Source organism: Achromobacter sp. JD-1, assembly GCF_038594925.1.
Classification (GTDB): domain Bacteria; phylum Pseudomonadota; class Gammaproteobacteria; order Burkholderiales; family Burkholderiaceae_B; genus Achromobacter; species Achromobacter spanius_C.
In genome coordinates, this window is the sequence record NZ_JBCGCS010000001.1 from 417,312 (window position 1) to 474,241 (window position 56,930).

Here is a 56,930-nt window from a genome sequence, read left to right on the forward strand (position 1 = left end):
TATTGTTGTGTCTATCCCTGCATGAAATCATTCTGTCGGGGTATCAATGTGATTGCCGTAAAAATAAAAGTCTTCGGGAATTGCGCTTACATAAGAACTGACTCAATGATTGTTGCCATTCTTGAAGATTCGCCCACTCAAGTCGAGTGGGTCACCAAACTGCTGCAAAGCCACGGCCACCAGGCCTTCTCGCGCGGTGACGGCGACGGCTTCATCGCGCTGCTGCAACAACAGAAAGTTGATGTGGTGCTGCTTGACTGGGAAGTGCCGGGCGCATCGGGCCTTGCCGTGCTGAAGTGGGCCCGTTGCAACCTGGCCCCATCCATGCCCATTCTGATGCTGACCCAGCGCGACGATGAAGAGAGCATCGTGCAGGCCTTGAACATGGGCGCTGACGACTATCTGCAAAAGCCGGTGCGCGAGCGCGAACTGCTGGCCCGCATGAGCGCACAGTTGCGCAAGTCGCAACGCGGCGAAGCCACCGCGCTGCAGTTCCAGGTTGGCCACTTTTCCTTCAACCTGGAGGCCAAGACCTTGACGGTGGACGGGCGACCCGTGACCCTGCCCACGCGGGAATTCGACCTGGCCACGATGTTGTTCAGAAGCCCCGGCCGCATCATTACCAAGGATGCTTTGTGCCAGCAAATCTGGGGCACCGTCGATCGGAAATATGACGCCAGCCTGGCCACATACGTCAGCAACCTGCGCTCTGCGCTGGGCTTGCGGTCGCGCAATGGCTATGTGATTGCCACTGTGTACAACTACGGCTACCGCCTCGAGCGCATGTATTGAGCCTCGGAGCCTGACGATGAAATTCCTGATTTGGCCTTATGCGCGCTTGGGCGCCCGAAAAAACGATGCGCTGCTGTTCTGCAACCTGGGCATCATCTTGCTGTGTTTTGCCATGCCCAGTGATGGCGAACCGCTGACGGCGGCGGCGCCTGGCGTGCTCGCCGACTTTGGCATCCTGGCGGGCCTGGCCTTGTTCAGCGTGATCGCGGGCCAGTCGAAAAGGCGCTTGCGTGCCTTGGGTTGGCTGATCGGCTTCTGGCTGCTGGCCGCGTTCGTCGTGATCACGGCGCGCCGCTGGACGCCAATCGTGGCGCCGGTGGTGGGTCTTGCTCTGGCCTACATCTGCGTCGTGCGGTGGCGAATGGCAACCCGCCGCGCCCGCCGTGAACGTGTACTGCCCCACGCCGCCGTGCCGGCAACGCCGCAGGCCGTGTCGACTGCCAAGCCGAACTGCGCTCGCGACAACGAAGTGATGCTGCAGATGATGCATGACCTGCGCAGCCCGCTGTCGACGATCCTGTTGATGGTGGAAAAGCAAAGCGCGGAAAGCAATGACCCGAAGCAGGAGGCGTTCGCGGAATCCGTGCGTGACCTGGTGCAGTACAGCCTGACGGTAGCGCAAGACTTCATGCATCTGTCGCGCGCCGAACGTTTGGACAAGACCAATTTCCTGCCGGTTTCGCTGTTGGACGTGGGTCAGGAAGCCGCTGATCAATCAATGGTGCTGGCTGAACGCAAAGGCATCGATGTGCAAATCCGTGAATGCGGAGAAAAGCTGTGGGTGTCGGGTGACTACTGCATGCTGCAGCGGGCCGTCATGAACCTGCTGGACAACGCGATCAAGTACTCGGATCCCGATACGCGAATTACCTTGTGTTTGAAGCGTCAGGGCGACATGGCGCGTATCAGCGTGATGGATGAGGGAATCGGCATTTCGGAGTCCGTCATGCCGCAGCTCTGTCAGGCATTCTTCCAGGTTGAACCGGGCAGCCGTGACGGAGTCGGCATGGGCCTGGCGTTGGTGGCGACGGTAGTGGATGCGCACGCTGGAAAGCTGGCGGTCAGCTCTCGCCCTGGTGAAGGAAGCGAGTTTTCACTCATATTTCCAATGATGCCGATTCCGTGCGTCGACGCGGACCGCCGGGAGCCGCGTGAAAGGCTTCGAACCGGCCTTCAGGCCGCCTCATGAACAAGCGCCCTTGTGGCGCTTTTTTTTATCTTTCGTGCGCCTGTTCCATGCCGAATACGCGTTGCGGCAACGATGCAACACCTGCTTTTAATAGTGTGTTGAGAAAGGTTTTGCCGTTTTTTAGCGCCGGGAATAATGGCTTCGCTTTCACGAGTTCCGTGCGATTTCCGGTTCATGAGAATGCGAAAAACAATCCATTAAACGAAGGATATTTGATGACTAAAACCTCTTTGCGCGGTGCAGCCGCCAAGCTTGCCTTGCCGGTCGCGGCGCTGACGCAGGCTGTGCTGATGGCGATGGCGCCCACCACGGTTTCGGCTCACGGCTCCGTGATCGATCCCCCCAGCCGTGAATACGGTTGCAACACCCACGACACGCCGTGGAACAACCCCAAGCATTCGGGTTGCGGCAAGATCGCCAATCTGGCGGGAAGCTGGCAGTCCAACGCCATTCTGGGAGTCAAGAGCAACCACAAGGACCACATCCGCGACGGCCTGCTTTGCGCTGGCGGCAAGGAAAGCTGGAAGGAACTTGACGGCAACTACGAGTGGCCCACCACGGTCATCACGCCGGACGCCAACGGCAAGGCGCAATTCAAGTACATGCAGACCGCTGCCCACGTCAGCACGTACTTCAAGACCTACATCAGCAAGGACAGCTACGATCCCAAGCGCGGCCTGCGTTGGGACGATCTGGAACTGATCGGCGACACCGGCTTCCTGCCGCGTCCGGCCAACAACTCGATCACCCCGCTGGACGTCAAGATCCCCGCCCATTTCACCGGCAAGCGCGTGATCTACAGCGTGTGGCAACGTGACCCCAGCGACAACGCTGAAGGTTTCTACGCTTGCTCGAACGTGGAAGTGATGCCCGCCAACGTGCAATGGCAAGCCAGCGGCGTGCTGCAAGGCGGCCAAGTCGAAGCCGGTTCGAAGATGACCCTGCGCGTGTTCGACCTGAGCCGCTCGGGCGACCTGGAAAGCCATTCGATCATCGTCAAGGCCGGTGAAGAAAAGGCCGCTCAGTGGATGTACGCACTGGCCAAGGAAGTGAACAACAAGTCGTCCGTCATCAAGGTCGGCAAGATGCAGGCCAATGGCCAAGTCCTGCCGCAGCAAAGCGACTCCGACAACCAGGTCTATGGCCTGAACAAGAAGGTGGGCTTCGCGATTGACCAGAAGGCTGCCGAGCCGGTGGATCCGCCGCCCGTCGTCATCAACGTACCCACGGCGCAACTGACTGGCCCGGCAACGGCCAATGCTGGCGAGCGCGTTTCGCTGTCGGCCAAGGGCTCGAACAACGGTGGTGGCACCTTGAAGTTCCAGTGGACCGCTCCGGCTGGCATCACCGCTTCGGCGCTGAACCAGGCTGACCTGAGCTTCACCGCTCCGGCCCTGACGCAAGACAAGTCCTACTCGTTCACCGTCAAGGTCACGAACGAAAAGGGTTCGTCGAGCAAGACGCATTCCGTGCTGGTCAAGAAGCAGGCGCAAACCGGCGGCGGCACTGACGGTGGCAACACCGGCGGTGGCAACGGCGGCACCGATGGCGGCAACGGCGGCCAGACCGGCCAGTACCCGGCCTACAAGGAAGGCACCACGTACGCAGCTGGCGACAAGGTCACCAACGGCGGCAAGGTCTACGAGTGCAAGATCTGGCCCGTGACCGCATGGTGCAGCGCTTCGCCGTTGCACTACGCTCCCGGCAAGGGCCTGGCTTGGCAGCAAGCTTGGGACCTGGTGAAGTAATTCCCTTCACTGTTCTCAGTCTGAGCTGAAACCGCTTGAAAATCCGCAGTAAATAACGCGGAAAGTGAAGTTCCTGGTCCCTCGTGCGAAAGCGCGGGGGATTTTTTTTTGCCGCCAGATTATTTTCTTAATGAGTGTGGGGAAAGTGCTTTAAGGAATCGTTTATCAACTTTGATTATCAATGAGCTTCCGGCCGAGAATGAATTCACCTTGTCCTGCGTGCTGCATGGAAGGTGATTTATTCAACCTCACTCTGAAGTGTTTATAAAAAAATGGCGAAATTTAAAATAACCCTGCTGGGCGGACTGGTCCTGGCGGCTGTGTCCAGTTCGGTATTGGCTCACGGCACGATGTCGCATCCCAAGGCGCGCATTCTGCATTGCTACGCAGGTAGCCAAAGCGAAGGTTGCACCGCCTTCAAGGCGCAGGGCGGCAGCGTGTACGACTGGCGCGAGGTCTGGCAAAAGCCGGGCGGTGAGAAAACGGTTGCAACGACGCCGGGCGACCGCCTGTGCGACGGTGGCACCAAGGCCTCGCATCGCGGCTTGAACGCGCTGGCCCAATGGCCCATCACCACGCTCAAGCCGGATGCCAATGGCAACGTCACCTTGAAGTGGAACCACACCGTGGCCCACCGCACGAAGTCGCTGCAATTCTTCATTACGAAGATGCCGTACGACTCGACCAAGCCGCTGCAATTTTCCGACTTTGAAAAGTTCTGCGAACAGCGCGACTTCACGCCGGCAGCCGCGGGCGAAGGCCGTGAACAGGAATACAGCTGCACGCTGCCCGCGGGCAAGACGGGCCGCCACCTGATCATGAGCGTCTGGAACACCAACCACGTGGGCGATGGCGTGACCTCGGGCGAGTCCTATCGCGCTTGCGGCGACGTGAACATCGAAGGCGTCTCCAACGTCATCAAGCCGTCGGACATCGGCGCGCTGTACTCCATCGGCGAAACCAAGGTGGGTGAAACGCTGGTCTGGCGTCTGGCCGACCCCAAGCGCAACGGTGAATACCTGGAACAACTGCGCGTGCCGCTGGACGAGAACGCCGTGCAAGGCGAGCGCTGGACGCAAGTGCTGGGCAATGCCGTCAACGGTTCGTCCAAGCGCGTGCGTGTCGGCCAACTGGGCGCCGATGGCAAGACCGTGACCCCGATCGTGGGTGTGGACAAGTCGCACGTCTATTCGATGGACGGCAACAAGTACCACTTCGTGGTCACCAAGGAAGCGGCTGATATCAAGCCGGATCCCGTGGTGATTCCGCCGGTGTCGAGCATCACCGGCCCGGTCAATGTGCAAGCGGGCCAGAAGGTGACGTTGTCGGGTTCGGCGTCGACCGGTACCGATCTGAAGTTCTCGTGGACGGTGCCGGCCGGCATCAGCGCCGCGGTGAAGGATCAGCCCACGCTGAGCTTCGTGGCGCCGACGCTGACGAAGGACCAGCAGTACTCGTTCACGCTGACGACCCGCAACGACAAGGGCGCGTCGAATGCGTCCCACGTGGTGACGGTGAAGGGCAAGCCGGTTGTTGACGAAGGCGGCAATGGCGGCACGGGCGGCAATGGTGGCACCGGCGACACGCCGCCCGCCTACAAGGCCGGCACTGCCTACAAGGCGCATGAGCGCGTCACCAACCTGGGCAAGGTCTACGAGTGCAAGCCGTGGCCCTACACCAACTGGTGCGGCCAGTCGCCGTTCCACTACGAGCCCGGCAAGGGCGGCTACTGGACCCAGGCCTGGGACCTGGTCAAGTAAGCCGTCGTTATAGAAGCGGGCCAAGGCGGTAGGCGTCTTGGCCCGCGCTGGACGCCAGCCCCCTCTCAGTGATGGGAGGTGGGCTTTCTTTTTGTGTTGTTGGATCCGCCGGCAAGGCGGATCACTGAATAGCCATGAAAAACAAAATACAGTTATCGATGCTTGCGCTGATGCTCGGCACGGCATTTATCGCCCCGGGGCATGCGGCCTCGGCTGATGAACCTCGGCCCATCTACGTTCGGCTGAAGGCGGAAGCGCCCAATCCGGTCCAGCGTGTTGCGCCGACGCCCGAGGTGGCCAGCGCAATGGACGCGCTGACGCGCCTGGCCAATGGCATGGAACCCTTGGTTCCGCTGTCGCCCATGATGCGCAACCACGAGGATATCGCCGCGCTGGAACGCCATAACCTCACGCGCTACTACAAGATTTCGGCCGAGATGATGCGCGGCCGTGACGCGGAACTGCTTGTCAAGCAACTGCTGGAAAATCCGCTGGTGGAAAGCGCGCAGATCGAACCCGTGCCGATGTCGATGGGCGGAGGTCTGGAGGCCGATCCCGTCATGGCAGTCACGCGCGCCGCGCCGGGCACGCCCGACTACACCAACTGCGACGGCGCGCTTGCGCCCACGTGCCAAAACTATATGCAGGGCCCCAAGCCCGGCTATTGGGTGCTGGGCGGCATCAATGCCTTCGAGGCGCAGCGCCAGACGGGCCACTATGGCGCCAACGTGCGCTTGATCTCGAACGAGATCAGTCACTGGGACTTCGACCACGTTGACCTGCCCAAGCCCTTCCTGCACCACGGCCAGTATGTGGAAAAGCCTGATTCGCATGACACGATGTCGGCCGGCATCATGTTCGGGCAGGACAACGGCTATGGCGTGACCGGCATCGTGCCGCAAGCGCAGGCGGGCTACACCAAGTACAGCGTCAGCGGCATGATCGACCTGCGCAACGTACTTCAAGCGGGCGACGTGGTGCAGATTGGCGTGCACTACAAGTTCAGCAATGGCTGCGGGCCGACCACGGCCTGCTGGCTGCCCGTCGAGCATGTTGACGCGGTCTACGACGCCATTTCGTATCTGACGAAGGAGAAGGGCGTGCATGTGGTCTTGGCGGCGGCCAATGGCTCGGCCAACCTGGACGATCCGTATTTCCGCGGCCGCTATGACCGTACCAAGCGTGATTCGGGCGCCATCTATGTGGGCGCGGCTGATCCGATCCTGGGCAGGACCGCGTGGTTCTCGGAATACGGTAGCCGCGTGGACGTGTTCAGTTGGGGTGGGCGCGTCACCACCACGGACTGGAAGGAAGGCCAGCACAACCTGTACACGACCAGCTATAACGGTACGTCGTCCGCCAACCCCATCATCGCGGGTAGCGTGGCGTGGCTGCAGAGCCTGGCGCGTGAGCGCGGCCTGGGCAATATTCCGCCCAAGGTCATGCGTCAGATTCTGGTGGACAGCGGCAACCCCGTGCCCTTCGTCGAACCGGATCGCCCCATCGGCGTGCAACCCGATCTGGTTCGCGCGGCGGAACTGTTGGGTGGCGCCAGCATCGGCGGCCAGGCGCCGCAAGCGCACGTCTCAGGATCCGCGCAAGCGAATGCGGGTGACAAGGTGATGCTGTCGGCCGCTGACTCGACCGGCAAGGACCTGAGCTATGCGTGGAGCAGTCAGCCCGCGCTGAAGTTCGTGGAGCAAGGCGTCAAGGCCAGCTTCGTCGCGCCGGAAAGCGCGAAGGACGTCGCCTACCGCATCACGCTGAAAGTGACTGACCCGCAAGGACGCAGCGCGGCGACGCACCATGGCGTGTTGGTCAAGGCGAAGGCGGCCGGCGTGTGCGCCAGCGCTCCCGCCTGGGATGCCCGCAAGGTGTACAACGTGCCGAACGAGGCCGTGTCGTACAACGGCAAGCTGTATCGCCAGAACTACTGGAACGTGGATGCCGCGCCGGACAAGAACTCGGCGCAGTACGGCAAGCCGTGGAAAATGCCCGAAGCCTGCGACCTGGAACCGGCGCCCGTGCCGCTTCCGGTCGCGCGCATCAGCGGCCCCACCGAAGTGCAGGCCTTGCAAGCGGCCACCTTGTCAGCCACCGGTTCCACGGGCCAGGGCCTGAAGTACGTGTGGACCAGCATGGATGACATCGCGCTGCAGGCCAACGGCGCCACGGTCACGTTCTATGGCCCCCCGTTGGCGCAGGACCGCAACCTGACGTTCAAGCTCGCCGTGACTGACGAGCGCGGCCGCACCGCCACCGCCAGCCATGTGGTCAAAGCCCGCGCGAAGGAAGTGGTGCCTGAAGTGGTGCCGGAAGTGATTGCGCCGCAAGCCAAGCTCAGCGGCCCCGCCAAGGTCAAGAGCGGCGAACGCGTGGTGCTGTCGGGCAAGGCGTCCACCGGTACCGACCTGCGCTACCGCTGGACTGTGCCCGCGGGCATTTCCGCCGGGGCGCTGGATCAGGCGGACATCAGTTTCGTCGCACCGTCCACCGCGAAGGACACGCCTTACCGCTTTACGCTGACGGTCAGCAACTCGCGCGGTGAAGTCCAGGCCAGCCACACCGTGACGGTGTTGGCGAAGCCGGCCGTGGGCGGCTACCCGCAGTACAAGGCGGGCACGCTCTATAAAGCGGGCGACAAGGTCGTGAATGTGGGCAAGACGTTTGAATGCAAGATCTTCCCGTACAGCGGCTGGTGCAGCCAATCGCCTTCGCACTATGCGCCGGGCACGGGTTCGCATTGGCAGGACGCGTGGATGCAGCGTTAAGTCTTCCAAAGACCAAGCCTGACGCGATTGTCGCGTGAAGCACCGCAGCCCCTGCCGGTTTTCTGGCGGGGGCTGTTTTTGTTGAGGAAGGGGGAGGGGCTCGCGCGCGAACGCGAATGCGCGGCGGAAATGAAAAAAGGGCCGGACAACTTGTGTCGGGCCCTTCTTGGTGATTTTCAGTGTTCATGAACGCTTGGTTGCTTGAACGCTGCAAATCTGAATTTGGAGCGGGAGACGAGTCTCGAACTCGCGACCTCAACCTTGGCAAGGTTGCGCTCTACCAACTGAGCTACTCCCGCATGGGTTCCGTCATGCACTACTCAGAACCTGTTTCTTATTCACTCTGATCAACTTGGTTATCGATCAGAAGGCGCGCATCTTACATGATTTTTTTGAGCTTGTCATTCAGGTTTGGTACTTAGCCGAACCAATGGCCAGTGGGCTAAACCCAAACACTCAATCAAGTAATATGAGCGAAGACCGAAACTATAGCATAACCCGTAGCACCCATGTCAACACACTCTGCTATCGAAACTGCGCCAAACGCGCTGACTCCCGTTGCCCAAGACCTGAGCCCGCTGAATACGCTGGGATTGGCGTCACGAGCCGAAGCATTCGTATCGGTGGACGACATGTCCCAACTGCCGGCCTTGTCCGATCTGGCGCGGCGTGCGGATAGCCTCTTGGTACTGGGCGGCGGCAGCAATCTGGTGTTGCCCGAGCGCGTTCCCGGGCTGGTGGCCAAGGTGGCGTTCAAGGGCGTGCGCCTGTTGCAGGACCGGTCGGATGCCTGGCTGGTTGAAGCGGCGGGCGGGGAAAACTGGCACGGCTTTGTCGAGCAATGTGTGGCGCAAGGGTGGGATGGGTTGGAAAACCTGGCGCTGATTCCGGGCACGGTTGGGGCAGCGCCGGTGCAGAACATTGGTGCGTACGGGGTCGAATTCGAAGAACGGTTTCACAGCCTGACCGCCTGGGATGTGCCGGCGGGGCGGTTTGTTGAGATGGGGCCGTCCGACTGCCGTTTTTCGTACCGTGATAGCGCCTTCAAGCACGACGCGTCGGGCCGCTGGGTGATCGTCAGCGTGCGTTTCGCCTTGCCCCGGCCCTGGCGCCCCATGCTGGGCTATCCCGACCTGCAACGCCACGAGCGGCTTGCCCAGGGTGCGCCCACCGCGCGGGCCATTTTCGATGCGGTCTGCGAAATTCGCCGCGCGAAGTTGCCCGATCCTGCCGTGACCGGCAACGCCGGCAGCTTTTTCAAGAACCCGATTGTTGAAGCCGATGTGCGCGACAGTCTGGCTCAGCAGTTCCCGGACTTGGTTTCCTATGTGCAGCCAGATGGCCGCTACAAGCTGGCGGCGGGCTGGCTGATCGACCAATGCGGTTGGAAAGGGCAGGCGCTGGGTGCGGCCGGCGTGCATGACCGGCAAGCGCTGGTGCTGGTGAACCGAGGCGGCGCCACGGCTGCCGACATCATGGCTTTGGCGCGCGAAATTCAAGCGTCGGTGCAGGCGCGTTACGGCGTCAAACTGGAGCCTGAGCCCGTGGTGGTGTAAGGCAATGCAGCGCGCATGAAAAAAGGATCCCGTGGGATCCTTTTTTCGTTGGAAGAGGCCAGGGTTACAGGCCCAGCACGGATTGCATGTCGTACAGGCCGTTGTGCTTGTCTTCCAGGAAGCGGGCGGCGCGCAGCGCGCCTTCCGCATAGGTGGCGCGGCTGCCGGAGCGATGCGTGATTTCAATGCGCTCGCCAATGCCGCAGAACGACACAGTGTGGTCGCCCACGATGTCGCCGCCCCGCAGGACCGAGAAGCCGATGGTGCCGGGCTTGCGCACACCGGTGTCGCCATGGCGGCTCCAGGTGGCCACGTCGGGCAGCGCCACGTCCCAGGCGGACGCGATGGTTTCGCCCATCTTCAGCGCGGTGCCCGAGGGCGCATCGACCTTGTTGCGGTGGTGTGCTTCGAATACTTCGACGTCGTAGCCGGAATTCAGGATGCGAGCAGCCATGTCCAGCAGCTTGAGCGTGGCGTTGACGCCCACGCTCATGTTAGGTGCGAACACGATGGCGATTTTTTGCGCGGCCACTTCGATGGCGGCGCGGCCATTGTCGTCGAACCCCGTGGTGCCGATGACGGCGCGCGTGCCGTACTTCACGCAGGCTTGCAGATGTTCGAGCGTGCCTTCGGGCCGCGTGAAATCGATCAGGCAGTCGGCGTCGGCCAGTGCGTCAAGATTGTCCGTGATCAGCACGCCGGTCTGCTGGCCCAGCGGAGCGCCCGCGTCCTGGCCCAGTGCGGTGGATCCCTTGCGGTCCAGCGCCACGGCCAATTTCAGGCCGTTGGACTTGAGAATGGCGTCGATCAGCATCTGGCCCATACGGCCGCTTGCGCCGGCAATTGCAATACGCATGAAAAATCCTTGGAAGTTACCGGAGCGGCTCGGGCGCGTTGCCGGGCTGACCGGGGTACTGGTTCAGCGGGCTGACGGGGGCATCGGCATCACGCCTTTCCAGATCTTGCTCTTGCTCGACCCGGGCTTCGTCCCGATCCAGGCGTTCGTCCGCTTTTTCGTCGGCGATGCTGCTGGGCGTGTTCAGTTGATAAGGCTGCAGGTCGGGCTGCTTGTCGCCTTCCCAGCGGGTCAGGCGGTCGTTTTCGAACCAGACGGTGAACTTGCGTTCCCGCGCTTCACCATAGCCGGGCTTGTAATAGTAGGGATAGTCCCAGCGGTTGGCGTGCAGCACGCTGGTGAGCGTGGGGCTGCCCAGCGCAAAGCGGACTTGCTCGCGCGTCATGCCGGGCTGAAGCAGCGCGACCTGTTCCTGGGTGATCCAGTTGCCTTGCTGGACACCGGCCTTGTAGGGGAAGCCCCACTTGTCCCCCGAGCAGCCGGCAAGAGCGATGGCCAGGGCGGCAACGGCCAATCCGGTCTTCAGCGAGCGGGAGGGAATTCGTGCAATCATGGACACTACGCGCCCCTATTATTTGGAAGCAGACAAAACCGTTATCATAAAGGTTTCATAAGGATAGTTCCGCGAGGCGGCATGAAATCAGGTGAGCCGGCTCGCGGTGCACCCTTGAACCTGCCCATGCCTACGCGGACGGAGAGCGATTACACCATGAGCGACCAAAGCGAACTGAAGAACATGGGTTTGAAGGCGACGTTTCCGCGCCTGAAAATTCTTGATATTTTCCGGAAGTCCGATCTGCGCCACCTCAGCGCCGAAGACGTATACCGTGCGCTGATCGGCGAAAACGTCGAAATCGGCCTGGCGACGGTCTACCGCGTGCTGACGCAGTTTGAACAGGCAGGCATCCTGGCTCGCAGCCAGTTCGACAGCGGCAAGGCCGTCTTCGAACTGAACGACGGCGATCACCACGACCACCTGATCTGCACGAATTGCGGCACGGTCGTCGAGTTCTCGGATCCGGACATCGAGAAGCGCCAGCAAAAGATCGCCAAGGACAACGGCTTCGCGCTGGAAAGCCACGCGATGGTGTTGTACGGCGTGTGCAGCACTTGCATGAAAGGGCGCTAAACCGCTAGCGTCCGCCCCACGGTCTGTGGCCGCGCTCGCTGCGGGCCAGTGAGATCAAAAGCCCCTTTTATAAGAAGGGGCTTTTTTTCGTGCGCTTGAACGGGCGTGGGGTCAGCTCGCGGGTTGGCCGAAGCCTTGCAGCATTTCGCGGGCATGTTCGCGCGTCGTGGCGGTGAGCTTGATGCCGCCCAGCATGCGGGCAATTTCCTCGACACGCGCCGCGGCGTCCAGCTCTTCGATGCTGGAGCGCGTGGTGCCGCGCGATTCCGCCTTGCTGACCAGGAACTGGTTGTTGGCGCACGCCGCCACCTGGGGCAGGTGGGTGACGCATAACACTTGATGGCGCTCGCCCAGTTCGCGCAATAGTTTGCCCACGGCTTCGGCCACCGCGCCGCCCACGCCGCTGTCGACTTCGTCGAAGATCAACGTAGGCACGCGCGCCGCGCGGCTGGCGATAACGGACAGCGCCAGGGAAATGCGTGACAACTCGCCGCCCGAGGCCACTTTGGCCAAGGGGCGCGGGGTGGTGCCGGCGTGGCCGGCCACCAGGAATTCGACCTGCTCGTTGCCGTGCGCGGACGGCGCGCCGGGCGCAAGCGTCGGTTCAAACTTGCCGCCTTGCATGGCCAGCGTCTGCATCGCCTGCGTCACCTGTTTGCCGAGGTCTTTGGCGACCTTGCGGCGGGCCGTCGTCAGCTTGGCAGCGGCGGCGTCGTATTGCGTCTGGGCGGCAGCCGACTGGGCGCGCAGCGCATCGATGTCGCCCGCTGCTTGCAGCGCAGCCAGTTCGGCATGCAGGGAATCGCGCAGTTCGCACAGCGCGTCGGGCTCGACACGGAATTTCCGTGCGGTTTCAAACACCAGGCCCAGGCGCGCTTCCACATCGGCCAGCCGTTTGGGGTCGAGGTCGACCCGGCTGACATAGTTGTTCAAGTCCGACACGGCTTCGCTGATGGCGATGCGGGCGGACTCCAGCTCGTCATACACCCCTTGCAGGCCGGGATCGTGCCGCAACATTTGCTGAATGCGGTGATTGGCGGCGGTAACGCGGTGGTGCGCGGAATCGCCTTCGCCGTCCAGCCCTTCCAGAATCTGCGAGGCACCATCCAGCAGCGACTGGGAATGCGACAGCCGCGTGTGTTCGGATTGCAGGGCGTCCCATTCGTCCGGCCCCAGCGCCAATTGGTCCAGCTCATCAACCTGCCATTGCAGGCGGTCGCGTTCGTTCGCCAGGCTGGCGGCGTCTTTTTCGGCGGCTTCCAATTGGCGTGCCAGCGCACGCCATTGCTTCCAGGCCTGGCCCACGGCCTGGCGCAGATCGCCATGGCCGCCGTGGGCGTCAAGCAGATCGCGCTGAGCGTCGGGGCGCATCAGGCTTTGATGGGCGTGCTGGCCGTGAATGTCGACCAGGCTGTCGCCCAGCTCGCGCAATTGCCCCACGGTGGCCGGCGTGCCGTTGATATAGGCGCGGCTGCGGCCCTGAGCATCGATGACACGGCGCAGCGACAGTTCATCGTCGGCGTCTATTTCGCGTTCGGCCAGCCAGTTGTGCAGGGATTTGGGGGTATCGAACACCGCGGTGATGTCGGCGCGCGGCGCGCCTTCGCGCAGCATGCTGGCGTCGCCGCGTTCGCCAAGCGCCAGCGCCAGGGCGTCTACCAGGATGGATTTGCCGGCGCCGGTCTCGCCGGAGAATACGGTAAAGCCGGATCCGAAATGGATCTCGGTTTGCTCAACAATGACGAAGTCGCGGATATGCAGGGTGCGCAGCATGTCGGGGCGCTTACTACTCTACGTTGTCGGTGGCTTGGGGCATCAGGTTCCAGTGCAGCTTGCGGCGCAGGGTGGAAAAGAAGCTGTAGCCCTCGGGGTGCACGAAGCGGATGGTGTGCGGCGCGCGCTGCACGACGATACGGTCGCCGGGCTGCAGGTCTGACCAGGTCTGCATGTCGAAATGCACGCTGGCGCCAACTTCCACGCGGCCCATCGCGGTCAGCGTCATGTTCAGCACCCCGGTGTCGGGAATGACGATAGGGCGGTTCGACAGCGTTTGCGGCGCCACGGGCACCAATACCATGGCGTTCAAACCGGGGTGCAGGATGGGGCCGTTGGCAGACAATGCATACGCCGTGGAGCCGGTGGGCGTGGCGATGATCAGGCCGTCGGCGCGCTGCGTATACATGAAAGCGCCGTCCAGTTCGACGCGCACTTCAATCATGCCGCCGCGTCCGGCGCGGTTCAGCACGACGTCGTTGAGCGCCGACGCGGAATACATTTTCTGGTCGCCGCGCCACACGCTGCCTTCGAGCAGCATGCGTTCTTCGATCTGGAAGCTGCCTTCCAGCACCCGGGCCAGAGCGCCGTGCGCGTCCTGCAAGGGAATATCTGTGATGAAGCCGAGCCGCCCATGGTTGATGCCCACCAGCGGCACACCGTAAGGCGCCAGATGCCGGCCCGCGCCCAGCACGGTGCCGTCGCCGCCCATCACGACGGCCAGCGACGCGTTCTGGCCAATCTCTTCAAGGGTAGCCACCGGGTATTCGGTCAGGCCCGTGTTGCGGGCAGTGTCCGCATCGATGAGCACCTGCCTGCCCGCTTGCGTCAGCGCGTGCGCAAGGGCTCTTAGCGGGGTGTCCAGGCCGGTGTCCTGGTATCTGCCGATCAGGGCGACGGTAGGAAAATGCATGGATGCGGGCGTATCAAAAGGGCGGGACCCGAAGGTCAAAACCTGCCCGGAATGGGCCGATTAGCCGATTATATGGGGCCGCATATCGGCTTGCGGGACAAAAATCGCCTTAATTGGAAAAGATTCCCTAAAATAGCTGCTATGGATGACCGCGCACGCGCACTACTGAAAGCGTTGATAGAACGCTATATCGCCGATGGGCAGCCTGTCGGCTCGCGGACGCTATCGAAAGTCTTCGATTTGTCCCCAGCCACCATCCGCAACGTCATGGCGGATCTGGAAGAGCTGGGGCTGATCCATAGCCCGCACACCTCCGCCGGCCGCGTTCCCACGCCGCGGGGCTATCGCATGTTCGTCGATTCCCTGCTGGCGGTTCAGCAATATCAACTGCAGCCCCACAACATCGGCGAGATGCTCTCAGCCGCGGAACCCACCCGTGCCGTCAATGCCGCTGCCGCCTTGTTGTCGAACCTGACGCAGTTCGCCGGCGTGGTGTTGACGCCCAAGCGCGCCCAGGTGTTTCGCCAGATTGAATTCATTCGGCTGTCCGACAAGCGCGTGCTGCTGATCATCGTCACGCCAGACGGCGACGTCCAGAACCGCATTCTGTTCGTACAGCGCGACTACGCCGAAGCCGAATTGCTGGAAGCCGGCAATTTCTTCAACATGCATTTCGCGGGCAAGTCCTTCAACGCGGTGCGCCAGACGCTTTCCACGGAGTTGGCCCAATTGCGTGAAGACATCTCGCGCCTGATGCAAGCGGCGGTCGAGGCCAGCGCCGAAGCCGCCGAGGACGGCGACGCCATGGTGATTTCCGGCGAGCGCAAGCTGCTGGACGTGACCGACATTGCGTCCGACATGGATCGCCTGCGCAAGATGTTCTCGCTGTTCGAAAAAAAGACCGATCTGCTGCAACTGCTGGACGTATCGAGCCGCGCGCAGGGCGTGCAGATCTATATTGGTGGCGATTCCCAACTGGTGCCGATGGAAGAGGTTTCTGTCATCACGGCGCCTTACGGCGTGGACGGCAAGGTGGTGGGCACGCTGGGAGTCATCGGCCCGACCCGCATGGCGTACGAGCGCGTGATTCCCATTGTGGACATTACGGCTCGCTTGCTGTCCAACGCCCTTAGCCACAATCAGTAGTTCCATTCAAAGCTGCATCCTCCTTGCGGAGGAAGGGGAGTTTTTGTGTTTCTTCGCCTGTTCAAGTATTTGTGGCCTGAACGCTACCTGCCGGAAACCGAGCAGGACGACCCCTTCAATGAAGACCCGCCTGCGCGCGCACCGAGCAAGGTCGGCGTGCTGCTGGTCAATCTTGGCACGCCGGATACGCCGGATATCCCGGGCATCCGCAAATACCTGGGTGAATTCCTGTCTGACCCGCGCGTCATTGAAATCCCCCGTTATCTCTGGAAGCCCATCCTGCACGGGCTGGTGCTGACCTTGCGGCCCAAGAAGCTCGCGCCGCGCTATGCCGGCGTCTGGCTGAAAGACGGTTCGCCGCTTATGGTCTACAGCCGGCGGCAGGCGGACGGTGTGCGTGCCGCGCTGGAAGTGGCGGGCATCGACGCCGTGGTCGAACTGGGCATGCGTTACGGCAACCCGTCCATTCCGGACGCAATATCTCGCCTGCGGGCAGCCGGTTGCGAGCGTATTCTGACCGTGCCGCTATACCCGCAATACGCCGCCAGCACCACGGCCACCGTGGTGGACGCCGTGACCCGGCATGCCGCGCGTCTGCGCGACCAGCCCGAACTACGCTTTACCAAGCGGTTTCACGAAGACCCGCTCTGGCTGGACCCGCTGGCTGCCCGCATCGAAGCCTTCTGGCGCGACCACGGCAAGCCGCAGAAACTGGTGATGAGCTTCCACGGTTTGCCGCGTTATTCCATTGAGCTGGGAGACCCGTATTACCGCGATTGCATGGAATCGGCGCGCCTGCTGTCGCAGCGTCTGTCCCTGCCGCGCGAGCAGATTGAAGTGACCTTCCAGAGCCGCTTCGGCACGGCCCGTTGGCTCGAACCCTATACAGAGCCTACGCTCAAGGCCTTGGCCGCTTCGGGGGTCACCGAGGTGGATGTGGTGTGCCCGGGATTTGTGGCAGACTGTCTGGAAACCCTGGAAGAGATCAGCCTGGAATGCCGGGACGCCTTTATCGAGGCGGGCGGCAAGCAGTTTCGTTACATTCCAGCGCTGAACGATGATCCCGCGTGGATCGCCGGCTTGGCCGCCTTGGTGGAACGAAACTTGCAGGGCTGGCCGTTGAAGATCCAGGTCAACACGGACTTGAAGGAGAAGGCGCATGCACCATGATCCCAAGAGCGGCAAGGATGTAAAAAAGGGGACGGTCGCGACCCCGGTGGACGAGGATCAGGTCGAGCACGACCTGGACGAAGCGCTGGCGGAAACCTTCCCGGCCAGCGACCCTATCGCGATCCGGCCTGATCCGGACGAAGACGACAAGCAGGTTGACCGCGCGCTGAAGGAAAGCTTTCCGGCCAGCGATCCGGTTGCGCCCGCGCAGCCCCACAAAAAGTAAGCGGCCCAGCCCGCCCAGGCCTGGGCGGGCACCGTCAGGGAATATTTCGCTTTCCCGGGCTTGAAATAGGGGTATTGGCCCCCATTCATGTCTGCGAAAGCCATTCTTTTTGGAGGATTCCCCATGACGGCACCCCACGAGCCTGCAGATCAGACGCCCGAAGTCGGCCAGAACGCCGACGCGGCCCCCGCCGCCCAGGACGACGCTCAGGCCGAGCTGAACGAGTTGCGCGCCCAGTTGGACGCCGCCCAGGCTACCGTCAATGAGCAGCACGACCAGCTTCTGCGTGTGCAAGCCGAAGCTGAAAACGTGCGCCGCCGCGCCCAGGAAGAAGTGTCCAAGGCGCGCAAATTCGGCATCGAATCGTTTGCCGAGAGCCTGGTTCCGGTCAAGGACAGCCTGGAAGCCGCGTTGGCCCAGCCCGACCAGACCGTTCAGACCCTGCGCGAAGGCGTCGAAGTGACCCTGAAGCAGTTGTCCGCCGCGTTCGAGCGCAACATGCTGAAAGACATCGCGCCGGCCCAGGGCGACAAGTTCGACCCGCACCTGCATCAGGCAATTTCGTCGATTCCCCATGAGCAGCCCGCCAATACCGTGGTGCAGTTGCTGCAAAAGGGCTACGTCATCGCCGACCGTACCCTGCGCCCGGCGCTGGTGGTTGTGTCGGCCGGCCAAGGCTGAATCGCACCCCGCGCGCCATGACCGATCCCCGCTTCGATCCGGCTCAAGTCTTCCAGGTGTTCGGCATGCGTCATGTCGACACCACGGGATTCGACGCCGCCGTGGTCCAGGCGCCGGGAACGGATCTGCGTTGCGTGTTTTTGTGGGGACAGGATTGCTATAACTGCAATCTTTTCAAGCAGGCGGCGCTGCTGCACCAGGACAGTTTGCTGAACCTGGGTTTGACCTGGTTCGAGGCCGACGTCTACGCCGACGAACCCCTGGGCCGGCGCTTTTCGCTGCATGGCGTCCCCACTTTTGTGCTGTATCGGGCCGGAAAACGGTTGGGGCGCATCACCGGTTGGCCCGGATTGCCCCAATTCACGGCGGCGATCCAGCGCTTGCAGGATCCGATTGCGGAAAATTCAGGCCAGACGTCTTGAAAACCCTGTGAGCAACCCCAGTTATGGGGGGACAAGAAGTTTTCCTCTATTTTCATAGATTCAATTCAAGGTAACCCACCATGAGCAAGATTATTGGCATTGACCTGGGCACGACCAACAGCTGCGTGGCTGTCATGGACGGCGGGCAGGTCAAAATCATTGAAAACGCGGAAGGCACTCGCACCACCCCCTCGATCGTCGCCTACATGGACGACGGCGAGACCCTGGTTGGCGCGCCCGCCAAGCGTCAGGCCGTGACCAACCCGCGCAACACGCTGTACGCGGTGAAGCGACTGATCGGCCGCAAGTTCGAAGAAAAGGCAGTGCAAAAGGACATCGATCTGATGCCTTACACCATTGCCCGCGCCGACAACGGCGACGCCTGGGTGGAAGTGCGCGGCAAGAAGATGGCGCCTCCCCAAGTGTCGGCCGACGTGCTGCGCAAGATGAAAAAGACCGCCGAGGACTACCTGGGCGAAGAAGTGACCGAGGCCGTCATCACCGTGCCCGCCTACTTCAACGATAGCCAGCGCCAGGCCACCAAGGACGCCGGCCGCATCGCCGGTCTGGAAGTCAAGCGCATCATCAACGAGCCCACCGCGGCCGCGTTGGCGTTCGGCCTGGACAAGACCGAAAAGGGCGACCGCAAGATCGCCGTCTATGACTTGGGTGGCGGCACGTTCGACGTGTCCATCATCGAAATCGCTGACGTCGACGGTGAAAAGCAGTTTGAAGTGCTGTCGACCAACGGCGACACCTTCCTGGGCGGCGAAGACTTCGACCAGCGCATCATTGACTACATCATTGCCGAGTTCAAGAAAGAACAAGGCGTGGATCTGTCCAAGGACGTGCTGGCCCTGCAACGCCTGAAGGAAGCGGCTGAAAAGGCCAAGATCGAACTGTCCTCGGCGCAGCAAACCGAAATCAACCTGCCGTACATCACGGCGGACGCCTCGGGTCCGAAGCACCTGAACCTGAAGATTTCGCGCGCCAAGCTGGAAGCGCTGGTTGAAGAACTGATCGAACGCACGATCGAACCCTGCCGTGTCGCCATCAAGGACGCTGGCGTGAAGGTTTCCGACATCGACGACGTGATCCTGGTCGGCGGCATGACCCGCATGCCCAAGGTTCAGGAAAAGGTGAAGGAATTCTTCGGCAAAGAGCCACGCAAGGACGTGAACCCTGACGAAGCCGTCGCCGCTGGCGCCGCCATCCAAGGTTCCGTGCTGTCGGGCGACCGCAAGGACGTGCTGCTGCTGGACGTGACGCCGCTGTCGCTGGGTATTGAAACCCTGGGCGGCGTGATGACGAAGATGATCCAGAAGAACACGACGATCCCGACCCGGTTCTCGCAAACCTTCTCGACCGCTGACGACAACCAGCCGGCAGTGACGATCAAGGTGTTCCAGGGCGAACGCGAAATCGCCGCGGGCAACAAGGCGCTGGGCGAGTTCAACCTTGAAGGGATCCCGCCGTCGCCGCGCGGCATGCCGCAGATCGAAGTCACGTTCGACATCGACGCCAACGGCATCCTGCACGTGTCCGCGAAAGACAAGGGCACCGGCAAGGAAAACAAGATCACCATCAAGGCCAACTCGGGTCTGTCGGAAGACGAGATCCAGCGCATGGTCAAGGATGCCGAGGCCAACGCCGAGGAAGATCACCGCGTTGCCGAGCTGGCCCAGTCGCGCAACCAGGCCGACGCGCTGGTGCACGCCACCCGCAAGTCGTTGACCGAGTACGGCGACAAGCTCGAAGCTTCCGAAAAGGAAAGCATCGAAGCCGCCATCAAGGACCTGGAAGACACGCTGAAGGAAGGCGACAAGGCCGCGATCGACGCCAAGGTGGAAGCCTTGTCGACTGCGTCGCAGAAGCTGGGCGAAAAGATGTACGCCGACATGCAGGCGCAACAAGCCGCCGGCCAGCAGCAAGCGGCCGATAACGCGAAGCCGGTGGACGACAACGTCGTTGACGCCGACTTCAAGGAAGTCAAGCGCGACCAATAATGGCCGGGCGCTGACCAGCCTCTGCCGCCCGGTAGCCGGAGAAATCCGCCTACCGGGCGTACTCATTCTGTAGCACTGAAAAGATGGCTCTTTTTTGAGCCCACGGATCATGGCAAAACGCGACTATTACGAAGTTCTGGGCGTGGCAAAAAACGCCTCGGACGACGAACTCAAGAAGGCCTATCGAAAGCTGGCCATGAAATACCATCCGGACCGCAATCCGGACAGCAAAGAAGCCGAAGAGAAGTTCAAGGAAGCCAAGGAAGCCTACGAGGTCCTGGGCGATGATCAGAAGCGTGCCGCGTATGACCGCTACGGCCATGCGGGCGTGGACCCCAATTCCGCCGGCATGGGCGGGGCGGGAATGGGCGGCGGCTTTGCCGACGCCTTCGGCGATATTTTCGGCGAGATCTTCGGCGGCGCGGGTGGCGGTGGCCGTCGCGGCGGCGGCCCGCAGGTGTACCGCGGCGCCGACCTGAAGTACGCACTGGAAATCACGTTGGAACAGGCCGCGGCCGGGTTCGATACCGAAATCCGCGTGCCTAGCTGGGAACACTGCGACACCTGCCACGGCTCTGGCGCCAAGGCGGGAACGTCGCCCAAGACCTGCCGCACCTGCGGCGGCTCGGGCGCCGTGCGCATGCAGCAGGGCTTCTTCAGCGTGCAGCAAACCTGCCCGACCTGCCACGGCAACGGCAAGGAAATCACCGATCCGTGCCCGGCATGCGACGGCGTGGGCCGCATCCGCCGCAACAAGACGCTGCAGGTGAAGATTCCGGCCGGTATCGATGACGGCATGCGCATCCGCTCCAGCGGCAATGGCGAGCCGGGCATCAACGGCGGCCCTCCGGGCGACTTGTATGTGGAAATCCACATCAAGCAGCACAAGATCTTCCAGCGCGACGGCGACGACCTGCATTGCGAGCTGACTATTCCGTTCACCACGGCGGCATTGGGCGGCGAATTGCAAGTGCCGACGTTGGGCGGCAAGGCCGAAATCTCGATTCCCGAGGGCACGCAGTCGGGTAAAACCTTCCGGTTGCGCGGTAAGGGTATTCGCGGCGTGCGGGGCAGCTATCCGGGCGATCTGTATTGCCACGTGGTCGTGGAAACGCCGGTGCGCCTGAGCGAAGATCAAAAGAGCATCCTGCGCCAGTTCGAGACGTCGCTGAACGACGGGGGCGACCGCCACTCGCCGCAAAGCAAGTCCTGGACGGATCGGGTGAAGGAGTTCTTCAGCTGAGATGGGTAAAGGATGAGGAAAAGCCGCGATTTTGGTCGCGGCTTTTTTTTGGGTTCTTGCGGGGGGATTTTTGGGTTTTTGCGGGGATTTTTGTGATGGGGGGCGCTGCTTGATGGGTTGCGCGCGATGGGGGGGGGGTTCTTGAATGGGGCGGTGCGCGCTTCACCCATCCTACGGTTGCCGTGGCGAATTTGTTGGCGAAATGCCGGAAAAAAACCGGTCCCAGGCCATGATGCCGCCTGAGACCGGCCGGGCTACAGCAAGCAGCTCACCGGGTGATCGGCGGGTAGTCGAGCTCGCCGAACGTATATTGGCCGCTGGCCTTGGCTTGGGCCAGTTCTTGCTGGACGTCGGCGCGGGTCTTCACGCTGGCCGGCGCGGCAATGGCGGGCGGGTATTCCAGTTCGCCGAAGGTGTATTCGCCGCTGATCTTGGCTTGCTGCAACTGAGTGCGCACTTCGTCAGCGCTCAGGCTGGCGGCTTGGGGCAGGGCGGGCGGGTATTCCAGTTCGCCGAACGTGTATTGGCCGTTGGCCTTGGCTTGCTGCAATTCGGTTGCGACCTGGTCGCGGGTCTTGGCTTGTTCAGTGCCGGCGGCTTGGGCGCCAACGCCAACCAAGGCCAGGGATAGCAACAGGGTGGTGGTTAGGGTTTTCATGATTGAGACCTCCGTGTCATTTTGGATGGGAGCGAATCCGGCGGCCTGCCGTCGTGGTTCGTTGTTTGTTCCCGATGACCAAATTCTGCGCGTTCTCGAACCTGGGATAAACCCTTAATACCTGAAAACATCTTTCCAAATAGTCGAGTAATACGTTGAATTTTGGAAAATCTCCCCGTTTTTCGTAGGGTTATGCGGGTTAAATCGTCCGGTGTTGACCTAGGAGCAGTTCCGCTGATGCAAAAAAACCCCTGCACAGGGCAGGGGTTTAGCTGGGCGGCTACTGCTCAGGGCGTGGCTTTCTTTGTGAAGTCACCCGCAACCGCGGTGCTGAAGCCGTCGGCGCGCAGGTATTTGCGTAGCGCGGCATTGACCGCGTCGGGCGTCAGCGCCGATATCTTCTTGTCCATCTCGGCCGACCACTCAAACGTACGGCCACGCTGCAGGTAATCAAGCCAGGTGCTGGCCAGGATGTCGTCTTGCGCGCGGGCCAGATTGCGGTAGTTCAGTAGCGCGTGGATGCCGTCCGCGACTTCCTTTTCCGAGAAGCCGTCTTTCAACACCCGCGACAGTTCCTCGTTGATGGCTTTTTCCAGGCGCTCGCGATTCTGGGGCGCGTAAATGGCGTACATGGTCCAACTGGCGCTGGGTTCGAACGACGAGACCGACAGCGAACTGCGCACGTTGTAGGACAGGCCCTCGGTTTCGCGCACGCGGTTCCACAAGCGTGACGTTTCCGATGCACCGAACAGATAGTTGGCCAGATACAGGGCGGGGTAGTCCGCATCGGTATCCTGCAGCTTCAGCGGCATGCGCGACACGTAGAAGGCGTTGGCCTTGTCGGGCGTATGGATGTCGAACTGCTTGGCGGGAATATCGCGATACGGGTTGGGAACGCGGGTGTAGGCGGGGGCCTTCTTCCAACCGGCCAGGCCCGTGGTGATGGCCTTTTCGACAGCCTCGGGTTCAAAATCGCCCACGGCCGAATACTCGATCTTGCCGGCGCCGTAGAACTTGGCGTGGAATTTGGCGAGGGCGTCGCGGTTCAACTCGCGCACGCTGGCCAGGGATTCTTCAAACGTCGGCACGTAGCGCAGGTCATCGGCAGGCCAGGGGTTGTCCTGGCGAGCCAGGGCGCGTCCGGCCAAGGCCGTGGGTTCGGTCATGGCGTTCTGGATCGAAGTTTCAAGCTGGCGTTGGTATTCGTCCAGTTGTTCCTTGGGGAAGTTGGCGTTGCGCACGATTTCCAATGCCAGCGCGGTCAGCTCAGGCAGGTTCTCGCCCTTGGTCGACATGGCGACTTTCAGCGTCGTGCCGCCGCCGCTGAAGCCCAGTTCGGCTTGCAGCTTGTCCAGTCGGTCCTGGATTTCCTGGCGCGACAGCTTGGCCGTGCCGCGGATCAGCAGATCCGCGGCGGCGCTGGCGTTCACGCGTTGGCCGCGCAGGTCATTTTCGTTGCCAAACTGAATCAGCATTTGCGCTTGTACGCGGCTGCCGCGCGTGGCCTTGGGCAACAGCGCCAATTGAACCGGCCCGTTGGCAAGTTCCAGCGTTTTTCTTTGCGTCAGCTTGTCGATGTTCTCGGGCGTGGGGTCAAAGGCGGATGCAGCCTTGAAGTTCGGGTCGCCCTTGTAGTCCTTGAAAATGGCGGTGAGGTCCACGCGCTGCGTTTGCGGCGCGCGCAGCGGCTTTTCGGTGGGAATGTAGCGGCCTTCGATGCGGTTGCTTTGCAGCAGATAGGTGGTGGCGGCTTGTTGCACTTCAGCCAGCGTGGCCTTGCGTGCGCGGTCGCGCTGCAGGAAGAACAAGCGCCAGTCGCCCGCGGCGATGGCTTCGGACAGCGCCACGCCGACCTGCTCGGGATCGCTGTAGGTCTGTTCCCAGGCGGTCAGCCATTTGCTGCGCGCGCGGTCCAGTTCTTGCTGCGTGAAAGGCGTTTTGCCCAGCGATTCCAGCGTGCCGGTCAGCGTTTTCATGGCGGCGTCCAGATCTTTGCCCGGCGGCAATTGCGCGCCGAACATCGCCAGGCCAGGGTCACGGTTTTCCATGGTGAAACCGAACACGCCCGAGGCCATCTTCGTGGCGACCAGCGCGTGGTACAGGCGTCCCGACGGCGTGTCGGACAGGATGACGGTAGCCAGGTCCAGCGGCACGAAGTCGGGGCTGCCGGCGGCGGGGATGTGGTACATGGCGGCCACCAGTGGCGTGCCGCCGGTACGACGCAAGGTGACCGAGCGTTCGCCGTCCTGCACGGGCTCCACGGTGTATTCAGGCGGCAGCTTGCGGTCGGGCTTGGGCAGCTTGCCGAGGGTTTGCTGGATGTCGGCCAGGGTGGCCTGGGGGTCGAACTTGCCGGCCACGATCAGAACGGCGTTATCGGGCTGGTAGTACTCGTGATAGAAGGCGCGCAGTTGGCCGATGTCCACGTTTTCAACGTCGGAGCGGGCGCCGATGGTGTTCTTGCCATAGCTGTGCCATTGGAAGGCGGCGGCCTGCATTTTCTGCATCAGAATGCGCGACGGGCTGTTTTCGCCGCTTTCCATTTCATTGCGGACCACGGTCATTTCCGAATCCAGGTCTTCCTTGGCGATCAGGGAATTGACCATGGCGTCGGCCTGCCAGCCCAGGTACCACTTCAGGGTGTCGGGGTTGGCGGCGAAACTGGCGAAATAGTTGGTGCGGTCGCTGGAGGTGGACCCATTGGCCTGCAAGCCGCGGCGCGAAAACTCGCCCATGGCATTGCGCGTGGTGGACGTGCCCTTGAACAGCATGTGTTCCAGCAAGTGGGCCATGCCGGTCTGGCCGTAGTTCTCGTTGCGCGAGCCGACCAGATAAGTCATGTTGACGGTGGTCGACGGCTTGGATTCGTCTGGTACCAACAGCACCCTGAGGCCATTGGCCAAGCGGTATTCGGTGATGCCTTCAACCGAGGCGGCCTCCGAGACGCCGGCCGGAAGATCGGCGGCGCCGGCCTGAAAGGCCAGGAAGGAGGAGAACAGCAGCGCGCCCAAAGGGCGCGGCAGCTTCGACAGGGACAGGCGCATGGCAGACAATTCCTTTCGCATGGCAGAATCCGTTGGAGTGTATACGTTGGCAATGGTTCAGGCGCTGCGAGCCTGAGACGCAATACAAGGAAGTGCGACATGTCGTTATCGATGGAAGTGGAAACGTCGCGTCTGGTGCTGCGACAGTGGCGCGCGGATGATCGCAAACCGTTCGCGGAAATGAACGCGGACCCGCGGGTAACCGAGTTCCTGCTACCGCTTTCAGCGAAGGAAAGCGATGCGCTGGCTGAACGGCTGGCGGCGGGTATAGATGAGCACGGCTGGGGGTTCTGGGCCGTTGAAGCGCCGGGTGTGGCGCCTTTCATCGGCTTCGTGGGTATCAAGCCCATGCCTGCGATGCTGCCGTTTGCGCCGGGGATCGAGGTGGGCTGGCGCCTGGCGCAGCCGTTTTGGGGGCGTGGCTATGCCAGCGAAGGCGCCGAAGCAGCGTTGCGTGTCGGGTTTGAACAAATCAGGCTTGATGAAATCGTGGCGTTCACGGCGGTGGGCAACCAGCGATCGCGCGCGGTGATGGCGCGCCTGGGCATGCAGGCCGATGCCGGCACGTTCGATCATCCAGCGTTGCCCGTGGCCCACCCGCTGCGCGAGCATGTGCTTTATCGACTGCGCCGCGAGCATTGGCGGGGCCGCAATAACGGTGACGCAGAGCCAGGCGGCATGCCGGTTGCGGCGGCATAAGGTGCGCAAAGCGGCGCCACCAGAGGGTGTTGCGCTGCAATATCCTTCGTGTACAAGGCAAATTTGAGGTCGTCCCGCTAGCGGGTGTAAGCTTTTCGGAACGTAGTAGCTGTTGCCGACGGGATGCGCGACAGCCGTCTACCCGGCTTCCCGTCCAACGCCAGACGCCGCTGCACGCGCGGCGCCGGTGCTTGTCGTTCGCGCCTTCGCTGCCGGCATCCTGCCGGCGCATTTTTCGGAGGAACGACCCATGCTGACCGAAATCGTCACGCGTGCTCTGTCCCAATTGACCGGTAGCGCCTTGAGCGGCGACGGAATCAAAGGGCAGTTTCAGTACGCCTATGCCAGTGATGACGGCCAATTCGTGGCCATACTGACCCATGATATGACCACCTATGTGGTGGACCTGAACGCACAACGATACTTCGCGGAATGCGGCGGTTCGCCCCGTGGGTTTGCCGGACATGTGCTTGAGATGGAAGGCGCGGCCGTGCGCAGCCATCCCTGGCCGGCCGTCAATGATCTGTTTGACCTGGACATGGATGCGGACGAGCTTTCATGGCGCCAGTGCCCCGGCCTGCGGCACGCGCCCGCCACCAACCGATCTGTGGAGAGCCGCGCCGCCTAGAGTGGCCAGAAGCGGCAACACACTTTACTGAACCGCCGGATTGGCGGTTTTTTTTGTGCCTTGGGAGCTTGCGCGTCGCTACAGACGCCGGCCGTGACAGTACAATTTTTCGCCATGAACTCGCCCGCTCACACCCACGCCCCGGAAGGCGCAACCCTGGTTGATTGCTCGTATGAACGCCACGCGGATCAGATACTTGCCATCTTCAACGACGCCATCGTCAACTCCACCGCGCTGTACGACTACAAGCCCCGGCCGCGCGAAGCGATGCAGGGCTGGTTCCAGACCAAACAGCAGGGTGGTTTTCCGGTGGTCGGGTTTGAAAACGCGGCCGGCGAATTGATGGCGTTTGCCAGCTATGGGACCTTCCGCGCCTGGCCCGCGTTCAAGTATTCCGTTGAACATTCGGTCTACGTGGACGGACGTTTTCGCGGCCGCGGCCTGGGCGAAGCGATGATGCGCGTACTGATCGAGCGGGCGCGCGGCAATCAAGTGCACGTGCTGGTCGGCGGCATCGACGCTTCCAACGATGGCAGCATCCGGCTGCACGAGAAGCTGGGGTTCAAGCACGCGGGCACGATCCGAGAAGCGGGCTTCAAGTTCGGCCGTTGGCTGGACCTGGCGTTCTATCAGTTGACGCTGGATACGCCTGAACAGCCGGTGGATGGCTGACGAACCGCCCGGACCTTATTTGGATAGCACCCGCATGGCCTGTTCCAAACCGGCGACGGTAACCGGATACATGCGGTCCTGCATGATGTCGCGCATCAGCGCGATGGACTGACGGTATTGCCACGACGCGGTGGGTTCGGGGTTGAGCCACACCGATTTCGGCCAGGCATCCAGCAGCCGCCGCATCCACTGCGCGCCGGGTTCCTTGTTGTAGTGCTCGACGGAGCCGCCGGGCTGCAGGATTTCGTAGGGGCTCATGGTGGCGTCGCCGACAATGATCAGGCGCCAGTCCGGGTTGTACTTGCGCAGCACGTCCCAGGTGTCGAAACGTTCATTCTGGCGGCGGCGGTTGCTTTGCCACAGGCTTTCATACGGGCAGTTGTGGAAGTAATAGACTTCCAGGTTGCGGAATTCGCTGCGCGCCGCTGAAAACAATTCTTCAACGCGGCCGATGTGGTCGTCCATGCTGCCGCCCACGTCCAGCAGCATCAGCACCTTCACGGTGTTGTGGCGCTCGGGCACCATGCGCAGGTCCAGGTGGCCGGCGTTGCGCGCGGTGCTGGCGATGGTGTCGTCCAGGTCCAGTTCCATGTCGGCGCCTTCGCGCGCAAAGCGGCGCAAGCGCCGCAGCGCCACCTTGAAGTTGCGCGTGCCCAGTTCGACCTGGTCGTCGTAGTCCTTGAACTGGCGCATGTCCCAGACCTTGACCGCCGAGCGGTTGCCGGCCGACGCGCCGCCCACGCGGATGCCTTCGGGGTGATAACCGCCGTTGCCGAACGGCGAGGTGCCGCCGGTGCCAATCCATTTGCTGCCGCCCGCATGGCGTTCTTTCTGCTCTTGCATGCGTTCTTTGAAAAGCTCCATCAGCTTGTCCCAGCCGTGCTTTTCGATGGCGGCTTTTTCTTCGGGCGACAGGTTCTTCTCGAACTCCTTGATCAGCCAGTCCAGCGGAATTTCCTTGTCCGCCGGCAGGGCTGCCTGGATGCCCTTGTAGTAGGCGCCAAAGGCTTTGTCGTAGCGGTCGTAGAGCGATTCGTCCTTGACCAGCGTGGCGCGCGCCAGGAAGTAGAACTCGTCCAGCGTGGGCGCCATCAAGTCGTGGCGCAGGGCGTCCACCAGGGTCAGGTATTCCTTGACCGAGACGGGCAGCTTGTGCGCCCGAAGGTGGTAGAAGAAGTCGATCAGCATGGGCGGGCGGCCAGTGGCTTTGGGATCAACGGCGCTGGCCGCCGCGGGTCATTGCGGCAAGGCGTTCCAGCAGGTGCACGTCTTGCTCGTTCTTCAGCAGCGCGCCCGCCATCAGCGGCACGGCGGTGGCGGTGTGGGCGTCGATTTCTGCCGCCGTGGCGTTTTCGGCCAGCAGCAGGCGCAGCCAGTCCAGCAGTTCCGAGGTGGACGGCTTTTTCTTCAGGCCGGGCGCGTCGCGCAGCGCAAAGAAGGTGTCCAGCGCCGCGCGCAGCACGTCCTGCTTCAGATGCGGGTAGTGCACGGCGACGATGTCGCGCATGGTGTCGCGGTCGGGGAAGCGGATGTAGTGGAAGAAGCAGCGGCGCAGGAAGGCGTCGGGCAGGTCTTTCTCGTTGTTGGACGTGATGATGACCAGCGGACGATGGCGCGCCGAGATGGTCTCGCGCGTTTCATACACATGGAATTCCATGCGATCCAGCTCGCGCAGCAGGTCGTTGGGGAATTCGATGTCGGCCTTGTCGATCTCGTCGATCAGCAGCACTACCGGCTCATCCGCCTGGAACGCTTGCCACAAGGTGCCTTGCACGATGTAGTTGCGGATGTCGCGCACTTTCTCGTCACCCAACTGCGAGTCGCGCAGGCGCGACACGGCGTCGTACTCGTACAGGCCCTGATGCGCCTTGGTGGTGGACTTGATGTGCCATTGCAGCAACGGCCGGCCCAACGCGCGCGCCACCTCTTCGGCCAGCATGGTTTTGCCGGTGCCCGGTTCCCCCTTGATCAGCAGCGGGCGCTGCAAGGTCAGGGCGGCGTTGACGGCCAGTTTCAGGTCGTCGGTGGCGACGTAAGAGTCGGTCCCGTTGAAGCGGGCAGGCGTGGCGGATTGAGCGGACTGGGCTGCGGACATAGGCTGATGGCTTCCGAGGATTGACGGTGATCAATACCCAACGCAAGGTATTAATCCTGAGCAATTATCGTACAATCAGGCGGTTTTGCAGTTGGGTTCGACCCGCAACGTGTTTGCAGGGGGCCGACGTGTGAGCAGGCCCTAGTCCTTAAGCCATACCAAGAAGAGCCATTCCAATGAAGTTGCGAACCTCTCTGAAGTGCACGGTTTCCGTGTTGGCCGCGATAGCATCCTGTGCGATCGCCGGCCAGGCTGTTGCTGCTGACGCAGCGCCTGTCGGTAACATCCAAAACGCCCGCGACAAGGTCTCCATGTGCATCGGTTGCCACGGCATCGAAGGCTACAAGGCGACGTTCCCCGAGCTCTATCACGTGCCGATGATTGCTGGCCAGAACGCCAAGTACATCGAGACCGCCCTGAACGAGTACAAGAAAGGCGCGCGCAGCCATCCCACGATGGACGCCATTGCCGGCAGCCTGTCCGACCAGGACATCGCAGACCTGGCCGCGTACTACTCGAATCTGAAATAAGGGGCAAACAATGAATCGCACGATGCTTGCCCTTCTGGGCGCGACTTTCGCCATGGCGGGCGCCTCCGTTCAGGCGCAGGACCTGGCCGCCGGCAAGGCCGTTTTCGATAAATTCAATTGCGCGTCGTGTCACGGCGCCGACGCCAAGACCGCTGTGGATCCTTCCTACCCCATATTGGCTGGCCAGCACGCCGACTACCTGGCCCATGCGCTGAAGGCCTACAAGCGCGGCGCCTCGGGCAGCGCGGCCACTGCCAACGTGCGCAAGAACCCCATCATGGGCACCTTTGCCACGCCGCTGTCCGACGAGGATATTTCCAACGTGTCGGCATGGCTGGCGTCCCTGCCCAGCGACCTGGGCGTACGCAAATAACGCTTGGGCCTCAAAGGCTAAGCAAGCGTCAAAGGCTGGCGCGGCGGCGGATCAAGTCTATATAGGTGTCGCTGTCCAGCGGCGTACCCAGGCGCTGCGCTTCCCACACCACTTGTCCCAGGCATTCCATGATTTCATGGGCTGCCTGATGGGCATCCGAGCGCGCCGTCAGTTGTTGGTAAGCAAGCCGGATGCCGGGCGGATGGTCAATGGACAACTGCTCGGCGATGGCCAGATGCATGGACAGGTGCAGGAACGGGTTGGTGCGCCCCTTTTCCACTGCGTATTCCATGGTCATGGCCTCGGGGCTTTCCAGGTCGCCGTGGTATTCGGGATGCTCGATGATCCAGTCCAGCGCGATGGCCTCGAGCGGCGTCAGCACTTCGTTGGCGCGGTGCTTGCGCCAGGTGTCGATAAAGAATTCGCGGACTTGGTCGCGTGAGGGATTGAACATCGGCGGGGGACGGAATGCGGTGTATGAACGCATTATTTTACCGCGCGCCTGCTGGACGCCGGTTGCCGACGGCCCTTTGCGATATAGAATTGGTTGCTATCCGCCATCCGGTGTGCGGTCTGACAGGGAGTTTCCCTGCGGAATCGGACGCTTTTCGATGCGGCGCGTGCAGAAAAACCACCCGGAGCAAATGGAGCATTCATGTCCTACCAACATATCAAGGTTCCCGCTGGCGGCCAGAAAATCACGGTCAACGCTGATTTCTCGCTGAATGTGCCTGAACAGCCCATCGTTCCCTTCATCGAAGGCGACGGCACGGGCGCCGACATCACCCCGGTGATGATCAAGGTTGTCGACGCCGCGGTGCAGAAAGCCTACGGCGGCAAGCGCAAGATTCATTGGATGGAAGTCTATGCCGGCGAGAAGGCCACCAAGGTCTACGGCCCGGACGTCTGGCTGCCCGACGAAACCCTGGAAGTCGTCAAAGACTACGTGGTGTCCATCAAGGGCCCGTTGACCACGCCGGTCGGCGGCGGCATCCGCTCGCTGAACGTGGCGCTGCGTCAGCAACTGGACCTGTACGTCTGCCTGCGCCCGGTGGCGTACTTCAAGGGCGTGCCCTCGCCGGTGCGTGAACCCGAAAAGACCAATATGGTGATCTTCCGCGAGAACTCGGAAGACATCTACGCCGGCATCGAATACATGGCCGAAAGCGAGCAGGCCAAGGAACTGATCCAGTTCCTGCAGACCAAGCTGGGCGTGAAGAAGATCCGCTTTCCGAACACTTCGTCCATCGGCATCAAGCCCGTGTCGCGCGAAGGCACCGAGCGCCTGGTGCGCAAGGCCGCGCAATACGTCATCGACAATGACCGCACGTCGCTGACGCTGGTGCACAAGGGCAACATCATGAAGTTCACGGAAGGCGGCTTCCGGGACTGGGGCTACGAGCTGCTGCAAAAGGAATTCGGCGCGCAACTGATCGACGGCGGCCCGTGGTGCAAGTTCAAGAACCCCAGAACGGGCCGCGAGATCATCGTCAAGGACGTGATTGCCGACGCCTTCCTGCAGCAGATCCTGCTGCGTCCGGCCGAATACGATGTCATCGCCACGTTGAACCTGAACGGCGACTACATCTCGGACGCGCTGGCGGCGCAAGTGGGCGGCATCGGCATCGCGCCGGGCGCCAACCTGTCGGACTCGGTCGCCATGTTCGAAGCCACCCACGGCACGGCGCCCAAGTACGCGGGCAAGGACTACGTGAACCCCGGTTCCGAAATCCTGTCGGCCGAAATGATGCTGCGCCACATGGGCTGGACCGAAGCTGCCGACCTGATCATCTCCAGCATGGAAAAGTCCATCCTGTCCAAGAAGGTCACGTATGACTTTGCCCGCCTGCTGGAAGGCGCGACCCAGGTGTCGTGCTCGGGCTTTGGCCAGGTCATGATCGAAAACATGTAAATCCGCGGGTCACCCCGTGATGTTTCGCTGAACCCGCCCGCCATCATGGCGGGCGGGTTTTGTCTACCTATTCCGCATGAAGCGCATTGCGCTTGCGCTGTTCTTTCCAGGTTGATCGCTGTGCCCCGAATGTATGTTTCCTTAGCCACCTGGCTTGTGTTGTTGGTACCCGCGCTGGCCTTGACCAGTCCGGTTGGCGGACCCGCCATTCTTTATCTGAGCGCCCTGATCGCGCTGACCGCGCTGGCGGTCAACGCCGTCAAGCGGTACGAACCCATGAATTTCGGCGCCTTGTGGCCGATGTCGCTGGTGCTGCTGCTGCCACTGGCCTGTATGTTCGCCACGTCCATGGTGCAAGGCGTGTGGAGCAATTCCGAACTTGAAAAGCTGCTGCGCTTTGCACTGGCGCTGCCGGTGTTATGGCTATTGCTGCGCGCGCCGCAGCGATGGCTCAAGCTGGTGCAGTGGAGCATCTTGGTGGGCGCCCTTGCCGGGTCGCTGTTGCTGATCGTCGTCATGGAAACCGAGAGCCGTGGCGCGATGATCGATGTCGGCGGGCGCTATAACGCCGTGGGGTTTGCGAACTTGACGCTGTTGTTCGGCGGCATGACGCTCTTGTCCCTGGGCTTCGGGCCTTCCACCCGCTGGCCCCGCACCGAAGTGGTGGTGAAGCTGTTGGTGGTGGCGTTGTCTGTCATCGCCACCTGGCTGTCCGAGACGCGCAGCAGTTGGATGCTGCTGCCTATCCTGGGCGTGGTGTTCCTGCTGGGCCTGCGCCATTGGCAGCGCCGCCATAAGGTGTATTGCGCCTTGGCCGTCTCTGTGGCGCTGGTTGCCAGCGCCGCCGCCATCTGGACGTTCAGCAGCCGGATGCACGAGATATCGAAAGACGTCCAACGATTTACGACGTCGACCAACCGCGATACGTCCTTCGGCATCCGCTTGCAGTTGTGGCATGCCTCGTATCTGATGTTCGAAAAGAGTCCGATCGTGGGCGTGGGTCCCAGCAAGTTCCGCGAAGAGCTGCGGACGCTTCAAACCCAAGGCGTGGTTACCCAAGAGGTGGTCGACGGCTATGGAGAGCCCCACAACGACCTGCTGGCTGCGTTGGCCGGATATGGGCTGCTGGGCTTGATCACGATTTTGCTCCTGTACCTGGTGCCGGCGGCCGTATTCTTCCGCCGCTTGGCCAGCGATGACAGGGTGATCCGCGTTGGCGCACAGTTGGGGCTGCTTTTCTGCCTGGGTTATTGCGCCTTCAGCCTGACCGAGATGATGTTCCGCAACATGCGCAGCGTGCCCAACTATTCGCTGGCCGTCGTGACGCTGATTGCGTTGACGACGCCGCGCGTCGCGCAGGCGGCCAGGGGCGCATTGCGGCGCTGACGGCAAGCGGAGAAATCTCCGCAATGCAAGCACTACCGAACGCAAGGTCTGCCGGCCTTGCGTTTTTTTTATGCGTCTTGCTTTAGATCAACGGTCTTAAGCCTTCCTAGTGAAAACCCTGCTGCGTCACCGTATCCTGACGGATCGCAATACATAAACCGTCACATTCTGCCGTCAAACGTTTCATGTGGCAGATTGAAAAAAATAACGAGGAGAGGCTGTGAAAAATTCCAGTCTGCGCAGGGAGCTGTTGTGGTTCGTATTCGCCATTGGCGCTGTCGTTCTGATGCTGGGTGCCTGGGATGCCTGGCAGCGCCGCGCCGAGATGGTGGCCGAGCGCAAGACCGAATTGCGTCATGTGCTGGATCTGTCGGCGGGCATTCTGCGCAATGGCAAGCAGAGTGTCAGCGAAGGCATGCCGCTGGCCCAGGCCAAGCAGAATGTGGCGCGGCGTCTGGCGCAACTGCGCTATGGCGACGACGGCTACGTGGGCGTGTTCGGCGATGACTATGCGCTGCTGGTGCATCCGGACGCCAAGCTGGTGGGCACGAACGTGCGCGCCATCAAGGATGTGGACGGCTTGCCGATTTTCGAAAACCTCTATGCCGAAGGCAAGGCGGGCGGCGGTTATGTGGAGTACCGTTTTCCACGGCCAGGCGCCGACGAGGCCTTGCCGAAGATCAGCTATGCCGCTTATGACGCGGATTGGGGCTGGCTGATCTTTACCGGACTCTATGTGGATGATGTCGACAACGCGTTCTATGGCACCTTGTGGCGCCAGGGCGGCGTGACGCTGGGCTTGCTGGCGGTGCTGCTGATCGGGGCATTGCGCTTCTTCCGCACGCATGTGATCGGCCCCTTGGATGAGGCCGTGGCGCTGTGCGAGCGCGTGGCCAATGGCGACTTGTCCGGCAGCGTTTCGCACCACCATCGCGGCGAGATCGGCCGCCTGTTCGAAGGGATGGGACGCATGCAGGAACGTCTGCAAGCCGCCTTGCGCACGATCGTGCAGTCCACGGGATCCATCGCGGCAGCCTCGCGCCAGATCGCCGCGGGCAGCATGGACCTTTCCGATCGCACCGAGAAGCAGGCCGCCGCGCTTGAGCAGACGGCCGCCAGCGTGGAAGAGATTACGGCCACCGCCAAGCAAAGCGCGCAACACGTGCGCGAAGTCAGTTCCCTGGCCGGCCAGGCGGCGCAACTGGCCCGTCAGGGCAGCGAAGAAACGCAGCACGCCATTGACGCCATGCGCGAGATCTCACACAGTTCGCAGCGCATCGGCGAGATCATCAGCGTGATCGACGGGATTGCGTTTCAGACCAACATACTGGCCTTGAACGCGGCGGTCGAAGCGGCGCGGGCGGGCGAGCAGGGGCGCGGCTTTGCGGTGGTGGCGGGCGAAGTTCGGGCGTTGGCACAGCGGTCGGCCACGGCCGCCAAAGAGATCAAGGGCTTGATCGAGACCTCGTCGGATTCCGTTGCGCGCGGCAGCGAACGGGTGGGCCAGGCCAGCGCAACCATGGGCAGCGTGCTGGAATCGGCCGCCACCAGCGCGCCGCTGATGGGCGAGATTGCCACCGCGTCGGCCGAGCAAAGCGTGGGCATCGAGCAGATCAACCAAGCCGTCACGCACCTGGACAGCGTGACGCAGCAGAACGCGGCGCTGGTGCAGGAGTTCGCGGCGTCGGCGGCGACCCTGCACGAGCAGGCCGACGGCCTGGCGCGCGCTGTGTCGGTATTCAAGCTGTCTGTAGCCGGCTAGGCAAGTCCTGCACGGCGCTCATCGCCCGTTGCAGGCGTGGGGTCAGGTCGCGGCTGGCGGGCATCATGGGCATACGCAGTTCGTCGGCGATCAGCCCTTGCAGGGCGAGCGCCCGCTTGATCGGCGCGGGATTCGGTTCGGTGAACAGAAGCCGGATCAGCGCGCGCAGCGGCTCGAAAAGCGCGCGCGCGGCTTGCGCCTGGCCCGCGTGCGCCAGCCCCATGATTTCCACATAGCGCTCGGGAAACAGGTGTGCGGCGGCCGGGATGGCGCCGCGTCCGCCGGCTAGCCAGTGGTCCAGCAAGGACAGGTCGTCGCCACACAGCACATCCAGCTTGCCGCGCGTGTTCAGCGCGGCAAGCACCGCCGGGTTGCATTCCTTGACGGCGGAAAAGTTGGGCAGCAAGGCCAGCGATTCCATGGTCTCGACCGTCATGGTCACGCCCGTGCGCTTGGGGATGTTGTACAGAATGATGGGGCGTTCGGTAGCCCAGGCGATCTGCCGGTAATGCCACAGGATGCCGGCTTGCGAGGGGCCCAGATAATAAGGCGGCGGCACCAGATAGCCCGCCGGGCAATGCTTGTCCAGGCGCCGGATGGCCGTGGCCACGCCGCGCGTGTCGACCCCGCCCGCGCCGAATATCAAGGGCAGCGCATGCGGGTCGCTGGCGATGGCCTGGGCCATGTCGATTTTCTCGGACAGGCTGAGCAGATTGCCTTCGCCGCTGGAACCGAACAGCACCAGGCCGGTGATGCCCGCGTTGCGGTAGTAGCGGGCCAGCGCCTGTGCGGCGTCCATGTCCACGTAGCCGCCACGCAGCGGCGTGATCATCGGCAGCCAGATGCCTTCAAAGCGCGGAGTCAGCGGTAGATCCATGATCTAGCACCCCGTGATGGCGGCGGCCGCGCGCACCGGTCCGAATTCCGCTTGGGGCAGCCCGCGCATGACGGCAAGCATCATGTCGTCCAATTCGTCCTGGGCGCATTGCAGTTGCAAGGTGCTTTGCGCACGGGCGTGGTCCACGGACAGCAGGTAAATGCCGATCCGCTGACCCAGCGCGCGATGCAGCGCCAGGCGCACGTTCAAGGCATCCAGCGTATCGATCCTGATCGTCAGCGCAACCTGCCGACTTTGCGCCAGCGGCAAGCTTGGGATGAGGTCGTGCGTAGCAGGGTGGGACGAGTGCAGTCGGGGAATCATGGCGTGGGCGGAGCGGGGCGCCGCTAGCGGCGATCCGCATTTCCTTTGGTTGATGACGATTCCACTATAGGAATCACGCCGTAAATCCTGCCGATAAAGGCGGGCGTGGCGCGTAAAAATCGCGTCAACGCCCCACGCCTTCAGAACGTCTTGGTTAACGACAGCAAGCCGGTGGCCTTGCCCATGTCGCGACCGTGCGTGTTGGTGTAGACGGCACGGTCCGCGTTGGTGTCCAGGTAGGCCAGCGACACGGACAGGCCCTGCCCGAAGTCCTTGGTCAGCCCAAGCTTCCAGTCGGTATAGGACCCGTTGTCCACGTTCTTCACAAGCTGGCGTCCCACATGGGCGTTGAGCGTCAGCCCCCACACCCCGGTATCGACGTTGGCGGCCATATCGAAGTACTGGCTGTACTTGCTGTCGGCGAAGCCGAACAGGTTGGTCAAGGCGATGGAGTACTTGAACATGACCGGGCCGTAGCCGATGCCGGCGTACAGCTCGGTGGTGTCGGGGCTGGTGTAGCCCGAGGGAAAGTCGCCCGGGTAGTAGTACTGCAAAATGCCCAGGTCCAGCGGCACGCCTTCGGCCAGATTGCCCTTGTAGCCGCCGTAGAAATCCATTTCCACGGGCGCGGACACGTCGGGGTTGCTGTCGCCCAGCCAACTGATGCTGGAGTTCCAGTTACCCAGATAGAAGCCGCTGGCGTGGGCCAGGTCAAAGCCGCCTTGGATGGCGGGCTTGTTGTTCGTCTGCATCAGGCCGCGATAGCGGTATTGGCTGGCCAGCGTAAGGTTGGCCGACAGCGTGAAGTCGCTGACGGCGGGGTTGGCAGCGGGGGCGGGCATGTCGCTGGCTTGTGCGGTGGCGGCCAGGCTCAGCAGCGCAAGCGCAGCGACGGAATTGCGGGACATGAGGTACTCCTGATGTTGAACGGGATCGCAACAATAGGAGGATCGGCATAAACCGCGAGACAAGACTCGCGCTGCCCGCGTAAAGGCGGGATAAAGGCCTAAGAAAAACAGATCGATGCCGCGCGATCAGCCCGCGAAGCGGTAGCCCACGCCGATCTCGGTCATCAGGAAGACGGGTTGCGCGGGGTCGGCTTCCAGCTTCTGGCGCAGGTGCCCCATGTAGATGCGCAGGTAGTGATTGCTTTCCACATGCGACGGGCCCCAGACCTCGCGCAGCAACTCGCGGTGCGTCATGACCTTGCCCCGGTGCGCAAGCAGCGCGGCCAGCAGGCGGTATTCCATGGCGGTCAGGTGCACGTGCTGGCCGGCGCGCTCGACGACGCGCTTGGCGAAGTCGATGCGGACGTCGCCGAAGGTGATCTCGGCCGCCTGGCCAGCGCCTGCCCGCGCGTGGCGCCGCAGCAGCACGCGCAGGCGGGCCAGCAACTCGCTGACGCCGAAGGGCTTGGTCAGGTAGTCATCGGCGCCTGCGTCCAGCGCCGCCACCTTGTCAGGTTCGGCACTGCGTGCCGACAAGACCAGCACGGGCACCTGCGTCCAGCCGCGCAGTTCGCGGATCAGCGTCATGCCGTCTTCGTCGGGCAGGCCCAGGTCCAGCACGATGGCGTCGGGCTGCCGGGTGCCGGCTTCAATCAGGCCGCGCTTGACGGTGTCGGCCTCGTGCACGGCGCAGCCCTCGCTCTCCAAGGCCTGACGCACGAAGCGCCGGATGTTGGCGTCGTCTTCGATGATCAGGACGGTAGGCTGGTAGTCGAACATGCTGGGCCTGTCTTCAAGGGGTGTCGGGTTGAATGTCGGAATGCATTTCGGGCTGAACGTCGGGCGGCGTGCCCAGGGGCAGGCTGAAGACGAATTGCGCGCCCGAGGCCTGGCCCGGTGCGTGTTCGACCCAGATGCGGCCATGGTGGGCCGAGATGATGGCCTCGCATACCGCTAGCCCCAGGCCCACGCCCGGCGTTGCGGACTCGCGGTCGCCCCGTGTGAATTTTTCGAAGATGCGGCGTTCGGCGCCATCAGCGACACCGGGGCCGTTGTCGCTGACAGCCACGCGTAGCGCGTCGCCGTGGACCGCCGCGTGCAGATGGATGGTGCTGCCCGGCGGTGTGTACTTGGCCGCGTTCTCCAGCAGGTTGCACAAGACGCGTTCGATCAGCACGCCATCGCATTCCACCAGCGGCAGGCGCGACAGGCTGGCCACGGTGACGCGGTGCGCCGCCAAGGGTTCGCGCATGGCCGCAAGCGATGCGCCCACCAGTTCTTCGATCGATTGCCACTCCATGCGCAGCGGCGTGTCATGGCTTTGCAGTCGGGCCATGTCCAGCAGGTTGACCACCAGCGCATGCATGCGTTGTGCCTGGTCGCGCATGGCAAGGACGGTGTCCTGGACGTCGGCGGGTAGCGTGGCGTGCCGGCGTATCAGTGTGTCGGTCATGCCGACAAGGCTGGTCAAGGGGGTGCGCAGGTCGTGCGATACCGCCGCCAGCAGCGAATTGCGCAGCCGCTCGGATTCCATGCTGACCAGCGCCTGCTGCGCCACTTCAACATAGTGCAGCCGCTCCAGCGCAATGGCGATGAGCGTGGCGTAGGCCTCGATCTGGCGGCGTGAATCCGGGTGCGTGAACAGGCTGCGGTGGGGGGCTGCCAACGCCAGTACACCGCGCGTGCGCATCGGCGCCTTCAAGGGCAGGTACAGCATTTCGCTGTTGGACAGCGTGGTGGTGCCCGCGCCAGCGGGTTGGCCATGGTCGTAGACCCACTGGGCCAGTGCCGACTCCACCGCCGGCATGTCGTCCGAAGTGGGTGAGGCCAGCTTCAGGCGGTCGTCCAGGCCCAGGATGTACAGGGCGCAGCGCGAGCCGAAGGTGGCATGCACGAAGGCGCCGGCCAGCGCCACGATCTGCTCGGGCAACAGGGCCGAAGACAATTCGCGCGCGAACTCGTACAGGCTGCGCGCGTCGGCTTCACGTTTGACCGACACCTGCGCCTGCAGGCGCAGGCCGGCCGTCAATTGCCCGATCAGCAGGCCCACGGCCAGCAGCACGGCGAAGGTCAGCAGGTACTGCACGTCCGACACGGCGAAGGAAGCCAGCGGTTGCACGAAGAAGAAATCGAAGAGCCCCACGCAGACCACCGACGCCAGCGCCGCCGGGCCGCGCCCGTGGCGCAGCGCCACGCCCACGACCGCCAGCAGGAACAGCATGACGATGTTGGTCTGGTGCAGCGACGGGAATGCCAGCATCGACAAGCCGGTGGCCGCCGCGCAATAGCACAGTGCCCAGGCGTAGCCGGACAGCGGTCGCGGGCTGCGCAGGTCGGTGCTGGCGCGAGCACGGCGCCCCAGCGTCAGCGGGTCGCGCCCCGCGGGCAGGCTGGCGGGCAGCGGCGGCGCGCCCAGGCGGATGATGTCGATCTCGGGGCAGCCCGCGGCCAGCATGTCGGCAAAGCTGTGCCGGCGCCACAGCCAGCCCGGCGTGATGGCGGTTGTCAGCAAGGCCGACAGCGACAGGCGCAGCCGTTGCAGGCCGTTTGCCCGCGTGCGGCCGACGATGGCCTTGGTAATGTTGTGGCGGCGCACGTAGCGCACCACCGCGTCGACCATGTCGGCGCCCGCCAGCGTTTCGGTGCGGGCGCCCAGTGCGTCCGCCAAGGCCAGGCTGCGCTGCATGCGGTCTTGTTCGGCCGGCGGTGTTGGGGCCGCGCGCGGCGTGTCGATGGTGACCACATGCAGATCGCACTCCAGTTGCTGGCTCAGGCGGTGGGCGCTGCGGATGACGTATTCGGCGTCGGCGTCCGGGCCGATGCAGGCCACCACGGCTTCGCGCGTGCGCCATACCGGTTCAATGGCGCGGTCGCGTCGATAGGCCTGCACGTCGTCGTCCACATGGTCGGCGGTGCGTCGCAGCGCCAGCTCGCGCAGCGCGATCAGGTTGCCCTTGCGAAAGAAATTGCGCGTGGCGTGGCGGGCTTGTTCGGGCAGATAGACCTTGCCTTCTTTCAGCCGGCGCAGCAGTTCATCGGCCGACAGGTCCACCAGGATGACTTCGTCGGCGGCGTCGAAGACCTCGTCGGGCACGGTTTCCCAGACGCGCACGCCGGTAATGCTGCCCACCGCTTCGTTCAGGCTGTCCAGATGCTGCACGTTCAGCGTGGTCCAGACGTCAATGCCCGCGGCCAGCAGTTCGTGGATGTCTTGCCAGCGCTTGGCGTGACGCGAGCCCGGCGCGTTGGAATGCGCCAGTTCGTCCACCAGCACCAGGCCGGGGCGGGCGGCCAGCGCGCCGTCCAGGTCGAATTCCTTCAGCACATGGCCCCGGTACGCCACGTCTTTCAGTGGCAGCACCGGGATGCCCTCAAGCAAGCCGGCCGTTTCGCGGCGGCCATGGGTTTCGACGATGCCGGCCAGCACGGCCACGCCTTGTGCGGCTTGCGCGCGGGCGGCCACCAGCATGGCGTAGGTCTTGCCTACGCCGGCCGACGCGCCGAAATACACGCGCAGCTTGCCGCGCGCCGCCTCGCGCGCGGCGTCGTCCAGCGTTTTCAAGAGCGCGTCCGGATCGGGACGCTCGCCAGCAATGTCAGCCATGAACGCGCAAGGGTGGGGTGGGAAAGGCTGGCGATACTATACGCCGCGCCATCATTGTGCCGGGTGCAATTTGTCCAGCGCCAGGTTCAGCGTCAATACATTGACGACGGGTTCGCCCAACAAGGCCAGCCAGGGCTTTTCCGTATGGGCCTGGATCAACGCATCCACCTGCGCGCGCGGCACATGGCGGGCGCGCGCCACCCGCGCGGCCTGGTAGCTGGCGGCGGCAGGGCTGATGCTGGGGTCCAGGCCACTGCCGGACGCGGTGACCAGGTCCACCGGCACCGGCGTGGGGTTGTCGGGGTCTGCCGCTTTCAAGGCCGCGATGCGGTCCTGGATGGCCTGGGCCAACGCGGGGTTGCGCGGCCCCAGGTTCGAACCGCCCGAGGCCGCGCCGTTGTAGGGCATGGGCGCGGTGGCCGACGGCCGGCCCCAGAAGTACTGCGGCGCGGTAAACGACTGGCCGATCAGTGCCGACCCGACCACCTTGTCGCCTTGCGTGATCAGCGAGCCGGCCGCCTCGTGCGGGAACACCACGGCGGCCACGCCGCGCGTCAGGAAGGGGTAGGCCAGGCCCGTCACCAAGGACAGCGCGGCGAAAACGACCAGCGCGGGGCGCAGCACGCCGCCTTGGCGCGCCGGGGCGGGGGTTGGGGTAGCAATGGATTTCATGATGGATTCCTTGTTTGTGGGGAGAGGCGGCGGGGCTCAAGTCCGGCCAGTCAGATCCAGCCGGCCTAGGTCCAGCCCAGCGCGGCCAGCACCATGTCGATCAGCTTGATCCCGACGAACGGCACCAGCAGCCCGCCCAGCCCATAGATCAGCAGGTTGCGCCGCAGCAGCACCGATGCGCCCAGGGGCCGGTAGCGCACGCCTTTCAACGCCAGCGGAATCAGCACCACGATGATCAGCGCGTTGAAGATCACCGCCGACAGGATGGCCGAGGCGGGCGTGGTCAGGTGCATGATGTTCAGCACGTTCAACTGCGGGAAGACGGTGGCGAAGGCGGCCGGGATGATGGCGAAGTACTTGGCCACATCGTTGGCCACGCTGAACGTGGTCAGCGCGCCGCGCGTCATCAGCATCTGCTTGCCGATCTCGACGATCTCGATCAGCTTGGTGGGGTTGGAGTCCAGGTCCACCATGTTGCCCGCTTCCTTGGCGGCCTGGGTGCCCGAATTCATCGCCACGGCCACGTCGGCCTGTGCCAGTGCGGGGGCGTCGTTGGTGCCGTCGCCCGTCATCGCCACCAGGCGGCCTTCGGCCTGATAAGCGCGGATCAGTTGCAGCTTGGCCTCGGGCGTGGCCTCGGCCAGGAAGTCGTCCACGCCCGCTTCGGCCGCGATGGAGGCGGCGGTCAGCTTGTTGTCGCCCGTGATCATCACGGTCTTGATGCCCATGCGGCGCAGCTCGGCAAAGCGCGCCTGGATGCCAGGTTTGACGATGTCTTTCAGTTCCACCACGCCCAGCGCGCGGTTGCCGTCGCTGACCAGCAGCGGCGTGCTGCCGCGTCGCGCTACGTCTTCGGCCTGATGCCGCACCGTTTCGGGTACGCTGGCGCCCAATTCCTGCAGCCAGGACTGCACGGCGTCCACCGCGCCTTTGCGAATCATGCGCTCGCCCAGGTTCACGCCGCTCATGCGGGACTGCGCGGTGAAGGGAACGAACTCGGCGTCTTCAACACGCGCGGCTGGCGCGTGGGTGGTCTTGTCGGCCAGCGCCACGATGCTGCGGCCTTCCGGCGTTTCGTCGGCCAGGGACGCCAGGCGGGCGGCGTCGGCTAACTCACGCGCCGATACGCCCGGCGCGGGCAGGAAGGTGGATGCCTGGCGGTTGCCGAAGGTGATGGTGCCGGTCTTGTCCAGCAGCAGCACGTCCACGTCGCCGGCCGCTTCGACCGCGCGGCCGGACGTGGCGATGACGTTGGCGCTCATCATGCGGCTCATGCCCGCCACGCCAATGGCCGACAGCAGGCCACCGATGGTGGTCGGGATCAGGCAGACCAGCAGCGCCACCAATACCGTCACCGTGACCACCGCGCCGCCACCCGCCGCGCTGACCGCGTAGATGGAGAACGGCATCAAGGTCACCACCACCAGCAGGAACACCACGGTCAGCCCCACCAGCAGGATGGTCAGCGCCAGTTCGTTGGGTGTCTTCTGGCGCTTGGCGCCTTCCACCATAGAGATCATGCGGTCCAGGAAGCTCTCGCCGGGGTCGGCCGCGATGCGAACGAAGATCCAGTCGGACAGCACCCGAGTGCCGCCCGTGACGGACGAGAAATCGCCGCCCGATTCCCGGATGACGGGCGCGGATTCCCCGGTGATGGCGCTTTCATCCACGGAAGCGACGCCGGCGATGACTTGGCCGTCGCCGGGGATGGTGTCGCCCGCTTCGACCAGCACCACGTCATTGCGCCGCAGCAGTCCCGAGGCCTGGCTCGTGGCCTGGCCGCGCCATTGGTCCGGGTGCGCATCGCGGACATCCACGTCGCGAAAGCCCTTGAGCAAACGCGCGTTGATGGTGGTGCGCAAACCGCGCAGGGTCGCGGCCTGCTGTTTGCCACGGCCTTCGGCCAGTGCTTCGGCGAAGTTTGCGAACAGCACCGTGAACCACAGCCATACGGCGATGGCCAGGATGAAGCCCGCCGGGGCTTCTGCCTGGCCGCGCAGGGCCATGACCCACAGGACGGTGGTCAGGATGCTGCCCACGTACACGACGAACATGACGGGGTTCTTCAACTGCGCGGCGGGCGACAGCTTGCGCAGGCTATCCAGCAGGGCGGGCGCGACGAGTGATCGTGACCACATGCCGAAGGGACGCTCTTGCGGATCGATCGCGGGGGCGTGGGCGGCGGCGCCGCCTGCGCTTGAGGTTGGCATTTCAATCTTGGCCATGTTGTTTCCTAGCCTGTTGCATTCAAGGTTGCAGGTGTTCGGCGACGGGCCCCAAGGCCAGCGCCGGCACATACGTCAGCGCGCCCACCAGCAGCACCGCGCCGATCAGCAGCACCACAAAGAGGGGGCCGGTGGTGGGCATGCTGCCGGGGCCGGCGGGCAAGCGCCGCTTGGCCGCCAGCGAGCCGGCCATGGCCAGCACCGCGACGATCACGGCGAAGCGGCCGAACCACATGGCGATGCCCAGCAGCACGTTGTAGAAGGGCGTATTCGCGGACAGCCCGGCAAAGGCGCTGCCGTTGTTGTTGGCCGCCGAGGACAGTGCATACAGAATTTCCGAGAACCCGTGGATGCCCGGATTCAGCACGCCAGCCTGTCCGGCTGAGAGGGAGACGGCCAGGGCAGTTCCGCCCAGCACCAGCAAGGGCGTGGTGAGGATGATGATGGACACCATCTTCATGTCGTAGGCTTCGATCTTCTTGCCCAGGTATTCCGGGGTGCGGCCGATCATCAGGCCGGCGATAAAGACCGCCAGCACCGCAAAGGCCAGCATGCCGTACAGCCCCGAGCCCACGCCTCCGTAGACCACTTCGCCCAACTGCATCTGCAGCATCGGCGGCAGCCCGCCCAGGGCGCTGAATGAGTCATGCATGCCGTTCACGGCGCCGCAGGACGCGGCCGTGGTGATGATGGCAAAGAGCGAGGTGGCCGCGATGCCAAAGCGCGACTCTTTGCCTTCCATGTTGCCGCCTGGTGTCAATGCGGAAAGCGCGCTGTCCGCGCCAGCTTGCGCTGCCATGGGGTTGGGCTGCTGTTCGAAATAGGCGGTGGTCAGCGCGAAGACGGCGAACAGCACCGTCATGGCCGCCAGGATGGCGATGCCCTGGCGGCGGCTGCCGACCATTTCGCCAAACGCGAAGCAGAGCGCGGCGGGAATGGCCAGTATGGCCAGCATCTCCAGGAAGTTCGACAGCGGCGTGGGGTTCTCGAACGGATGCGCCGAGTTTGTATTGAAGAAGCCGCCGCCGTTAGTACCCAGCAGCTTGATGGCTTCCTGCGAGGCCACGGGACCCATCGCCAGCGTCTGCGTCGAGGTAGTCACGGGATCCATCAAGGGCTGGCCCGCGGCATCAAGCACGGGCTGGCCTTCCGCATTCATGCGCGGTTGCTCGTAATGCAGGGTTTGCACGGTTTGTACGTCTTGATAGGGGCTGAAGTTCTGGATGACGCCCTGGCTTACCAGTGCAAGCGCCAGTACGAAGGACAGCGGCAGCAGCACATACATCGTGCAACGGACCATATCCGCCCAGAAGTTGCCGATCGTGGCGGAGCTGTGCCGCGACAAACCGCGTATCAGCGCAAACAACACGGCGATGCCGGTGGCGGCGGACACGAAGTTCTGCACCGTCAGCGCCAGCATCTGCGTCAGGTAGCTCATCGTGGATTCGCCGCCATAGCCTTGCCAGTTGGTGTTGGTGACAAAGCTGATGGCGGTGTTGAGCGCCGAATCCGGGGTGACGGCGCCCATGGCGGCGGGATTCAGCGGCAGCATGCCTTGCAAGCGTTGCAGGCCATAGACCATCGCAACGCCGATCAAGTTGAAGGCCAGCACTGCCAGCGCATAGCGCTTCCAACCCATTTCGGCCTGCGGGTCGATGCCGGCAAGCCGATAAATGCCGCGTTCCAGGGGGCGGCCCCAGGCGGTCAGCCTGGATTGGCCGTTTTCCATGGCAATGCGGATATAGCGCCCCAGCAGCGGCGCGATCGCAAGCAGGACTGCCAGGTACAAGACCAGCAGTCCGATGAATTCGGCGGTCATCAGAATTTCTCCGGTTTGAACAGCGCCACCAGCAGGTAGACGAACAGCGCCGCGGCCGTCAGGCCGCTGAATGCATAGAGCCAGTTCATGACGGCTCTCCCGACGACAAGCCGGCGCAGAACTGCAACAGGCCGAATGTCAGCCCAGCCATGACGGCAAAGGCGGCGATATAGATGGCATCCACGTTTTTCCTCCCGGGAGCGGCGCTCCCTTCGAACGACGGGCCTGCGCGGCAAAAGCGGATGCGCGCCGGGGCAGGCCAGGTGACCAAAGCAGGACACCGGCAGGTTACGGAGCGGGGGGTAAAAACGGGATATAGCTTCGCGGGCGGGGTGTAAACAAGAAATAAACGTCGCCGGAATCCATGCGGCCCCTGGTGAAATACAGCCGCCCGCATGCCGGGCGCGCCGCGCCCGATTCCGGGCATGACGTGGTGGCAAGCGTCATATTCCGGGACGGGAGAGATTCCTGAATTCGGCTCAATTCCGGGATTTCAGCCAGAAAATCCCAATATTTAGAACTTTGTGGTCATTTCGCACCATGATGGGGCATGGAATATGTAAATGAATGCTCCGTCTTAGGGCATTCCCCTAGTGTGACAATCCCGCACATGGTGCAGAATCTCTTCCCATGCAGGTGAGGAGACAAAGCCCTGCATGGGCAAATACCGGCGGCACCGGTACATAAAAAAAGTAAAGCAGTACTCAAAAAAAGCAAAACGCACAACGGCTGGCACCAGGCAGTGCCAGCCGTTGTCGCATAAAAAGCCTGAATTTCTGCCGCAAGGGCTTTTCAGACGCAGCGTTTCGCGCTATCCAGGTAGGGTCTGAAAACATCCTAGCTATGCCGAAATCCAGCGCACCTCTTTCTGTTTCCACCCCGACTCCCTATTGGCGCCGCAACTTGCGGCTGATTCTGTTGCTGCTTGCCGTCTGGGCGGCGCTGACATTCGTGCCCACCTTCTTTGCGCGCTGGCTCAGCTTTGATTTCATCGGCTGGCCGTTCGCCTTCTGGATGGCGGCTTATGGCGCACCCCTGGCTTACCTGGTCATCATTGGTATCTACGCCCGGATCATGAACAGCGCTGATGAGTTGGCTGAAGAGCAAGCCGACTCTGCCGGGGGAGACCGCTGATGCCGTTTTTCAGCGGGGACACGCCCCAGGAATTCAGGATCCGGCTGCGGCGTATCTACGTGCTGTACACGGCAGGTTTTGCGCTGATGATCCTGATGCTGGCGCTGGCCGAAGTGCTGGGCATGCCGCGCAACTGGATCGGCTATGTGTTCCTGCTGGTCACGGTGAGCCTGTACGCGGGTATCGGCATCGTCTGCCGCACGTCCGATCAGGTGGAATACTACGTGGCCGGGCGGCGTGTGCCCGCCATCTACAACGGCATGGCCACCGCCGCAGACTGGATGTCGGTGGCGTCCTTCATCGGCGTGGCGGGCACGCTGTACCTGACGGGATATGGCGGCCTAGCCTACATCATGGGCTGGACGGGCGGCTATGTGCTGGTTGCCACGCTGCTGGCGCCGTACCTGCGGCGTTTCGGGCAATACACCATCCCCGACTTCATGGGCGCGCGCTACGGCGGCAACATGCCGCGCCTGGCCGGCGTGGCCTGCGCCATCCTGTGCTCGTTCACGTATCTGGTGGCGCAGATCTACGGGGTGGGCATCATCACCACGCGCATGACCGGCATTTCTTTCGAGCTGGGTATTTTCGTTGCGCTGGGCGGCATGCTGGTGTGTTCGTTCCTGGGCGGCATGCGTGCCGTTACGTGGACGCAGGTGGGGCAGTACATCATTCTGGTCATTGCCTACCTGGTGCCGGTGGTGTGGTTGTCGGTCAAGCATACGAACATGCCCGTGCCGCAGTTGTCCGCCGGCGTGGTGCTGCAGCAGGTGACCGAAAAAGAGGTCTATCTGCGGAACGATCCCTCCGAAATCGAGGCGCGCGGGCTGTGGCAGCAGCATGCCGATGAGATGGCCAAGCGGGTGCAGGCGCTGCCGGAATCCTGGACGCTCGAAAAAGACAAGCTGCGCAGCCGTCTGGCGCAATTGAACGCGTCCGACGCGCCCATGGTCGACATCCGTTCGGTCGAGCGCGAACTGGCGGCTTACCCCGCCAGCGTTGAAGATGCGCGCGTGGCCTGGTCGCAGGCGCGCGCCACTTACGAGGCGCGAGCCGCGCCGGCCACGCCGCACGCCGAACCGTTCCCGGCCAAAGACCCCGAAGAACAGCGCAACATGCGCGTCAACTTCCTGGCGCTGGTGCTGTGCCTCATGCTGGGCACGGCGGGCATGCCGCACATTTTGATGCGCTCATACACCACGCCCTCGGTGATCGAGGCGCGCAAATCGGTGTGCTGGTCGCTGCTGTTCATCCTGTTGCTGTACTTCATGGCGCCCGCGCTGGCGCTGCTGGTCAAGTACGAGGTCTATACCCAAGTGGTGGGTTCCAACTTCCTAAGCCTGCCCAACTGGGTGCACGCCTGGAGCGCGGTCGACAGCAACCTGCTGGATGTCACCGACATCAACCGCGACGGCGTGGTGCAGCTAAGCGAAATCAGCATTGGGGCGGACGTCGTGGTGCTGGCCATGCCGGAAATCGGTGGCCTGCCTTATGTGATCTCGGGCCTGGTCGCGGCGGGCGGCTTGGCCGCGGCCCTGTCCACGGCCGACGGGCTGCTGCTGACTTTGTCCAATTCCTTGTCGCATGACATGTGGTACCGGATGGTGTCCCCGCGCATGTCGGCCGCGCGCCGGGTGATGGTGTCGAAGATTCTGCTGCTGGTGGTGGCGTTTGGCGCGGCTTGGGTAGCGGCGCGCAAACCCGCCGACATTCTGTTCATGGTGTCGGCGGCGTTCTCGTTCGCGGCCTCGTCGTTCTTTCCCGCGCTGGTGATGGGCGTGTTCTGGCGCCGCGCCAACAAATGGGGCGCTACCTTGGGCATGGCGGCGGGCTTGTTGGTGACCTTCGCCTATATGACCTACACGCATCCGTGGCTGCGCGAATCGGTGCTGGGCATCTCGCGCTCGCAGCCGGTGGATTTGTGGTGGGGCATACAGCCGATCGCAGCGGGCGTGTTCGGGGCGCCGGTGGCCTTCTTGACGATCATCGTGGTGTCCTTGCTGACCCCTCCACCCGACAGCGCGACGGTGGCGCTGGTGGATTATCTGCGCCGCCCTGGCGCGACCCGGCCGCCCGCCGAAAGTACCTAGAGATCAGCTAAGAACGCCTAAGGGGCTTTGCAGGCGTTCGGTTGGCGGTTATCGGGGTTTGTGCAGGCCTGCCAGACCGGGTCGGGCAGGGCTTGCAGCAGGGTGTAGATCTGCCCCGGCGCCCACAGCCATTGCACGCCGCCGGGGTGTCGGCCCGCTGCCTCCCAGACCTGACGGCGCTGTGCGGCGCTTAGCGTGAAGCGGCCGTTCGGGCCGCTGTTGCCCTGCGCGAGCACGGCGGTGGGATCCCGGCGGGCGGCGTAGACCTCTCGGCCATCGCCCTTGGGCTGCACGATGGCCCAGTTGTAGTGGAACGACGCCAATGCCGGCGCCGCCCAGTCCGGGCCGGGCAGCACCAGAATGGAATATTCCGACGCGTGCTCCAGGTGGGGCAAGCCCAGCACCACCTTGTCGTTGTCCCAATCCAGCCGTTGGCGCAGAGTGCGCTGGCCAGGCTTGCCTTGCGTGTCGAACTCCCTGACCTCAATCGCGTCGCCTTGCCTTTCCACGTAGGAAATCGTGCGCAGCAGGCGGCCTGCCGTATTGTGCACATAGCGCATCAGTGGCTGCGAGGGTTTGTTGCAGGCCTTGGCGCCATGTTCGGCCAGCCAGCCGTTGCGGTCATAACGCAGGCAGTAATGCTGGGCGGGGTTGGAGCGGCCCGCCGCATTACGCGAGCGCAGTTCGTAGCCGCTAAGCCTGCCCGCGTCGTCGTAGAGAAAGCGCGTTTCATTGTCAGGCATGGGCAGCGAGGACTGTCCGGATTCCATCGCCTCGTGGATGGCGCGCGCACTGTACTCGGCGATGCCGCAAACGTGCTTGACGCCATCCGGGCCGCGTTCAAATCGCAGCAGAGTCGGGCCGATGGTGGCGCCCGGTTCGGCGGTGTACACGGACCAGTCCACGGCTTCGGCCCAGATATACGGCGTGGCGCGCGGGCCGGTTCGTACGCCCACGGGAGGCTCCCAGGTCTTGATGCGCGAGCCATCCAGCGCCAGCAGTGTGTTGGTGTCGTTCAAGCGCACGTTGGCAACCACGGTTTCCCGTTGGCCGGATGCCGCCATGGGCTGGCACAGTGCGTGCGCGAAGGGGGGCGCCAGCGATAGCGTGGCCACGGCAAGCAGGCGCAGGGCAGACTTAATACGCGGCATTGTGCAAATAGACGATCAGGCCCCAGAGTTCGCTGCTGACGCCGCCCAGACGCAAGGCGCCTTGGTCGGTCTGCATCAGCAGGAAGGGGTAAGCCTTGCGCTCCAGCTTGCCGGGCGGGGGCAGCCGGTAGGGCGTGAAATGGTCGGGCGACAGCAGGTACGTGTTGGTCATGTCGCCCACGTCCACATGCAGATACCAGACGGTCAGGTCGCCGACGTCAAGCGCCGGGTCTGTCTCGGGGTAGAGGCCGCCTTGGCCGGCCGGAATGCCGCTTTCCAAGACGCCCAGGAACACGCGGCGCGGTCCGGTTTGGGAAATGTACGACCCGTCCTTGGCGCGCCGCGCAAAGCTCTGGCGGATAAAGCCTGCGGCCCGGGAGCCGGGCACGACCGTGCGCGCGAACATCTCGTCCAATTGGGCGTCGCTAAGCGAGCGCCGCGTGGCGGACAGCCGGTCGAGATCTTGTGTGAAGTCTTTCAGCCACGCGCGGTAGCGGGCGAGTTCGGCGGCGCGGTTGAAGTCCTGCGTGGCGGCGGTGGCGGTCGGCAGGTAGCCCAGATAAGTTAGGCAGGCCAAGCAAAGCCAGGCGGCCAGCCAGCGCCACGACGAGAGCCGTCCAAGCGTTCCCGTGCGCGCCGTCAATGCGAGACCGATTTCGAAAACACGTTCATCACCACCACGCCCGCGATGATGAGGCCGATGCCGATCAGCGCGGGCGTGTCCAGATGCTGCTTGAACAGCACGGCGCCCACGATGGAGATCAGCACGATGCCCACACCAGACCAGATGGCGTAGGCGATGCCGACCGGAATTTCACGAAGCGTCAGCGACAGGAAGTAGAACGAGATCAGATAGCCGAACACGGTGATGAGGGACGGCATCAGGCGGGTGAAGCCTTCGGAGCCCTTCAACGCGCTGGTGGCGAAGATCTCGGCGATGATCGCCACGCCCAGGTATAGCCATTTCATTTGCGCTGTCCTTCGGATTGCCGCAGCAGCACCAGCAGCGCGCCCGCGCCGCCTTCGCGTTCGGGCGCTTCGGAAAACGCCAGTACCTCGTTCTTCTGCACCAGCCAGGTGCGCGCCTTATCTTTCAACACCGGTTCCAGGCCTTCAGAGCCATAGCCCTTGCCGTGCACGATGCGCACGCAGCGGATGCCGTGATCCTGGCATTCATCCAGGAACGACAGCAGCGCGTGGCGCGCCTGTTCCACGCGCAAGCCGTGCAGGTCCAGTTCGGCGCCCGCGCGCCATTGGCCGCGCCGCAGATTGCGCGCGGTATCCGGCGCCGCGTCGCTGCGCACGAAAGCGGTGCCGCCTTCGGAAAGCAGATGCGTGATTTCGCCGCCGTCAGACACGCCGATATCGGCGCGTGACGGCGTTTCGCCCAGCGCGTTGGCCCGGCGCAGCGCGGGCGCGGGCTCCGCCGCGGGCTTGTGTTCCACCCGGGCGGCCTGCTTGATCGGCGTGACCGACTTCATGGTGCGCTGAAACGCCGCCATGTCGTCCATGGGGGCGGTTTCAGGCTTCTTCAGCACGGCCACCCGCTTGGCGAGCGCTTCGCGTTCGCGCTCGGCTTGCAGGTCTTTCTTCAGGCGTTTCAGGTCGGCCAGGCCGACCTTACTGCCCCGCATTCTCCAACCACCGTTGCGCGTCCAGGGCGGCCATGCAGCCCGTGCCGGCGCTGGTGATGGCTTGGCGGTAGACGTGGTCCTGCACGTCGCCAGCGGCGAACACGCCCGGAACGGACGTCATCGTGGCCATGCCGGACAAGCCGCTCTTGGTGACGATGTAGCCGTCTTTCATTTCCAGTTGGCCCTGGAAGATTTCGGTGTTGGGCTGATGGCCGATGGCGATGAAGGCGCCCGTGACGGGCATGTCTTCGGTGGCGCCAGTGTCCACGTGGCGTACGCGCACGCCAGTTACACCGCTGTCGTCACCCAGCACTTCTTCCAGGGTGTGGAACAGCTTCAGTTCCATGTTGCCGTTCTCGACCTTGGACATCAGCTTGTCGACCAGGATGGGTTCGGCGCGGAACTTGTCGCGGCGATGGATCAGGGTGACCTTGCGGCAGATGTTGGACAGGTACAGGGCTTCTTCGACGGCGGTGTTGCCGCCGCCCACCACGACCACGTCCTGGTTGCGGTAGAAAAAGCCGTCGCAGGTGGCGCAGCCGGACACGCCGCGGCCCATGAAGGCCTCTTCAGAGGGCAGGCCCAGGTATTTGGCCGATGCGCCGGTGGCGATGATGAGGGCGTCGCAGGTGTAGATCTTGCCCGTGTCGCCCGTCAGCGTGAAGGGACGCTTGGACAGATCCACCTTGGCGATGTGGTCGAACAGCATTTCGGTGTTGAAGCGTTCGGCGTGCTTCTGGAAACGCTGCATCAGGTCGGGGCCCTGGACGCCATCCGCGTCGGCGGGCCAGTTATCGACGTCCGTGGTGGTCATCAACTGGCCGCCTTGGGCCAGGCCGGTCACCAGGACGGGGCTCAGGTTGGCGCGTGCCGCATAGACGGCCGCCGTGTAACCGGCGGGGCCGGAACCGAGTATCAAAACTTTAGCGTGCGTGGGCGTGGACATGGGCGGGTATCTTTAGGTTAACGCCCAATTATAATGAGCCGCATGCCGCGTATCTCGACTGCTTCCCCGCGCGCCTCGCGCAACACCCGCAACGGTCCTTCGCCGCTACAAACGCGTATCTCCGCGTTGCTGCGCGAAGCCCGCTGGATCCTATTTGCCGCCCTGGCGGCCTGGCTCACCCTGGTGCTGGCCACCTGGAGCGCGTCCGACCCAGGCTGGTCGCATTCGGTGCCCGGCGACGTCGTGCGCAACCATGGCGGCCGGTTGGGCGCCTATTTGGCGGACATCCTGCTTTATCTGTTTGGTTTTTCCGCCTGGTGGTGGGTCATCCTGCTGCTGCACCGGGTTCGGGCGGGCTATCGTCGCCTGGCCAGCCAGCTTAAGGTAACTAATAGTAAGCAGCCGGAAGTGCTGCCGCGTGTCCATTGGGAAGAGGGCATCGGCTTTTTCCTGCTGCTGATAGGGTCGTTGGGCATGGAAGCCCTGCGCCTGGCCAGCCACGGCACGCATCTGCCCGGCGCGTCTGAAAGCGCCAGCGGCGCGGGCGGCGTCATCGGCCACATGCTGGCCGATCTGATCAGCCGCAGCATCGGCTTCACTGGCAGCACGCTGGCCTTCCTGGTCATGCTGGCCATCGGCCTGAGCCTGTTCTTCTCGTTTTCGTGGCTGGCCGTGGCCGAGCGCGTGGGCGCGTGGCTGGAAGGCCTGGTGCGCCGCGTTCGCGATTCCTACGCCGCGCGCGAAGACCGCAAGGTCGGTCAGGTGGCCAAGGCCGTGCGTACGGAACAGGTCGTGGCCAAGCAGGAAAAGCTGGTGCACGAGCAGCCGGTGCGGATCGAACCCGCCATTACCGTCGTGCCTAAGTCCGAACGCGTGGAAAAGGAAAAGCAGCAGTCGCTGTTCTTTGCGCCTTCCGGTGGCGCCGAGGGCGATCTTCCCGCCATCAGCCTGCTGGACCCGCCGCTGACCAACCAGGAAACCGTCTCTGCCGAGACCATCGAATTCACGTCGCGCCTGATTGAAAAGAAGCTGGCCGATTTCGGCGTGTCCGTTACGGTCGTGGCGGCCCAGGCCGGCCCGGTCATCACGCGCTATGAAATCGAACCGGCCACCGGGGTCAAGGGTAGCCAGATCGTGAACCTGGCCAAGGATCTGGCGCGCGCGCTAAGCCTGGTCAGCATCCGGGTGGTGGAAACCATTCCGGGCAAGAACCTGATGGGCCTTGAACTGCCCAACCCGCGCCGCCAGATGGTGCGCCTGTCCGAGATCCTGGGGTCGCAGACCTATCACGCCAGCCATTCGGTGGTGACCATGGCGCTGGGCAAGGACATCGCCGGCAACCCCGTGGTGGCTGACTTGGCCAAGATGCCCCACCTGCTGGTGGCCGGTACCACCGGTTCCGGTAAGTCGGTGGGGATCAACGCCATGATCCTGTCGTTGCTCTACAAGGCCGATGCGTCGCATACCCGCTTGATCCTGATCGACCCGAAGATGCTTGAAATGAGCGTCTACGAAGGGATTCCGCACCTGCTGGCGCCGGTTGTCACCGACATGCGCCAGGCCGCCAACGCGCTGAACTGGTGCGTGGGCGAAATGGAAAAGCGCTATCGCCTGATGAGCAAGATGGGCGTGCGCAACCTGGCGGGCTACAACACCAAGATCCGCGACGCCATCAAGCGCGAGGAACCCATCCCGAATCCGTTCTCGCTGACGCCCGACCAGCCCGAGCCGCTGGCGCCGTTGCCCACCATCGTGGTGGTGATCGACGAGTTGGCTGACCTGATGATGGTGGTGGGCAAGAAGATCGAAGAACTGATCGCCCGCCTGGCGCAGAAGGCGCGCGCCGCCGGCATTCATTTGATCTTGGCCACGCAACGCCCCAGCGTGGATGTCATTACCGGCCTGATCAAGGCCAACATCCCGACGCGTATCGCGTTCCAGGTGTCGTCCAAGATTGATTCCCGCACCATTCTTGACCAGATGGGCGCCGAAACCCTGCTGGGCCAGGGCGACATGCTCTACATGCCGCCGGGCACCGGGCTGCCGGTGCGCGTGCACGGCGCGTTCTGCAGCGATGACGAAGTGCACCGCGTGGTGGAAAACCTGAAGGCGCAGGGCGAGCCGAATTACATCGAAGGGCTGCTGGAAGGCGGTGTCGAGGGCGACAACGGCGAAGGCGCCAGCAGCGTCACCGGCATCGGTGGCGACGCGGAGTCCGACCCGATGTACGACCAGGCCTGCGAAGTGGTGCTCAAGCACCGCCGCGCGTCGATTTCGCTGGTGCAGCGCCACTTGCGCATTGGTTACAACCGCGCGGCTCGCTTACTTGAGCAGATGGAGCAATCGGGTATGGTGTCGGCGATGCAGTCCAATGGCAACCGCGAGATCCTGGTCCCCGCTGCTGCCGCTGCCCGAGAGGAAGCATGATGAAAACGTTTCGCCGCCTGGCCGTCGTAGCCGCCTTGAGCCTGGCGCCCGCGCTGTCGTTTGCCGCCAGCGCGCAAGAGCAGTTGAGGTCGTTCGTGACCACGGTCACGTCGGCCACGGGTTCGTTCTCGCAGTACACGGTGAACAACCAGGGCCGCACGCAGCCCGCGCAAACCGGCGTGTTCTCGTTCCAGCGTCCGGGCAAATTCAAGTGGGCGGTGCAGAAGCCCTATGAACAACTGGTGGTGTCCGACGGCCGCGTGCTGTTCCAGTTCGACCCCGACCTGGCGCAGGTCACCGAACGCAAGGTCGACGCCGCCATCGGCACGTCGCCCGCCGCGATCCTGTTCGGGTCGGGCTCGCTGGAGCAGTCGTTCGACGTGTCGGCCTTGCCGTCCAAGGACGGCGTAGACTGGCTGCGCGCCAAGCCCCGCACGGCAGACGCGGGCTTTTCGCGCGTGGATATCGGCATGAAGGACAACTTGCCCGTGCGCGTGGAACTATTGGATTCGTTCGGCCAAACCACGCGGGTTGACCTATCGGCGATTAACGCCAACCCCACGCTACCCGCCAAGGAATTCCAGTTCACGGCCCCCAAAGGCGTGGACGTCGTGAAAATGTAGGATGGGTGAAGCGCGGGAGATTGGCCGCAAGAACCCCGGCGTCGAACGCGCGTAACCCATCAGACGAAGGTGGAGATATGGCCGGCCCCCAGAAGAATTGGGCCGGTGTTTGATGGGTTACGCGCGTTCAAAGCCGGGGTTCTTGCCCCTTGCCTTCCGCGCTTCACCCATCCTACGACACCCCCGCGTTAGCCGGTTACGGCCGCTTGTACGCTACGCAATCCACTTCCACCTTGGCGTCCACCATCAGGCTGGACTGCACGCAGGCGCGGGCGGGTGGGTTTTCGCCGAAGTATTCCTTGAAGACCTTGTTGAACGACGGGAAATCGCGCGCGTCGTCCAACCATACGCCGCAACGGACCACGTGTTCCGGGCCGTAGCCGGCTTCCTTCAAGATGCCCAGCAGTTGCTGGATCGCCTTGTGGCATTGCGCGACGATGCCGCCTTCAATCACTTCCCCGTTTTCCATCGGCACCTGGCCTGACACGTGCAGCCAGCCATCGGCGGCGACCGCGCGCGCAAACGGCATGTGCGAACCGCCTTGGCCGGTGCCGCCGGCGACGCCGTAGCGGGTGATGCCGTTGTTGTCGGGGGTGGGGGTATTGCTCATGTATGCACTCCTTAAATTTGGGTGGATGCGGAAGAATAGGGCGATGCGGCGCCAAAACTGGCGCGCAGGTCGCCGTTGCGTGGCAGCCAGCGGCCGGCGCGCTCGCCCGTGGGTTGCCCGTGCCGATAGGACAGCGCGCCGTTGACCCACACGGCCTCGATGCCCGCCGCGGTTTGCACAGGGGCGGCGAAGGTAGCGCGGTCGATGACGGTGTCCGGGTTGAACAGCACCAAATCGGCGTGATAGCCCTCGCGCACCAGACCGCGATCAGCCAGGCCGAAGCGCGCGGCGGACAGGCCCGTCATCTTGTGCACGGCCTGGATCAGCGGCAACAAGCCCACGTCGCGGCTGTAATGGCCCAGCACACGCGGGAACGCGCCCCACAAGCGCGGATGCGGCATCGGGTCGTTGGGAAGGCCGTCCGAGCCCACCATCGTCAGTGGGTGCGACAGCACGCGGCGCACGTCGTCCTCGTGCATGTTGTGATAGACGGCGCCGGCCGGTTGCAGGCGGCGCGCGGCATCCATCAAGGACACGCCCCAGTCGGCCGCAATGTCGGCCAGCTTGCGGCGGGCTTGCTCGGGGTGCGGCACCGACCACGTAATGTCGATATCGAACTCGTCGGTAACCTGCTTCAAGTCCAGCGTGGACGAGCTGGCCGAATAGGGATAGCAGTCGCAGCCCACATGCTGCATGCGGCCGGCGTT

At 63.3% G+C, this 56,930-nt stretch carries 51 protein-coding genes and 1 tRNA gene (1 of these 52 only partly in view); 26 read left to right on the forward strand and 26 right to left on the reverse strand.

The window, feature by feature from the left end:
• Positions 1-105 precede the first annotated feature (105 nt).
• The 5 genes from WBR68_RS01940 (at position 106) to WBR68_RS01960 (ending at position 8,260) form a co-directional block, all read left to right on the forward strand.
• Positions 106-792: a response regulator transcription factor gene (locus WBR68_RS01940; RefSeq protein WP_050447253.1), complete on the forward strand. Its 687-nt coding sequence runs from the start codon at positions 106-108 to the stop codon at positions 790-792.
• A gap of 16 nt (positions 793-808) precedes the next feature.
• Entirely contained in the window at positions 809-1,981 is a 1,173-nt protein-coding gene (locus WBR68_RS01945) for a sensor histidine kinase (protein WP_230693408.1), read from the forward strand.
• Positions 1,982-2,196: 215 nt separating this feature from the next.
• On the forward strand, positions 2,197-3,729 hold the full coding sequence (locus WBR68_RS01950) for a lytic polysaccharide monooxygenase (protein ID WP_230693409.1): 1,533 nt from the start codon (positions 2,197-2,199) through the stop codon (positions 3,727-3,729).
• A 272-nt stretch (positions 3,730-4,001) separates the two neighbouring features.
• Positions 4,002-5,489: a lytic polysaccharide monooxygenase gene (locus tag WBR68_RS01955; protein WP_230693410.1), complete on the forward strand. Its 1,488-nt coding sequence runs from the start codon at positions 4,002-4,004 to the stop codon at positions 5,487-5,489.
• Between the two features lie 134 nt (positions 5,490-5,623).
• Complete coding sequence (locus WBR68_RS01960; RefSeq protein WP_230693411.1) at positions 5,624-8,260, forward strand: S8 family peptidase; 2,637 nt, start codon at positions 5,624-5,626, stop codon at positions 8,258-8,260.
• A 223-nt stretch (positions 8,261-8,483) separates the two neighbouring features.
• On the opposite strand, the gene WBR68_RS01965 is transcribed toward WBR68_RS01960, so the two are convergent.
• Positions 8,484-8,559: transfer RNA gene (locus WBR68_RS01965), tRNA-Gly, on the reverse strand.
• A 210-nt stretch (positions 8,560-8,769) separates the two neighbouring features.
• Here WBR68_RS01965 and murB point away from each other — a divergent pair.
• The gene (gene murB / locus WBR68_RS01970; RefSeq protein WP_230693412.1) at positions 8,770-9,816 is read left to right on the forward strand and encodes a UDP-N-acetylmuramate dehydrogenase; all 1,047 of its coding nucleotides are present in this window, start codon (positions 8,770-8,772) and stop codon (positions 9,814-9,816) included.
• A 64-nt stretch (positions 9,817-9,880) separates the two neighbouring features.
• Here the strand turns inward: murB and dapB are convergent, their stop codons facing one another.
• Entirely contained in the window at positions 9,881-10,672 is a 792-nt protein-coding gene (dapB, locus tag WBR68_RS01975) for a 4-hydroxy-tetrahydrodipicolinate reductase (protein ID WP_230693413.1), read from the reverse strand.
• Between the two features lie 16 nt (positions 10,673-10,688).
• Entirely contained in the window at positions 10,689-11,225 is a 537-nt protein-coding gene (locus WBR68_RS01980; protein WP_050447244.1) for an outer membrane protein assembly factor BamE, read from the reverse strand.
• A 156-nt stretch (positions 11,226-11,381) separates the two neighbouring features.
• Between WBR68_RS01980 and fur the strand changes: the two genes are divergently transcribed.
• Positions 11,382-11,801: a ferric iron uptake transcriptional regulator gene (gene fur, locus WBR68_RS01985; RefSeq protein WP_050447321.1), complete on the forward strand. Its 420-nt coding sequence runs from the start codon at positions 11,382-11,384 to the stop codon at positions 11,799-11,801.
• Between the two features lie 111 nt (positions 11,802-11,912).
• On the opposite strand, the gene recN is transcribed toward fur, so the two are convergent.
• Positions 11,913-13,574, reverse strand: a complete 1,662-nt coding sequence (gene recN, locus WBR68_RS01990) for a DNA repair protein RecN (protein ID WP_050447242.1) — start codon at positions 13,572-13,574, stop codon at positions 11,913-11,915.
• A gap of 13 nt (positions 13,575-13,587) precedes the next feature.
• Positions 13,588-14,487, reverse strand: a complete 900-nt coding sequence (locus tag WBR68_RS01995; RefSeq protein WP_050447241.1) for an NAD kinase — start codon at positions 14,485-14,487, stop codon at positions 13,588-13,590.
• Between the two features lie 141 nt (positions 14,488-14,628).
• Between WBR68_RS01995 and hrcA the strand changes: the two genes are divergently transcribed.
• From hrcA to dnaJ, 7 genes are all read left to right on the forward strand, one after another.
• Positions 14,629-15,633 (forward strand): heat-inducible transcriptional repressor HrcA, encoded by a 1,005-nt coding sequence (gene hrcA, locus WBR68_RS02000; protein ID WP_050447240.1) that lies wholly within the window; start codon positions 14,629-14,631, stop codon positions 15,631-15,633.
• A gap of 45 nt (positions 15,634-15,678) precedes the next feature.
• A complete protein-coding gene (gene hemH, locus WBR68_RS02005; RefSeq protein WP_050447239.1) occupies positions 15,679-16,803 on the forward strand; it encodes a ferrochelatase in 1,125 nt (374 codons plus the stop codon).
• The gene (locus WBR68_RS02010) at positions 16,793-17,029 is read left to right on the forward strand and encodes a hypothetical protein (protein ID WP_050447238.1); all 237 of its coding nucleotides are present in this window, start codon (positions 16,793-16,795) and stop codon (positions 17,027-17,029) included. The genes hemH and WBR68_RS02010 overlap by 11 nt, the downstream gene beginning before the upstream one ends.
• Before the next feature lie 123 nt (positions 17,030-17,152).
• Positions 17,153-17,710 (forward strand): nucleotide exchange factor GrpE, encoded by a 558-nt coding sequence (gene grpE, locus WBR68_RS02015; protein WP_050447236.1) that lies wholly within the window; start codon positions 17,153-17,155, stop codon positions 17,708-17,710.
• A 17-nt stretch (positions 17,711-17,727) separates the two neighbouring features.
• Positions 17,728-18,132 carry a thioredoxin family protein gene (locus WBR68_RS02020; protein ID WP_050447235.1) on the forward strand — a complete coding sequence of 135 codons (405 nt, stop codon included), beginning with the start codon at positions 17,728-17,730 and terminating at the stop codon, positions 18,130-18,132.
• Between the two features lie 80 nt (positions 18,133-18,212).
• Complete coding sequence (gene dnaK / locus WBR68_RS02025; protein ID WP_050447234.1) at positions 18,213-20,138, forward strand: molecular chaperone DnaK; 1,926 nt, start codon at positions 18,213-18,215, stop codon at positions 20,136-20,138.
• A gap of 109 nt (positions 20,139-20,247) precedes the next feature.
• A complete protein-coding gene (dnaJ, locus tag WBR68_RS02030; protein ID WP_050447233.1) occupies positions 20,248-21,381 on the forward strand; it encodes a molecular chaperone DnaJ in 1,134 nt (377 codons plus the stop codon).
• Positions 21,382-21,649: 268 nt separating this feature from the next.
• Here dnaJ and WBR68_RS02035 read toward each other — a convergent pair whose 3' ends face one another.
• Positions 21,650-22,039, reverse strand: a complete 390-nt coding sequence (locus WBR68_RS02035; RefSeq protein ID WP_050447232.1) for a DUF4148 domain-containing protein — start codon at positions 22,037-22,039, stop codon at positions 21,650-21,652.
• Positions 22,040-22,326: 287 nt separating this feature from the next.
• On the reverse strand, positions 22,327-25,083 hold the full coding sequence (locus tag WBR68_RS02040; RefSeq protein ID WP_050447231.1) for a M16 family metallopeptidase: 2,757 nt from the start codon (positions 25,081-25,083) through the stop codon (positions 22,327-22,329).
• A 99-nt stretch (positions 25,084-25,182) separates the two neighbouring features.
• Here WBR68_RS02040 and WBR68_RS02045 point away from each other — a divergent pair, with 99 nt between their 5' ends.
• The 3 genes from WBR68_RS02045 to WBR68_RS02055 all read left to right on the forward strand — a co-directional run bounded on the left by WBR68_RS02045 (position 25,183) and on the right by WBR68_RS02055 (position 27,082).
• Positions 25,183-25,782, forward strand: coding sequence for a GNAT family N-acetyltransferase (locus WBR68_RS02045; protein ID WP_050447230.1), 600 nt, complete (start codon positions 25,183-25,185; stop codon positions 25,780-25,782).
• 250 nt (positions 25,783-26,032) lie between these two features.
• Entirely contained in the window at positions 26,033-26,410 is a 378-nt protein-coding gene (locus tag WBR68_RS02050) for a hypothetical protein (RefSeq protein ID WP_050447229.1), read from the forward strand.
• 114 nt (positions 26,411-26,524) lie between these two features.
• Positions 26,525-27,082 carry a GNAT family N-acetyltransferase gene (locus WBR68_RS02055; protein ID WP_050447228.1) on the forward strand — a complete coding sequence of 186 codons (558 nt, stop codon included), beginning with the start codon at positions 26,525-26,527 and terminating at the stop codon, positions 27,080-27,082.
• A 15-nt stretch (positions 27,083-27,097) separates the two neighbouring features.
• Here the strand turns inward: WBR68_RS02055 and WBR68_RS02060 are convergent, their stop codons facing one another.
• Together WBR68_RS02060 and WBR68_RS02065 are read right to left on the reverse strand one after the other, a co-directional pair.
• On the reverse strand, positions 27,098-28,270 hold the full coding sequence (locus WBR68_RS02060) for a vWA domain-containing protein (RefSeq protein WP_050447227.1): 1,173 nt from the start codon (positions 28,268-28,270) through the stop codon (positions 27,098-27,100).
• A 25-nt stretch (positions 28,271-28,295) separates the two neighbouring features.
• Entirely contained in the window at positions 28,296-29,177 is an 882-nt protein-coding gene (locus WBR68_RS02065; protein ID WP_050447226.1) for an AAA family ATPase, read from the reverse strand.
• A gap of 176 nt (positions 29,178-29,353) precedes the next feature.
• On the opposite strand from WBR68_RS02065, the gene WBR68_RS02070 reads away from it, so the two are divergent.
• Together WBR68_RS02070 and WBR68_RS02075 are read left to right on the forward strand one after the other, a co-directional pair.
• Entirely contained in the window at positions 29,354-29,707 is a 354-nt protein-coding gene (locus WBR68_RS02070) for a c-type cytochrome (RefSeq protein ID WP_050447225.1), read from the forward strand.
• Positions 29,708-29,717: 10 nt separating this feature from the next.
• The gene (locus WBR68_RS02075; RefSeq protein WP_050447224.1) at positions 29,718-30,080 is read left to right on the forward strand and encodes a c-type cytochrome; all 363 of its coding nucleotides are present in this window, start codon (positions 29,718-29,720) and stop codon (positions 30,078-30,080) included.
• A 28-nt stretch (positions 30,081-30,108) separates the two neighbouring features.
• On the opposite strand, the gene WBR68_RS02080 is transcribed toward WBR68_RS02075, so the two are convergent.
• Positions 30,109-30,534 (reverse strand): DUF1841 family protein, encoded by a 426-nt coding sequence (locus tag WBR68_RS02080; protein WP_006217808.1) that lies wholly within the window; start codon positions 30,532-30,534, stop codon positions 30,109-30,111.
• 201 nt (positions 30,535-30,735) lie between these two features.
• On the opposite strand from WBR68_RS02080, the gene icd reads away from it, so the two are divergent.
• The 3 genes from icd to WBR68_RS02095 all read left to right on the forward strand — a co-directional run bounded on the left by icd (position 30,736) and on the right by WBR68_RS02095 (position 35,140).
• Complete coding sequence (gene icd, locus WBR68_RS02085; protein WP_050447222.1) at positions 30,736-31,992, forward strand: NADP-dependent isocitrate dehydrogenase; 1,257 nt, start codon at positions 30,736-30,738, stop codon at positions 31,990-31,992.
• 120 nt (positions 31,993-32,112) lie between these two features.
• A complete protein-coding gene (locus WBR68_RS02090) occupies positions 32,113-33,378 on the forward strand; it encodes an O-antigen ligase family protein (protein ID WP_050447320.1) in 1,266 nt (421 codons plus the stop codon).
• 220 nt (positions 33,379-33,598) lie between these two features.
• Complete coding sequence (locus WBR68_RS02095; protein WP_050447221.1) at positions 33,599-35,140, forward strand: methyl-accepting chemotaxis protein; 1,542 nt, start codon at positions 33,599-33,601, stop codon at positions 35,138-35,140.
• On the opposite strand, the gene WBR68_RS02100 is transcribed toward WBR68_RS02095, so the two are convergent.
• From WBR68_RS02100 to kdpF, 9 genes are all read right to left on the reverse strand, one after another.
• Positions 35,118-36,017, reverse strand: coding sequence for a 4-hydroxy-tetrahydrodipicolinate synthase family protein (locus WBR68_RS02100; RefSeq protein WP_230693414.1), 900 nt, complete (start codon positions 36,015-36,017; stop codon positions 35,118-35,120). The genes WBR68_RS02095 and WBR68_RS02100 overlap by 23 nt on opposite strands.
• Before the next feature lie 3 nt (positions 36,018-36,020).
• Complete coding sequence (locus tag WBR68_RS02105; RefSeq protein ID WP_230693415.1) at positions 36,021-36,341, reverse strand: hypothetical protein; 321 nt, start codon at positions 36,339-36,341, stop codon at positions 36,021-36,023.
• Positions 36,342-36,481: 140 nt separating this feature from the next.
• Positions 36,482-37,249, reverse strand: coding sequence for a TorF family putative porin (locus WBR68_RS02110; RefSeq protein ID WP_230693416.1), 768 nt, complete (start codon positions 37,247-37,249; stop codon positions 36,482-36,484).
• A gap of 126 nt (positions 37,250-37,375) precedes the next feature.
• Positions 37,376-38,068: a two-component system response regulator KdpE gene (gene kdpE, locus WBR68_RS02115; RefSeq protein ID WP_050447218.1), complete on the reverse strand. Its 693-nt coding sequence runs from the start codon at positions 38,066-38,068 to the stop codon at positions 37,376-37,378.
• Between the two features lie 13 nt (positions 38,069-38,081).
• Positions 38,082-40,892, reverse strand: a complete 2,811-nt coding sequence (locus tag WBR68_RS02120) for a sensor histidine kinase (RefSeq protein ID WP_230693417.1) — start codon at positions 40,890-40,892, stop codon at positions 38,082-38,084.
• Between the two features lie 51 nt (positions 40,893-40,943).
• Entirely contained in the window at positions 40,944-41,564 is a 621-nt protein-coding gene (kdpC, locus tag WBR68_RS02125) for a potassium-transporting ATPase subunit KdpC (RefSeq protein ID WP_050447216.1), read from the reverse strand.
• Between the two features lie 65 nt (positions 41,565-41,629).
• Entirely contained in the window at positions 41,630-43,789 is a 2,160-nt protein-coding gene (kdpB, locus tag WBR68_RS02130; protein WP_304505219.1) for a potassium-transporting ATPase subunit KdpB, read from the reverse strand.
• Positions 43,790-43,811: 22 nt separating this feature from the next.
• Complete coding sequence (gene kdpA, locus WBR68_RS02135) at positions 43,812-45,608, reverse strand: potassium-transporting ATPase subunit KdpA (protein WP_230693418.1); 1,797 nt, start codon at positions 45,606-45,608, stop codon at positions 43,812-43,814.
• The gene (gene kdpF, locus WBR68_RS02140; RefSeq protein WP_050447213.1) at positions 45,608-45,697 is read right to left on the reverse strand and encodes a K(+)-transporting ATPase subunit F; all 90 of its coding nucleotides are present in this window, start codon (positions 45,695-45,697) and stop codon (positions 45,608-45,610) included. Before kdpF ends, kdpA begins: the two co-directional genes overlap by 1 nt.
• A 754-nt stretch (positions 45,698-46,451) precedes the next feature.
• Here kdpF and WBR68_RS02145 point away from each other — a divergent pair.
• A complete protein-coding gene (locus tag WBR68_RS02145) occupies positions 46,452-46,742 on the forward strand; it encodes a DUF4212 domain-containing protein (protein ID WP_050447212.1) in 291 nt (96 codons plus the stop codon).
• Positions 46,742-48,832 (forward strand): sodium:solute symporter family protein, encoded by a 2,091-nt coding sequence (locus WBR68_RS02150; protein WP_230693419.1) that lies wholly within the window; start codon positions 46,742-46,744, stop codon positions 48,830-48,832. The genes WBR68_RS02145 and WBR68_RS02150 overlap by 1 nt, the downstream gene beginning before the upstream one ends.
• 17 nt (positions 48,833-48,849) lie before the next feature.
• On the opposite strand, the gene WBR68_RS02155 is transcribed toward WBR68_RS02150, so the two are convergent.
• From WBR68_RS02155 to trxB, 5 genes are all read right to left on the reverse strand, one after another.
• Complete coding sequence (locus WBR68_RS02155; RefSeq protein ID WP_050447209.1) at positions 48,850-49,983, reverse strand: hypothetical protein; 1,134 nt, start codon at positions 49,981-49,983, stop codon at positions 48,850-48,852.
• Positions 49,970-50,560 (reverse strand): hypothetical protein, encoded by a 591-nt coding sequence (locus tag WBR68_RS02160; protein WP_230693420.1) that lies wholly within the window; start codon positions 50,558-50,560, stop codon positions 49,970-49,972. Before WBR68_RS02160 ends, WBR68_RS02155 begins: the two co-directional genes overlap by 14 nt.
• Before the next feature lie 62 nt (positions 50,561-50,622).
• Positions 50,623-50,952, reverse strand: coding sequence for a DMT family transporter (locus WBR68_RS02165; protein WP_050447207.1), 330 nt, complete (start codon positions 50,950-50,952; stop codon positions 50,623-50,625).
• Positions 50,949-51,617: a Smr/MutS family protein gene (locus WBR68_RS02170; RefSeq protein ID WP_050447206.1), complete on the reverse strand. Its 669-nt coding sequence runs from the start codon at positions 51,615-51,617 to the stop codon at positions 50,949-50,951. The genes WBR68_RS02165 and WBR68_RS02170 overlap by 4 nt, the downstream gene beginning before the upstream one ends.
• A complete protein-coding gene (gene trxB / locus WBR68_RS02175) occupies positions 51,604-52,563 on the reverse strand; it encodes a thioredoxin-disulfide reductase (protein ID WP_050447205.1) in 960 nt (319 codons plus the stop codon). The genes WBR68_RS02170 and trxB overlap by 14 nt, the downstream gene beginning before the upstream one ends.
• A 42-nt stretch (positions 52,564-52,605) precedes the next feature.
• Here trxB and WBR68_RS02180 point away from each other — a divergent pair, with 42 nt between their 5' ends.
• Both WBR68_RS02180 and lolA read left to right on the forward strand, forming a co-directional pair.
• Positions 52,606-54,990 carry a DNA translocase FtsK gene (locus WBR68_RS02180; RefSeq protein WP_127183672.1) on the forward strand — a complete coding sequence of 795 codons (2,385 nt, stop codon included), beginning with the start codon at positions 52,606-52,608 and terminating at the stop codon, positions 54,988-54,990.
• Positions 54,990-55,613 (forward strand): outer membrane lipoprotein chaperone LolA, encoded by a 624-nt coding sequence (gene lolA / locus WBR68_RS02185; protein WP_230693492.1) that lies wholly within the window; start codon positions 54,990-54,992, stop codon positions 55,611-55,613. The genes WBR68_RS02180 and lolA overlap by 1 nt, the downstream gene beginning before the upstream one ends.
• Positions 55,614-55,809: 196 nt before the next feature.
• Here the strand turns inward: lolA and WBR68_RS02190 are convergent, their stop codons facing one another.
• Both WBR68_RS02190 and WBR68_RS02195 read right to left on the reverse strand, forming a co-directional pair.
• Positions 55,810-56,223 (reverse strand): RidA family protein, encoded by a 414-nt coding sequence (locus WBR68_RS02190; protein WP_050447202.1) that lies wholly within the window; start codon positions 56,221-56,223, stop codon positions 55,810-55,812.
• Between the two features lie 11 nt (positions 56,224-56,234).
• Positions 56,235-56,930: the end of an N-acyl-D-amino-acid deacylase family protein gene (locus tag WBR68_RS02195; protein ID WP_230693421.1), read on the reverse strand. It continues 795 nt past the right edge of the window; 696 of the gene's 1,491 nt are visible here — the last part of the coding sequence; its start codon lies beyond the right edge, outside the window — the gene reads right to left on this strand; it ends in the stop codon at positions 56,235-56,237.

Excerpts from the sequence above, each read along its gene's own strand:
- WBR68_RS02010 (WP_050447238.1), top strand. The coding sequence starts at position 16,793 with ATGCACCATGATCCCAAGAGCGGCAAGGATGTAAAAAAGGGGACGGTC.
- WBR68_RS02120 (WP_230693417.1), bottom strand. The coding sequence starts at position 40,892 with ATGGCTGACATTGCTGGCGAGCGTCCCGATCCGGACGCGCTCTTGAAA.
- WBR68_RS02190 (WP_050447202.1), bottom strand. The coding sequence starts at position 56,223 with ATGAGCAATACCCCCACCCCCGACAACAACGGCATCACCCGCTACGGC.
- lolA (WP_230693492.1), top strand. The coding sequence starts at position 54,990 with ATGAAAACGTTTCGCCGCCTGGCCGTCGTAGCCGCCTTGAGCCTGGCG.
- fur (WP_050447321.1), top strand. The coding sequence starts at position 11,382 with ATGAGCGACCAAAGCGAACTGAAGAACATGGGTTTGAAGGCGACGTTT.
- WBR68_RS02180 (WP_127183672.1), top strand. The coding sequence starts at position 52,606 with ATGCCGCGTATCTCGACTGCTTCCCCGCGCGCCTCGCGCAACACCCGC.
- WBR68_RS02040 (WP_050447231.1), bottom strand. The coding sequence starts at position 25,083 with ATGCGCCTGTCCCTGTCGAAGCTGCCGCGCCCTTTGGGCGCGCTGCTG.
- WBR68_RS01940 (WP_050447253.1), top strand. The coding sequence starts at position 106 with ATGATTGTTGCCATTCTTGAAGATTCGCCCACTCAAGTCGAGTGGGTC.
- trxB (WP_050447205.1), bottom strand. The coding sequence starts at position 52,563 with ATGTCCACGCCCACGCACGCTAAAGTTTTGATACTCGGTTCCGGCCCC.
- WBR68_RS02155 (WP_050447209.1), bottom strand. The coding sequence starts at position 49,983 with ATGCCGCGTATTAAGTCTGCCCTGCGCCTGCTTGCCGTGGCCACGCTA.
- WBR68_RS02165 (WP_050447207.1), bottom strand. The coding sequence starts at position 50,952 with ATGAAATGGCTATACCTGGGCGTGGCGATCATCGCCGAGATCTTCGCC.
- WBR68_RS02035 (WP_050447232.1), bottom strand. The coding sequence starts at position 22,039 with ATGAAAACCCTAACCACCACCCTGTTGCTATCCCTGGCCTTGGTTGGC.
- WBR68_RS01995 (WP_050447241.1), bottom strand. The coding sequence starts at position 14,487 with ATGCATTTTCCTACCGTCGCCCTGATCGGCAGATACCAGGACACCGGC.
- WBR68_RS02045 (WP_050447230.1), top strand. The coding sequence starts at position 25,183 with ATGTCGTTATCGATGGAAGTGGAAACGTCGCGTCTGGTGCTGCGACAG.
- WBR68_RS02075 (WP_050447224.1), top strand. The coding sequence starts at position 29,718 with ATGAATCGCACGATGCTTGCCCTTCTGGGCGCGACTTTCGCCATGGCG.
- icd (WP_050447222.1), top strand. The coding sequence starts at position 30,736 with ATGTCCTACCAACATATCAAGGTTCCCGCTGGCGGCCAGAAAATCACG.
- WBR68_RS01955 (WP_230693410.1), top strand. The coding sequence starts at position 4,002 with ATGGCGAAATTTAAAATAACCCTGCTGGGCGGACTGGTCCTGGCGGCT.
- WBR68_RS02060 (WP_050447227.1), bottom strand. The coding sequence starts at position 28,270 with ATGCTGATCGACTTCTTCTACCACCTTCGGGCGCACAAGCTGCCCGTC.
- dnaK (WP_050447234.1), top strand. The coding sequence starts at position 18,213 with ATGAGCAAGATTATTGGCATTGACCTGGGCACGACCAACAGCTGCGTG.
- WBR68_RS01980 (WP_050447244.1), bottom strand. The coding sequence starts at position 11,225 with ATGATTGCACGAATTCCCTCCCGCTCGCTGAAGACCGGATTGGCCGTT.
- hrcA (WP_050447240.1), top strand. The coding sequence starts at position 14,629 with ATGGATGACCGCGCACGCGCACTACTGAAAGCGTTGATAGAACGCTAT.
- WBR68_RS02145 (WP_050447212.1), top strand. The coding sequence starts at position 46,452 with ATGCCGAAATCCAGCGCACCTCTTTCTGTTTCCACCCCGACTCCCTAT.
- kdpA (WP_230693418.1), bottom strand. The coding sequence starts at position 45,608 with ATGACCGCCGAATTCATCGGACTGCTGGTCTTGTACCTGGCAGTCCTG.
- WBR68_RS02050 (WP_050447229.1), top strand. The coding sequence starts at position 26,033 with ATGCTGACCGAAATCGTCACGCGTGCTCTGTCCCAATTGACCGGTAGC.
- kdpF (WP_050447213.1), bottom strand. The coding sequence starts at position 45,697 with ATGAACTGGCTCTATGCATTCAGCGGCCTGACGGCCGCGGCGCTGTTC.
- WBR68_RS02080 (WP_006217808.1), bottom strand. The coding sequence starts at position 30,534 with ATGTTCAATCCCTCACGCGACCAAGTCCGCGAATTCTTTATCGACACC.
- WBR68_RS02065 (WP_050447226.1), bottom strand. The coding sequence starts at position 29,177 with ATGTCCGCAGCCCAGTCCGCTCAATCCGCCACGCCTGCCCGCTTCAAC.
- WBR68_RS02170 (WP_050447206.1), bottom strand. The coding sequence starts at position 51,617 with ATGCGGGGCAGTAAGGTCGGCCTGGCCGACCTGAAACGCCTGAAGAAA.
- kdpE (WP_050447218.1), bottom strand. The coding sequence starts at position 38,068 with ATGTTCGACTACCAGCCTACCGTCCTGATCATCGAAGACGACGCCAAC.
- WBR68_RS02105 (WP_230693415.1), bottom strand. The coding sequence starts at position 36,341 with ATGATTCCCCGACTGCACTCGTCCCACCCTGCTACGCACGACCTCATC.
- grpE (WP_050447236.1), top strand. The coding sequence starts at position 17,153 with ATGACGGCACCCCACGAGCCTGCAGATCAGACGCCCGAAGTCGGCCAG.
- WBR68_RS01945 (WP_230693408.1), top strand. The coding sequence starts at position 809 with ATGAAATTCCTGATTTGGCCTTATGCGCGCTTGGGCGCCCGAAAAAAC.
- recN (WP_050447242.1), bottom strand. The coding sequence starts at position 13,574 with ATGCTGCGCACCCTGCATATCCGCGACTTCGTCATTGTTGAGCAAACC.
- kdpB (WP_304505219.1), bottom strand. The coding sequence starts at position 43,789 with ATGGCCAAGATTGAAATGCCAACCTCAAGCGCAGGCGGCGCCGCCGCC.
- WBR68_RS02100 (WP_230693414.1), bottom strand. The coding sequence starts at position 36,017 with ATGGATCTACCGCTGACTCCGCGCTTTGAAGGCATCTGGCTGCCGATG.
- WBR68_RS02070 (WP_050447225.1), top strand. The coding sequence starts at position 29,354 with ATGAAGTTGCGAACCTCTCTGAAGTGCACGGTTTCCGTGTTGGCCGCG.
- WBR68_RS02150 (WP_230693419.1), top strand. The coding sequence starts at position 46,742 with ATGCCGTTTTTCAGCGGGGACACGCCCCAGGAATTCAGGATCCGGCTG.
- WBR68_RS01960 (WP_230693411.1), top strand. The coding sequence starts at position 5,624 with ATGAAAAACAAAATACAGTTATCGATGCTTGCGCTGATGCTCGGCACG.
- murB (WP_230693412.1), top strand. The coding sequence starts at position 8,770 with ATGTCAACACACTCTGCTATCGAAACTGCGCCAAACGCGCTGACTCCC.
- kdpC (WP_050447216.1), bottom strand. The coding sequence starts at position 41,564 with ATGAAATCCATTGCTACCCCAACCCCCGCCCCGGCGCGCCAAGGCGGC.
- dnaJ (WP_050447233.1), top strand. The coding sequence starts at position 20,248 with ATGGCAAAACGCGACTATTACGAAGTTCTGGGCGTGGCAAAAAACGCC.
- dapB (WP_230693413.1), bottom strand. The coding sequence starts at position 10,672 with ATGCGTATTGCAATTGCCGGCGCAAGCGGCCGTATGGGCCAGATGCTG.
- WBR68_RS02110 (WP_230693416.1), bottom strand. The coding sequence starts at position 37,249 with ATGTCCCGCAATTCCGTCGCTGCGCTTGCGCTGCTGAGCCTGGCCGCC.
- WBR68_RS02055 (WP_050447228.1), top strand. The coding sequence starts at position 26,525 with ATGAACTCGCCCGCTCACACCCACGCCCCGGAAGGCGCAACCCTGGTT.
- WBR68_RS01950 (WP_230693409.1), top strand. The coding sequence starts at position 2,197 with ATGACTAAAACCTCTTTGCGCGGTGCAGCCGCCAAGCTTGCCTTGCCG.
- WBR68_RS02020 (WP_050447235.1), top strand. The coding sequence starts at position 17,728 with ATGACCGATCCCCGCTTCGATCCGGCTCAAGTCTTCCAGGTGTTCGGC.